The 57,671-nt window shown below is 51.7% G+C and carries 54 protein-coding genes, 2 tRNA genes and 3 rRNA genes (2 of these 59 cut by a window edge); 17 read left to right on the top strand and 42 right to left on the bottom strand.

Translation table 11 applies throughout. The features are described 5' to 3' along the window. Positions 1-931, bottom strand: the 5' portion of a protein-coding gene (gene polA, locus HUZ68_RS23885) for a DNA polymerase I (RefSeq protein WP_000250006.1). It extends 1,856 nt beyond the left edge of the window; 931 of the gene's 2,787 nt are visible here — the first part of the coding sequence; it begins with the start codon at positions 929-931; its stop codon lies beyond the left edge, outside the window. Positions 932-1,294: 363 nt separating this feature from the next. Here polA and HUZ68_RS23880 point away from each other — a divergent pair, with 363 nt between their 5' ends. Then, positions 1,295-2,227 (top strand): acyltransferase, encoded by a 933-nt coding sequence (locus HUZ68_RS23880; protein ID WP_001313432.1) that lies wholly within the window; start codon positions 1,295-1,297, stop codon positions 2,225-2,227. Between the two features lie 40 nt (positions 2,228-2,267). On the opposite strand, the gene HUZ68_RS23875 is transcribed toward HUZ68_RS23880, so the two are convergent. From HUZ68_RS23875 to HUZ68_RS23860, 4 genes are all read right to left on the bottom strand, one after another. After that, positions 2,268-3,698, bottom strand: a complete 1,431-nt coding sequence (locus tag HUZ68_RS23875) for a YdgA family protein (protein WP_187208280.1) — start codon at positions 3,696-3,698, stop codon at positions 2,268-2,270. A gap of 154 nt (positions 3,699-3,852) precedes the next feature. Further along, complete coding sequence (dsbA, locus tag HUZ68_RS23870; protein WP_000725337.1) at positions 3,853-4,479, bottom strand: thiol:disulfide interchange protein DsbA; 627 nt, start codon at positions 4,477-4,479, stop codon at positions 3,853-3,855. A gap of 16 nt (positions 4,480-4,495) precedes the next feature. After that, the gene (gene srkA, locus HUZ68_RS23865) at positions 4,496-5,482 is read right to left on the bottom strand and encodes a stress response kinase SrkA (RefSeq protein ID WP_001626369.1); all 987 of its coding nucleotides are present in this window, start codon (positions 5,480-5,482) and stop codon (positions 4,496-4,498) included. A gap of 76 nt (positions 5,483-5,558) precedes the next feature. After that, complete coding sequence (locus HUZ68_RS23860; RefSeq protein ID WP_001295263.1) at positions 5,559-5,828, bottom strand: YihD family protein; 270 nt, start codon at positions 5,826-5,828, stop codon at positions 5,559-5,561. Positions 5,829-5,897: 69 nt separating this feature from the next. Here HUZ68_RS23860 and mobA point away from each other — a divergent pair, with 69 nt between their 5' ends. Beyond that, on the top strand, positions 5,898-6,482 hold the full coding sequence (gene mobA / locus HUZ68_RS23855; RefSeq protein ID WP_032281453.1) for a molybdenum cofactor guanylyltransferase MobA: 585 nt from the start codon (positions 5,898-5,900) through the stop codon (positions 6,480-6,482). Beyond that, positions 6,464-6,991 (top strand): molybdopterin-guanine dinucleotide biosynthesis protein MobB, encoded by a 528-nt coding sequence (mobB, locus tag HUZ68_RS23850; RefSeq protein ID WP_034173810.1) that lies wholly within the window; start codon positions 6,464-6,466, stop codon positions 6,989-6,991. The genes mobA and mobB overlap by 19 nt, the downstream gene beginning before the upstream one ends. Before the next feature lie 101 nt (positions 6,992-7,092). Here mobB and rrf read toward each other — a convergent pair. The 9 genes from rrf to pepQ all read right to left on the bottom strand — a co-directional run bounded on the left by rrf (position 7,093) and on the right by pepQ (position 16,563). Continuing rightward, positions 7,093-7,208: ribosomal RNA gene (rrf, locus tag HUZ68_RS23845) — 5S ribosomal RNA — on the bottom strand. 94 nt (positions 7,209-7,302) lie between these two features. Continuing rightward, positions 7,303-10,205: ribosomal RNA gene (locus tag HUZ68_RS23840) — 23S ribosomal RNA — on the bottom strand. Positions 10,206-10,388: 183 nt separating this feature from the next. Beyond that, positions 10,389-10,464, bottom strand: a tRNA-Ala gene (locus HUZ68_RS23835). A 42-nt stretch (positions 10,465-10,506) separates the two neighbouring features. After that, positions 10,507-10,583 (bottom strand) — tRNA-Ile (locus tag HUZ68_RS23830). A 68-nt stretch (positions 10,584-10,651) separates the two neighbouring features. After that, positions 10,652-12,193 (bottom strand): 16S ribosomal RNA (locus HUZ68_RS23825). Together the 16S, 23S and 5S rRNA genes with 2 tRNA genes alongside form the textbook arrangement of a ribosomal RNA operon. Positions 12,194-12,570: 377 nt before the next feature. Continuing rightward, entirely contained in the window at positions 12,571-13,116 is a 546-nt protein-coding gene (gene hemG, locus HUZ68_RS23820; protein ID WP_000853959.1) for a menaquinone-dependent protoporphyrinogen IX dehydrogenase, read from the bottom strand. An 11-nt stretch (positions 13,117-13,127) separates the two neighbouring features. After that, positions 13,128-14,579 (bottom strand): Trk system potassium transporter TrkH, encoded by a 1,452-nt coding sequence (trkH, locus tag HUZ68_RS23815; RefSeq protein ID WP_000545677.1) that lies wholly within the window; start codon positions 14,577-14,579, stop codon positions 13,128-13,130. A gap of 38 nt (positions 14,580-14,617) precedes the next feature. Then, a complete protein-coding gene (locus HUZ68_RS23810; protein ID WP_001296979.1) occupies positions 14,618-15,232 on the bottom strand; it encodes an IMPACT family protein in 615 nt (204 codons plus the stop codon). Further along, positions 15,232-16,563, bottom strand: coding sequence for a Xaa-Pro dipeptidase (pepQ, locus tag HUZ68_RS23805; RefSeq protein WP_000444561.1), 1,332 nt, complete (start codon positions 16,561-16,563; stop codon positions 15,232-15,234). The genes HUZ68_RS23810 and pepQ overlap by 1 nt, the downstream gene beginning before the upstream one ends. A 189-nt stretch (positions 16,564-16,752) precedes the next feature. Here pepQ and fadB point away from each other — a divergent pair, with 189 nt between their 5' ends. Beyond that, on the top strand, positions 16,753-18,942 hold the full coding sequence (gene fadB, locus HUZ68_RS23800; RefSeq protein WP_000965909.1) for a fatty acid oxidation complex subunit alpha FadB: 2,190 nt from the start codon (positions 16,753-16,755) through the stop codon (positions 18,940-18,942). Between the two features lie 9 nt (positions 18,943-18,951). After that, complete coding sequence (gene fadA, locus HUZ68_RS23795; RefSeq protein ID WP_000438736.1) at positions 18,952-20,115, top strand: acetyl-CoA C-acyltransferase FadA; 1,164 nt, start codon at positions 18,952-18,954, stop codon at positions 20,113-20,115. 191 nt (positions 20,116-20,306) lie between these two features. Here fadA and fre read toward each other — a convergent pair whose 3' ends face one another. Next, entirely contained in the window at positions 20,307-21,008 is a 702-nt protein-coding gene (fre, locus tag HUZ68_RS23790) for an NAD(P)H-flavin reductase (RefSeq protein ID WP_000209826.1), read from the bottom strand. Positions 21,009-21,053: 45 nt separating this feature from the next. Further along, a complete protein-coding gene (gene ubiD, locus HUZ68_RS23785) occupies positions 21,054-22,547 on the bottom strand; it encodes a 4-hydroxy-3-polyprenylbenzoate decarboxylase (protein ID WP_000339804.1) in 1,494 nt (497 codons plus the stop codon). Positions 22,548-22,713: 166 nt separating this feature from the next. On the opposite strand from ubiD, the gene rfaH reads away from it, so the two are divergent. After that, entirely contained in the window at positions 22,714-23,202 is a 489-nt protein-coding gene (rfaH, locus tag HUZ68_RS23780; RefSeq protein ID WP_001192396.1) for a transcription/translation regulatory transformer protein RfaH, read from the top strand. On the opposite strand, the gene tatD is transcribed toward rfaH, so the two are convergent. The 9 genes from tatD to udp form a co-directional block, all read right to left on the bottom strand. Next, positions 23,199-23,981 (bottom strand): 3'-5' ssDNA/RNA exonuclease TatD, encoded by a 783-nt coding sequence (gene tatD / locus HUZ68_RS23775; protein ID WP_001301305.1) that lies wholly within the window; start codon positions 23,979-23,981, stop codon positions 23,199-23,201. The genes rfaH and tatD overlap by 4 nt on opposite strands. 41 nt (positions 23,982-24,022) lie before the next feature. Then, positions 24,023-24,799 carry a Sec-independent protein translocase subunit TatC gene (tatC, locus tag HUZ68_RS23770; protein WP_000109943.1) on the bottom strand — a complete coding sequence of 259 codons (777 nt, stop codon included), beginning with the start codon at positions 24,797-24,799 and terminating at the stop codon, positions 24,023-24,025. Positions 24,800-24,801: 2 nt separating this feature from the next. Beyond that, on the bottom strand, positions 24,802-25,317 hold the full coding sequence (tatB, locus tag HUZ68_RS23765) for a Sec-independent protein translocase protein TatB (protein ID WP_000459594.1): 516 nt from the start codon (positions 25,315-25,317) through the stop codon (positions 24,802-24,804). 3 nt (positions 25,318-25,320) lie between these two features. After that, positions 25,321-25,590 carry a Sec-independent protein translocase subunit TatA gene (tatA, locus tag HUZ68_RS23760; RefSeq protein ID WP_001295260.1) on the bottom strand — a complete coding sequence of 90 codons (270 nt, stop codon included), beginning with the start codon at positions 25,588-25,590 and terminating at the stop codon, positions 25,321-25,323. Positions 25,591-25,668: 78 nt separating this feature from the next. Then, positions 25,669-27,309 carry a ubiquinone biosynthesis regulatory protein kinase UbiB gene (gene ubiB / locus HUZ68_RS23755; RefSeq protein ID WP_000187543.1) on the bottom strand — a complete coding sequence of 547 codons (1,641 nt, stop codon included), beginning with the start codon at positions 27,307-27,309 and terminating at the stop codon, positions 25,669-25,671. Further along, positions 27,306-27,911 (bottom strand): ubiquinone biosynthesis protein UbiJ, encoded by a 606-nt coding sequence (ubiJ, locus tag HUZ68_RS23750; protein WP_001309097.1) that lies wholly within the window; start codon positions 27,909-27,911, stop codon positions 27,306-27,308. Before ubiJ ends, ubiB begins: the two co-directional genes overlap by 4 nt. A 13-nt stretch (positions 27,912-27,924) precedes the next feature. Continuing rightward, entirely contained in the window at positions 27,925-28,680 is a 756-nt protein-coding gene (gene ubiE / locus HUZ68_RS23745) for a bifunctional demethylmenaquinone methyltransferase/2-methoxy-6-polyprenyl-1,4-benzoquinol methylase UbiE (protein ID WP_000227958.1), read from the bottom strand. Positions 28,681-28,774: 94 nt separating this feature from the next. After that, positions 28,775-30,202, bottom strand: a complete 1,428-nt coding sequence (gene rmuC / locus HUZ68_RS23740; protein ID WP_000347717.1) for a DNA recombination protein RmuC — start codon at positions 30,200-30,202, stop codon at positions 28,775-28,777. A gap of 140 nt (positions 30,203-30,342) precedes the next feature. Further along, complete coding sequence (udp, locus tag HUZ68_RS23735) at positions 30,343-31,104, bottom strand: uridine phosphorylase (RefSeq protein WP_000045177.1); 762 nt, start codon at positions 31,102-31,104, stop codon at positions 30,343-30,345. Between the two features lie 261 nt (positions 31,105-31,365). Here udp and HUZ68_RS23730 point away from each other — a divergent pair, with 261 nt between their 5' ends. Beyond that, complete coding sequence (locus HUZ68_RS23730) at positions 31,366-32,181, top strand: dienelactone hydrolase family protein (RefSeq protein ID WP_069913887.1); 816 nt, start codon at positions 31,366-31,368, stop codon at positions 32,179-32,181. 39 nt (positions 32,182-32,220) lie between these two features. On the opposite strand, the gene metE is transcribed toward HUZ68_RS23730, so the two are convergent. After that, a complete protein-coding gene (gene metE / locus HUZ68_RS23725) occupies positions 32,221-34,482 on the bottom strand; it encodes a 5-methyltetrahydropteroyltriglutamate--homocysteine S-methyltransferase (protein ID WP_069913886.1) in 2,262 nt (753 codons plus the stop codon). Between the two features lie 235 nt (positions 34,483-34,717). On the opposite strand from metE, the gene metR reads away from it, so the two are divergent. After that, positions 34,718-35,671 carry an HTH-type transcriptional regulator MetR gene (gene metR, locus HUZ68_RS23720; RefSeq protein ID WP_239593987.1) on the top strand — a complete coding sequence of 318 codons (954 nt, stop codon included), beginning with the start codon at positions 34,718-34,720 and terminating at the stop codon, positions 35,669-35,671. Here metR and bioP read toward each other — a convergent pair. From bioP to pldB, 3 genes are all read right to left on the bottom strand, one after another. Continuing rightward, a complete protein-coding gene (gene bioP, locus HUZ68_RS23715) occupies positions 35,559-36,458 on the bottom strand; it encodes a biotin transporter (RefSeq protein WP_001196233.1) in 900 nt (299 codons plus the stop codon). The two genes, metR and bioP, sit on opposite strands and share 113 nt — an antisense overlap. A gap of 75 nt (positions 36,459-36,533) precedes the next feature. Beyond that, positions 36,534-37,334 (bottom strand): sugar/pyridoxal phosphate phosphatase YigL, encoded by an 801-nt coding sequence (gene yigL / locus HUZ68_RS23710; RefSeq protein ID WP_000285352.1) that lies wholly within the window; start codon positions 37,332-37,334, stop codon positions 36,534-36,536. 7 nt (positions 37,335-37,341) lie between these two features. Continuing rightward, positions 37,342-38,364 carry a lysophospholipase L2 gene (pldB, locus tag HUZ68_RS23705; RefSeq protein WP_000487654.1) on the bottom strand — a complete coding sequence of 341 codons (1,023 nt, stop codon included), beginning with the start codon at positions 38,362-38,364 and terminating at the stop codon, positions 37,342-37,344. A 110-nt stretch (positions 38,365-38,474) separates the two neighbouring features. On the opposite strand from pldB, the gene rhtB reads away from it, so the two are divergent. Then, positions 38,475-39,095, top strand: coding sequence for a homoserine/homoserine lactone efflux protein (rhtB, locus tag HUZ68_RS23700; RefSeq protein ID WP_239593986.1), 621 nt, complete (start codon positions 38,475-38,477; stop codon positions 39,093-39,095). A gap of 61 nt (positions 39,096-39,156) precedes the next feature. On the opposite strand, the gene rhtC is transcribed toward rhtB, so the two are convergent. The 4 genes from rhtC to pldA all read right to left on the bottom strand — a co-directional run bounded on the left by rhtC (position 39,157) and on the right by pldA (position 43,116). Continuing rightward, entirely contained in the window at positions 39,157-39,777 is a 621-nt protein-coding gene (gene rhtC / locus HUZ68_RS23695; protein ID WP_000928824.1) for a threonine export protein RhtC, read from the bottom strand. A gap of 63 nt (positions 39,778-39,840) precedes the next feature. After that, the gene (gene recQ / locus HUZ68_RS23690) at positions 39,841-41,670 is read right to left on the bottom strand and encodes an ATP-dependent DNA helicase RecQ (protein ID WP_000035581.1); all 1,830 of its coding nucleotides are present in this window, start codon (positions 41,668-41,670) and stop codon (positions 39,841-39,843) included. Positions 41,671-41,739: 69 nt separating this feature from the next. Then, positions 41,740-42,198, bottom strand: coding sequence for a WapI family immunity protein (locus tag HUZ68_RS23685; protein WP_069913885.1), 459 nt, complete (start codon positions 42,196-42,198; stop codon positions 41,740-41,742). A gap of 48 nt (positions 42,199-42,246) precedes the next feature. Further along, positions 42,247-43,116, bottom strand: a complete 870-nt coding sequence (gene pldA / locus HUZ68_RS23680) for a phospholipase A (protein WP_001259700.1) — start codon at positions 43,114-43,116, stop codon at positions 42,247-42,249. A 164-nt stretch (positions 43,117-43,280) separates the two neighbouring features. On the opposite strand from pldA, the gene yigI reads away from it, so the two are divergent. The 4 genes from yigI to HUZ68_RS23660 all read left to right on the top strand — a co-directional run bounded on the left by yigI (position 43,281) and on the right by HUZ68_RS23660 (position 45,559). Continuing rightward, positions 43,281-43,748, top strand: coding sequence for an acyl-CoA thioesterase YigI (yigI, locus tag HUZ68_RS23675; protein WP_001277142.1), 468 nt, complete (start codon positions 43,281-43,283; stop codon positions 43,746-43,748). 51 nt (positions 43,749-43,799) lie between these two features. Beyond that, positions 43,800-44,690 (top strand): EamA family transporter RarD, encoded by an 891-nt coding sequence (gene rarD / locus HUZ68_RS23670; RefSeq protein WP_001551980.1) that lies wholly within the window; start codon positions 43,800-43,802, stop codon positions 44,688-44,690. A 94-nt stretch (positions 44,691-44,784) separates the two neighbouring features. Then, complete coding sequence (gene yigG / locus HUZ68_RS23665) at positions 44,785-45,165, top strand: protein YigG (protein ID WP_001399535.1); 381 nt, start codon at positions 44,785-44,787, stop codon at positions 45,163-45,165. Positions 45,166-45,178: 13 nt separating this feature from the next. Then, the gene (locus tag HUZ68_RS23660; protein ID WP_000032581.1) at positions 45,179-45,559 is read left to right on the top strand and encodes a DUF2628 domain-containing protein; all 381 of its coding nucleotides are present in this window, start codon (positions 45,179-45,181) and stop codon (positions 45,557-45,559) included. 42 nt (positions 45,560-45,601) lie between these two features. Here HUZ68_RS23660 and corA read toward each other — a convergent pair whose 3' ends face one another. Both corA and ysgD read right to left on the bottom strand, forming a co-directional pair. Beyond that, positions 45,602-46,552 carry a magnesium/cobalt transporter CorA gene (gene corA / locus HUZ68_RS23655; protein ID WP_000947159.1) on the bottom strand — a complete coding sequence of 317 codons (951 nt, stop codon included), beginning with the start codon at positions 46,550-46,552 and terminating at the stop codon, positions 45,602-45,604. A 151-nt stretch (positions 46,553-46,703) separates the two neighbouring features. Next, positions 46,704-46,760, bottom strand: a complete 57-nt coding sequence (gene ysgD, locus HUZ68_RS23650) for a protein YsgD (RefSeq protein WP_211180520.1) — start codon at positions 46,758-46,760, stop codon at positions 46,704-46,706. A gap of 161 nt (positions 46,761-46,921) precedes the next feature. Between ysgD and HUZ68_RS23645 the strand changes: the two genes are divergently transcribed. After that, a complete protein-coding gene (locus HUZ68_RS23645) occupies positions 46,922-47,686 on the top strand; it encodes a phosphodiester glycosidase family protein (RefSeq protein ID WP_033814731.1) in 765 nt (254 codons plus the stop codon). Between the two features lie 135 nt (positions 47,687-47,821). Here the strand turns inward: HUZ68_RS23645 and uvrD are convergent, their stop codons facing one another. From uvrD to lptM, 6 genes are all read right to left on the bottom strand, one after another. Then, positions 47,822-49,984, bottom strand: a complete 2,163-nt coding sequence (gene uvrD, locus HUZ68_RS23640; RefSeq protein ID WP_033814730.1) for a DNA helicase II — start codon at positions 49,982-49,984, stop codon at positions 47,822-47,824. An 83-nt stretch (positions 49,985-50,067) separates the two neighbouring features. Next, the gene (gene yigB, locus HUZ68_RS23635) at positions 50,068-50,784 is read right to left on the bottom strand and encodes a 5-amino-6-(5-phospho-D-ribitylamino)uracil phosphatase YigB (protein ID WP_001213584.1); all 717 of its coding nucleotides are present in this window, start codon (positions 50,782-50,784) and stop codon (positions 50,068-50,070) included. Further along, positions 50,784-51,680 carry a tyrosine recombinase XerC gene (gene xerC, locus HUZ68_RS23630; RefSeq protein ID WP_000130686.1) on the bottom strand — a complete coding sequence of 299 codons (897 nt, stop codon included), beginning with the start codon at positions 51,678-51,680 and terminating at the stop codon, positions 50,784-50,786. The genes yigB and xerC overlap by 1 nt, the downstream gene beginning before the upstream one ends. Further along, positions 51,677-52,384 carry a DUF484 domain-containing protein gene (locus HUZ68_RS23625; RefSeq protein WP_000812796.1) on the bottom strand — a complete coding sequence of 236 codons (708 nt, stop codon included), beginning with the start codon at positions 52,382-52,384 and terminating at the stop codon, positions 51,677-51,679. The genes xerC and HUZ68_RS23625 overlap by 4 nt, the downstream gene beginning before the upstream one ends. Next, complete coding sequence (gene dapF, locus HUZ68_RS23620) at positions 52,381-53,205, bottom strand: diaminopimelate epimerase (RefSeq protein WP_033814729.1); 825 nt, start codon at positions 53,203-53,205, stop codon at positions 52,381-52,383. The genes HUZ68_RS23625 and dapF overlap by 4 nt, the downstream gene beginning before the upstream one ends. Before the next feature lie 36 nt (positions 53,206-53,241). Beyond that, positions 53,242-53,445, bottom strand: a complete 204-nt coding sequence (gene lptM, locus HUZ68_RS23615; protein WP_000799889.1) for an LPS translocon maturation chaperone LptM — start codon at positions 53,443-53,445, stop codon at positions 53,242-53,244. 188 nt (positions 53,446-53,633) lie between these two features. Between lptM and HUZ68_RS23610 the strand changes: the two genes are divergently transcribed. The 3 genes from HUZ68_RS23610 to cyaY are packed head-to-tail and all read left to right on the top strand — an operon-like array spanning position 53,634 to position 56,802. Next, on the top strand, positions 53,634-55,112 hold the full coding sequence (locus tag HUZ68_RS23610) for a hypothetical protein (protein WP_033814728.1): 1,479 nt from the start codon (positions 53,634-53,636) through the stop codon (positions 55,110-55,112). After that, complete coding sequence (locus HUZ68_RS23605; RefSeq protein ID WP_033814727.1) at positions 55,109-56,434, top strand: hypothetical protein; 1,326 nt, start codon at positions 55,109-55,111, stop codon at positions 56,432-56,434. The genes HUZ68_RS23610 and HUZ68_RS23605 overlap by 4 nt, the downstream gene beginning before the upstream one ends. Before the next feature lie 47 nt (positions 56,435-56,481). Further along, positions 56,482-56,802: an iron donor protein CyaY gene (cyaY, locus tag HUZ68_RS23600; protein WP_000999947.1), complete on the top strand. Its 321-nt coding sequence runs from the start codon at positions 56,482-56,484 to the stop codon at positions 56,800-56,802. 39 nt (positions 56,803-56,841) lie between these two features. Here the strand turns inward: cyaY and cyaA are convergent, their stop codons facing one another. Continuing rightward, positions 56,842-57,671, bottom strand: partial view of a class I adenylate cyclase gene (cyaA, locus tag HUZ68_RS23595; protein ID WP_239593985.1) — the final stretch only. Its footprint extends 1,717 nt past the window's final position; the window shows 830 of its 2,547 coding nt (coding positions 1,718-2,547); the start codon falls outside the window, past its right edge; it ends in the stop codon at positions 56,842-56,844.

Below are 57,671 nucleotides of genomic sequence, written 5' to 3'. Positions count from 1 at the left end.
TTTCCTGCGGCTTCGCGGCTGGTTTTGCCCCTTTGGCCTGTAACCATTTGCCCGCTTCGACATCAGCAGTCCAGCGTTTGAACTCATACTTTTTGAACAGCCCCAACAACTCTTCCGCTGCCGGTTGCTGCACTTCCAGTTGTTCACAGGTCAGCTCCAGTTCAACGTCGGTTTTAATCGTCGCCAGCTGGTATGAGAGATAAGCAACTTCTTTGTTTTGCTCGAGCTTCGCTGCCATTGTTTTCGCGCCACGGAAGCTCAACCCAGCAATTTTTTCTGGCTCGGCATACAGCGTATCCAGCCCGCCAAGACCTTGCAGCAATGCCTGCGCGGTTTTTTCACCGACGCCCGGTACGCCAGGAATGTTATCAGAGGAGTCACCCATCAGCGCCAGGAAATCGATGATCAGTTCTGGCGGCACGCCGTACTTATTCACCACCTCTTCCGGTCCGAGGATGGTATTCGTCATGGTATTGATAAGCGTAATATTTGGCGTCACCAGCTGCGCCATATCTTTATCGCCAGTGCTGATCAGCACCGGACGCCCGGCTTTTTCGGCTTCGCGCGCCAGAGTACCGATAACGTCGTCCGCTTCTACGCCAGAAACCGCCAGCAGCGGCAGTCCCATCGCTTTAACCATCGCGTGCAAGGGTTCGATTTGTGCTCGCAGATCGTCCGGCATTGGCGGGCGATGTGATTTGTAATGTTCAAACAGTTCATCACGAAAGGTTTTTCCCTTGGCGTCAAAGACCACCGCTGCATGCGTCGGTTTATATTGCATGATCAGACTGCGCAGCATGTTGAGGACACCATACATCGCACCGGTCGGCTCGCCTGCGCTGTTAGTCAGCGGGGGAAACGCGTGATATGCGCGATAAAGATAAGATGAACCATCTACAAGGATAAGTGGATTTTGGGGGATCTGAACCATAATGTCCGTGCCTGTTTATCAGATTATGGGTAAAGGATGCCACAGACAGGATAAAAACATGAGTTTTTCACCGCTTTTCGTGAAAATCTTTTGTAGATCTTCTGGATCGCTCGCAAATCGTCATGTGGATAACTTTGTGCATAAATTATTTACATCGCTTTTAATTTATTATCATGCTTTTTACAGCATGATGTTTGTCTTTGTTTTTCATGCAGTTAAAAATAAAGCCATCCCTAATAATTGAGATAATGGGATTTTTTCTAATGTGGATAGATATGAATTATTTTTCTCCTTAAGGATCATCCGTTATTTGGGTCGTTTTCTGCTAAAATCTGCGCCTTGCGCTTCTTTAGCGCACTGTCTATGGCTAACCTTTTGAATAAATTCATTATGACGAGAATACTCGCTGCGATAACCCTTTTGCTGAGTATCGTATTGACCATTTTGGTCACTATTTTTTGTTCCGTCCCGATCATCATTGCCGGGATTGTAAAACTATTGCTACCTGTGCCAGTCATTTGGCGAAAGGTTTCGCGTTTTTGTGATTTTATGATGTATTGCTGGTGTGAAGGTCTGGCGGTATTACTGCATCTGAACCCACACCTGCAATGGGAAGTTCACGGGCTGGAAGGGTTAAGTAAGAAGAACTGGTATCTGCTTATTTGTAACCACCGTAGTTGGGCAGATATTGTCGTACTGTGCGTGCTGTTTCGTAAGCACATTCCGATGAATAAATATTTCCTCAAGCAACAGCTGGCCTGGGTGCCATTTCTTGGCCTGGCGTGCTGGGCGCTGGATATGCCGTTTATGAAGCGTTATTCCCGCGCTTATTTATTACGTCATCCGGAGCGACGTGGTAAAGATGTTGAAACCACTCGGCGTTCTTGTGAAAAGTTTCGCCTGCATCCCACCACCATTGTCAATTTCGTTGAAGGCTCCCGTTTCACGCAAGAAAAACATCAGCAAACCCACTCCACTTTTCAAAACTTGTTGCCACCAAAGGCGGCAGGCATTGCGATGGCGCTAAATGTACTGGGTAAACAATTCGATAAACTGCTTAATGTTACGCTGTGTTATCCGGACAATAACCGTCAGCCGTTCTTCGATATGTTAAGCGGTAAACTGACGCGGATTGTCGTACATGTGGATTTACAGCCTATTGCCGATGAGTTACATGGCGACTACATCAATGACAAAAGCTTTAAGCGCCATTTTCAGCAATGGCTGAACTCACTGTGGCAGGAAAAAGACCGGCTTCTGACGTCTCTCATGTCATCACAGCGTCAGAATAAGTAAGTTTTACTCGCCTCTGAATGAGCAGAGGCGAGTGAGTATTTTAATGAACAAAACGTCCGGCACGAGACATAAATTCTTCTTCGCTCATCTCCTGTCCGTTAAAAACAACTTTACCCGGTGTATAACGCAGCTGCAGCGAGGCGGTATTGTTGTCAATCGTGATTAACTGAAACATCTGACCTAATGTCATCATCCCGCTGATTTGTTTATCAGCCTGCTTTTGCGCTTTTTCCGCATCCATTCCTTCAGATAAATTAAGCTGTTTTGCGGTTTCTGTGACGACATTAAGCGGTAACTTCACATCAAAATTGAGCGATTTGATATCTTTGTTTGTGGATGATGAAGATTTGGCTGGGTCGGCAATACTGATATCCAGATTGGCATTTAGTTCGCCGAGTGCGTTCTTCCATCTTACCGGTTGTTTAATGGTCGGCTCACTTTGTTGTAATAACGGTAAATACTCTTTGAACAATGCAGCATTCACTTCTTGCAGAGCAACTTCATCGTTTGCTAACTCAGGGTGTGCAGCAAGCTGCTTATGCATCGCAATGTTATACTGGATGATAAATTGGCGCACTGCTGAGGGATCAATAGATTCAGCAATCAATGACCACTCACCACTACCGAGTTGCTGATTCCCTTTTGTTAACTTATCAAGTTCGTAGGTCAGATTGACATTGATATAATCTTTGTCTTTAACGCGATCCAGCCTGGTTTTTGCAACGAAAGCATCGATTTGGGCAACGTCTTCCCCGTGATTGATAATGTTAATCTGATTAAATTTCGACTCGCTTTCACCAACCGGAAATTTCTTTTCTTCTAATCGCGCCAGAGAATCAATGGTAAAACTTTTTGCCGTTACTTTGTTCATTGGTGATAATTGCAGAACAATACCTTCGACTTTGCCTTCAATATCCAGGTTAGACAATGAACTACCATCACCATTAAAAGTAAACTGGCCCTCACCAAAAGAAAACTTTCCATACTCTGCAGGGGCAACATCTAATGTCGTAGAGAATGAGCCACCAAACGCGAATCGCAATGTCGCTTCCACGGGCGATTTATTTTTCGCGGCGATAAATAGCGGTTGTGTCAGTTCATTATTCACTAAGTTCACTTTTGCCGCTGCCAGTGCTGGGATGACATTACCATGCATTAACATTGTGATGGGCAACGGACCGTGCTCAACATCCACATCAAATACAACTTTCTGGCCTGGCTTGATATTGAGATCAGGTGCACCGTTATCGAATGTCATTTGCATTTGAAAACGGGAATTAAAAAAGCCTTTGTCAAAATTTTGATAACTTAACGTCATATCGTAGGCATGTTCACCTTTCTTTTTAGCATCGTTAAAATCTTTAATAAATTTTTCGACACCAGGCTGAATTTGCGTACCTGTGTACCATGTGCCACCACCCCAGATTACGGCTAACGCAACAATAACACCTGTAGCTGACTTACGTATCATATAAATATTCCCTGATAAAACAGCAAAACTTTGAATATCCACTTATGCTGAAATAATGTCCAGCGGCAGGATGCATTATCAGAATGTATTTATATTTATTAAATAATAAAAAAAGCCCGTGAATATTCACGGGCCTTATGTAATTTACATTGAATTATTTTTTCTCGGACAGATATTTCACTGTATCAGCATACTGCTGAACAAAAACATCCATATTGCTGGTATCCATACCCTGCGGATTCAGCTGATATTTACCGTTAACAAACATCGCCGGAACACCACGCAATTGCACGTCAGCTGCGGCTTTTTCCTGCTGAGCGACCAGAGATTTCACCACGAAGCTGTTCCACGCCGCGTCGTACTCTTCACCTTTAATACCTGCGTTGATAAATACATCGCGGATATCAGAAGCAGAACGAATGGTCTGGGTTTTCTGTACGCCTTCAAACAGCGGAACAGTCACTTTGTCTTCCACGCCCAGCGCCATCGCCACAGCCCATGCCTGAGTCAGATCTTTGCCCAGGTCACCACCCATGAAGTTGACGTGGTATTTAGTCATCTTCACGCCTTCCGGCAGTTTTTTCTTCACATTATCAGAAATATGCAGAACTTCTTCAAACTGATAGCAGTGCGGGCAGAAGAAAGAGAAAAACTCCAGCACTTGCGGCGCGCCAGCTACCGGTTTTTCCAGGGTAGTGTACTGTTTACCATCTTCATACTGCGCCGCCGATGCGCTAAACGCTAAAACTAAACCAGCCAGCGCCAGCCAAATCTTTTTCATGATCTACTCTCTCCGATTAATACATAGGTGTTAATTGCAAAGGGGGTTCTTGTAGAACTTTTGCCTGTTCTATAAAAGTCGCCGTCTGTCGTAGCCAGTAATCTTCCCCGGTTAACCACGGGAAATTTTTCGGGAACGCGGGATCAGCCCAACGCCGTATTAGCCAGGCAAGATAATAAACCAAACGCATGGCGCGTAAAGGTTCAATCAGTCCGATTTCAGCGGTGTCGAACTCGCTAAATTCTTCATAAGCTTCAATAATAGTTTCCAGTTGCATCCGCTGCTCGGCTTTATCGCCATTGAGCAACATCCACAAATCCTGAATAGCTGGACCATTACGTGCATCATCCAGATCAACAAACATTGGACCATCGCGCCAGAGAATATTCCCGGCGTGGCAGTCTCCATGTAGCCGCAGAACGGTGAAATCTTCCCGCCAGTGTGCTGTAACGGCGGCGATCAGCTCATCTGTCGCTTTCAGGAATGCCGCTTTCAACCCGGAAGGTATCAGTGTAGCGTCCTCAAACAGCTTGCGTGGCTCAATGAGATATTCATTCAGACCGATGGTCGGGCGATGGATAAAAAGCTGTTTGCGCCCCGTCTGGTGCATACGCCCTAAATAACGCCCAACCGCTTCCATCTGATCGATATTATCAGCTTCGAACTGGCGACCACCGACGCTTGGAAAAACAGCGAAATAAAATCCCTGATGATTCAATAAAGTCTGACCGTTAAAAGCCACAGGTGCTGCGACCGGAACTTCATCATTTACCAGCTGCAACGCAAATTGATGTTCTTCGAGGATTTGATCGGCTGTCCAACGTTCAGGGCGATAAAATTTGACGACAAAACGTCGACGATCTTCGTCCTGAAATTGATAGACACGGTTTTCATAGCTGTTAAGCGGGGTAAGACCGGAATCCACCCGGATCCCTTGCTCAAACAGAGCGTCCATGATGGTATCCGGGTGTAGTGTCTGGAAAGTAAAAGCGCTGTTGTTCATCCCATCATCCGGAAAACATTACGAATGATGAAGGATATCATTTCACGATGATTTTGGTGGCGCCGCTTACAAGCTTTTACTCTTTAATTACGCCGCGAGCGCGTAACAGCGCCGTTTTGAAGTCTTCCTCATAATCTTTCTGCAAACCCGGGATCACCGCATCTTTCGCGGAATCACGCATTTTCAGGTGATAGATCAGAATGTCATCCGTCAAATCCGCCAGTTCGCCGTCAAAACCTGACTCTTTCGCCAGTTTCTGCAAAAATTGCAACAGGTTAAGGTCTGGCTCTTTTTGCCAGGCTGGCTGGAGGAGTTCAATAACTTCATTCAGACGTTTACATTTCATAGTAATGCTCCTTACTCTTGAGACAGACACGTTAGCAGGGTCAATCCCACAATAAAAGAGGCGATATCGGTGAATCTGATGACGACGATAACAGGCGTTGTGCTGGCAGGCGGTAAAGCCAGACGAATGGGCGGCGTAGATAAAGGATTGCTGGACTTAAATGGCAAACCGCTGTGGCAACATGTCGCTGACGCGCTTATGACGCAGCTCTCTCACGTCGTGGTTAATGCTAATCGTCATCAGGAAATCTATCAGGCAGGCGGTCTGAAAGTGATTGAAGATTCACTGGCGGATTACCCAGGCCCTCTGGCAGGGATGCTTTCAGTAATGCAGCAGGAAGCTGGTGAGTGGTTTTTGTTTTGTCCGTGCGATACGCCTTACATTCCCCATGATTTAGCCACCCGGCTTAATCATCAGCGCAAAGATGCGCCTGTCGTGTGGGTCCATGACGGTGAACGCGATCACCCGACTATTGCTCTGGTAAACCGCGCTATTGAGCCTTTATTGCTGGAATATCTGCAAGCAGGAGAACGCCGGGTAATGGCATTTATGCGTCTGGCTGGCGGGCATGCGGTTGATTTCAGCGATCATAAAGATGCATTTGTTAACGTGAATACGCCAGAGGAGCTTGCCCGATGGCAGGAAAAACGATGATACCGTTACTCGCCTTTGCCGCGTGGAGTGGTACCGGAAAAACTACGCTTTTGAAAAAACTGATCCCGGCATTATGCGCCAGAGGGATCCGTCCAGGGCTGATTAAGCATACGCACCATGATATGGATGTTGATAAGCCAGGCAAAGATAGCTATGAGCTGCGCAAGGCTGGCGCGGCACAAACCATCGTTGCCAGCCAGCAACGATGGGCCTTGATGACGGAAACACCAGACGAAGAAGAGCTGGATCTACATTTTCTCGCAAGTCGAATGGATACCTCAAAGCTGGATTTGATTCTGGTCGAAGGGTTTAAGCATGAAGAGATCGCAAAGATTGTGCTGTTTCGCGATAGAGCCGGACATCGACCGGAAGAATTAGTGATAGACAGGCATGTTATTGCTGTAGCCAGTGATGTGCCGCTTAATCTTGATGTCGCATTACTGGATATTAATGATGTTGAGGGGCTGGCTGATTTTGTGGTGGAGTGGATGCAAAAGCAGAACGGATAAGCAAGAGTAGGCTGGATAAGACGCGCCAGCGTCGCATCCGGCATTTTTTTGCACCAACGCAAAAAGGCCATCCGTCAGGATGGCCTTTCGCTTAATTTGATGCCTGGCAGTTCCCTACTCTCGCATGGGGAGACCCCACACTACCATCGGCGCTACGGCGTTTCACTTCTGAGTTCGGCATGGGGTCAGGTGGGACCACCGCGCTAAGGCCGCCAGGCAAATTCTGTTTTATCAGACCGCTTCTGCGTTCTGATTTAATCTGTATCAGGCTGAAAATCTTCTCTCATCCGCCAAAACAGCTTCGGCGTTGTAAGGTTAAGCCTCACGGTTCATTAGTACCGGTTAGCTCAACGCATCGCTGCGCTTACACACCCGGCCTATCAACGTCGTCGTCTTCAACGTTCCTTCAGGACCCTTAAAGGGTCAGGGAGAACTCATCTCGGGGCAAGTTTCGTGCTTAGATGCTTTCAGCACTTATCTCTTCCGCATTTAGCTACCGGGCAGTGCCATTGGCATGACAACCCGAACACCAGTGATGCGTCCACTCCGGTCCTCTCGTACTAGGAGCAGCCCCCCTCAGTTCTCCAGCGCCCACGGCAGATAGGGACCGAACTGTCTCACGACGTTCTAAACCCAGCTCGCGTACCACTTTAAATGGCGAACAGCCATACCCTTGGGACCTACTTCAGCCCCAGGATGTGATGAGCCGACATCGAGGTGCCAAACACCGCCGTCGATATGAACTCTTGGGCGGTATCAGCCTGTTATCCCCGGAGTACCTTTTATCCGTTGAGCGATGGCCCTTCCATTCAGAACCACCGGATCACTATGACCTGCTTTCGCACCTGCTCGCGCCGTCACGCTCGCAGTCAAGCTGGCTTATGCCATTGCACTAACCTCCTGATGTCCGACCAGGATTAGCCAACCTTCGTGCTCCTCCGTTACTCTTTAGGAGGAGACCGCCCCAGTCAAACTACCCACCAGACACTGTCCGCAACCCGGATCACGGGTCAACGTTAGAACATCAAACATTAAAGGGTGGTATTTCAAGGTCGGCTCCATGCAGACTGGCGTCCACACTTCTAAGCCTCCCACCTATCCTACACATCAAGGCTCAATGTTCAGTGTCAAGCTATAGTAAAGGTTCACGGGGTCTTTCCGTCTTGCCGCGGGTACACTGCATCTTCACAGCGAGTTCAATTTCACTGAGTCTCGGGTGGAGACAGCCTGGCCATCATTACGCCATTCGTGCAGGTCGGAACTTACCCGACAAGGAATTTCGCTACCTTAGGACCGTTATAGTTACGGCCGCCGTTTACCGGGGCTTCGATCAAGAGCTTCGCTTGCGCTGACCCCATCAATTAACCTTCCGGCACCGGGCAGGCGTCACACCGTATACGTCCACTTTCGTGTTTGCACAGTGCTGTGTTTTTAATAAACAGTTGCAGCCAGCTGGTATCTTCGACTGATTTCAGCTCCATCCGCGAGGGACTTCACCTACATATCAGCGTGCCTTCTCCCGAAGTTACGGCACCATTTTGCCTAGTTCCTTCACCCGAGTTCTCTCAAGCGCCTTGGTATTCTCTACCTGACCACCTGTGTCGGTTTGGGGTACGATTTGATGTTACCTGATGCTTAGAGGCTTTTCCTGGAAGCAGGGCATTTGTTGCTTCAGCACCGTAGTGCCTCGTCATCACGCCTCAGCCTTGATTTTCCGGATTTGCCTGGAAAACCAGCCTACACGCTTAAACCGGGACAACCGTCGCCCGGCCAACATAGCCTTCTCCGTCCCCCCTTCGCAGTAACACCAAGTACAGGAATATTAACCTGTTTCCCATCGACTACGCCTTTCGGCCTCGCCTTAGGGGTCGACTCACCCTGCCCCGATTAACGTTGGACAGGAACCCTTGGTCTTCCGGCGAGCGGGCTTTTCACCCGCTTTATCGTTACTTATGTCAGCATTCGCACTTCTGATACCTCCAGCATACCTCACAGTACACCTTCACAGGCTTACAGAACGCTCCCCTACCCAACAACACATAGTGTCGCTGCCGCAGCTTCGGTGCATGGTTTAGCCCCGTTACATCTTCCGCGCAGGCCGACTCGACCAGTGAGCTATTACGCTTTCTTTAAATGATGGCTGCTTCTAAGCCAACATCCTGGCTGTCTGGGCCTTCCCACATCGTTTCCCACTTAACCATGACTTTGGGACCTTAGCTGGCGGTCTGGGTTGTTTCCCTCTTCACGACGGACGTTAGCACCCGCCGTGTGTCTCCCGTGATAACATTCTCCGGTATTCGCAGTTTGCATCGGGTTGGTAAGTCGGGATGACCCCCTTGCCGAAACAGTGCTCTACCCCCGGAGATGAATTCACGAGGCGCTACCTAAATAGCTTTCGGGGAGAACCAGCTATCTCCCGGTTTGATTGGCCTTTCACCCCCAGCCACAAGTCATCCGCTAATTTTTCAACATTAGTCGGTTCGGTCCTCCAGTTAGTGTTACCCAACCTTCAACCTGCCCATGGCTAGATCACCGGGTTTCGGGTCTATACCCTGCAACTTAACGCCCAGTTAAGACTCGGTTTCCCTTCGGCTCCCCTATTCGGTTAACCTTGCTACAGAATATAAGTCGCTGACCCATTATACAAAAGGTACGCAGTCACCCCATAAAAGAGGCTCCCACTGCTTGTACGTACACGGTTTCAGGTTCTTTTTCACTCCCCTCGCCGGGGTTCTTTTCGCCTTTCCCTCACGGTACTGGTTCACTATCGGTCAGTCAGGAGTATTTAGCCTTGGAGGATGGTCCCCCCATATTCAGACAGGATACCACGTGTCCCGCCCTACTCATCGAGCTCACAGTATGTGCATTTTTGTGTACGGGGCTGTCACCCTGTATCGCGCGCCTTTCCAGACGCTTCCACTAACACACACACTGATTCAGGCTCTGGGCTCCTCCCCGTTCGCTCGCCGCTACTGGGGGAATCTCGGTTGATTTCTTTTCCTCGGGGTACTTAGATGTTTCAGTTCCCCCGGTTCGCCTCATTAACCTATGGATTCAGTTAATGATAGTGTGTCGAAACACACTGGGTTTCCCCATTCGGAAATCGCCGGTTATAACGGTTCATATCACCTTACCGACGCTTATCGCAGATTAGCACGTCCTTCATCGCCTCTGACTGCCAGGGCATCCACCGTGTACGCTTAGTCGCTTAACCTCACAACCCGAAGATGTTTCTTTCGATTCATCATCGTGTTGCGAAAATTTGAGAGACTCACGAACAACTCTCGTTGTTCAGTGTTTCAATTTTCAGCTTGATCCAGATTTTTAAAGAGCAAAACTTCGCAGTGAACCTTTGCAGGTACACTCTGAAGTATTTTTTATTTAATCACTACAGAGATGGTGGAGCTATGCGGGATCGAACCGCAGACCTCCTGCGTGCAAAGCAGGCGCTCTCCCAGCTGAGCTATAGCCCCATAACATGTAGTTAAAACCTCTTCAAATTTGCCGTGCAAATTTGGTAGGCCTGAGTGGACTTGAACCACCGACCTCACCCTTATCAGGGGTGCGCTCTAACCACCTGAGCTACAAGCCTGTAGAGGTTTTACTGCTCATTTTCATCAGACAATCTGTGTGAGCACTGCAAAGTACGCTTCTTTAAGGTAAGGAGGTGATCCAACCGCAGGTTCCCCTACGGTTACCTTGTTACGACTTCACCCCAGTCATGAATCACAAAGTGGTAAGCGCCCTCCCGAAGGTTAAGCTACCTACTTCTTTTGCAACCCACTCCCATGGTGTGACGGGCGGTGTGTACAAGGCCCGGGAACGTATTCACCGTGGCATTCTGATCCACGATTACTAGCGATTCCGACTTCATGGAGTCGAGTTGCAGACTCCAATCCGGACTACGACGCACTTTATGAGGTCCGCTTGCTCTCGCGAGGTCGCTTCTCTTTGTATGCGCCATTGTAGCACGTGTGTAGCCCTGGTCGTAAGGGCCATGATGACTTGACGTCATCCCCACCTTCCTCCAGTTTATCACTGGCAGTCTCCTTTGAGTTCCCGGCCGGACCGCTGGCAACAAAGGATAAGGGTTGCGCTCGTTGCGGGACTTAACCCAACATTTCACAACACGAGCTGACGACAGCCATGCAGCACCTGTCTCACAGTTCCCGAAGGCACCAATCCATCTCTGGAAAGTTCTGTGGATGTCAAGACCAGGTAAGGTTCTTCGCGTTGCATCGAATTAAACCACATGCTCCACCGCTTGTGCGGGCCCCCGTCAATTCATTTGAGTTTTAACCTTGCGGCCGTACTCCCCAGGCGGTCGACTTAACGCGTTAGCTCCGGAAGCCACGCCTCAAGGGCACAACCTCCAAGTCGACATCGTTTACGGCGTGGACTACCAGGGTATCTAATCCTGTTTGCTCCCCACGCTTTCGCACCTGAGCGTCAGTCTTCGTCCAGGGGGCCGCCTTCGCCACCGGTATTCCTCCAGATCTCTACGCATTTCACCGCTACACCTGGAATTCTACCCCCCTCTACGAGACTCAAGCTTGCCAGTATCAGATGCAGTTCCCAGGTTGAGCCCGGGGATTTCACATCTGACTTAACAAACCGCCTGCGTGCGCTTTACGCCCAGTAATTCCGATTAACGCTTGCACCCTCCGTATTACCGCGGCTGCTGGCACGGAGTTAGCCGGTGCTTCTTCTGCGGGTAACGTCAATGAGCAAAGGTATTAACTTTACTCCCTTCCTCCCCGCTGAAAGTACTTTACAACCCGAAGGCCTTCTTCATACACGCGGCATGGCTGCATCAGGCTTGCGCCCATTGTGCAATATTCCCCACTGCTGCCTCCCGTAGGAGTCTGGACCGTGTCTCAGTTCCAGTGTGGCTGGTCATCCTCTCAGACCAGCTAGGGATCGTCGCCTAGGTGAGCCGTTACCCCACCTACTAGCTAATCCCATCTGGGCACATCCGATGGCAAGAGGCCCGAAGGTCCCCCTCTTTGGTCTTGCGACGTTATGCGGTATTAGCTACCGTTTCCAGTAGTTATCCCCCTCCATCAGGCAGTTTCCCAGACATTACTCACCCGTCCGCCACTCGTCAGCGAAACAGCAAGCTGCTTCCTGTTACCGTTCGACTTGCATGTGTTAGGCCTGCCGCCAGCGTTCAATCTGAGCCATGATCAAACTCTTCAATTTAAAAGTTTGATGCTCAAAGAATTAAACTTCGTAATGAATTACGTGTTCACTCTTGAGACTTGGTATTCATTTTTCGTCTTGCGACGTTAAGAATCCGTATCTTCGAGTGCCCACACAGATTGTCTGATAAATTGTTAAAGAGCAGTGCCGCTTCGCTTTTTCTCAGCGGCGCGGGGTGTGCATAATACGCTTTCCCGCTACAGAGTCAAGCATTTATTTTTGCCTTCTCTGCCGGAATTCTCAGGAGAACCCCGCTGACCCGGCGGCGTGTTTGCCGTTGTTCCGTGTCAGTGGTGGCGCATTATAGGGAGTTATTCCGGCCTGACAAGAGGAAATTTAAAATAATTTTCTGACCGCGCATTTTTTATTCTTTATGCTTATTTCAGCGTCGGTTTGTCGGTTAAATGGGCGATTTCTCGGGCGAAATTCGCCACCTGCTCCCAATCGGTATAGACAACTTCTTTGCGCGTATCCGTTTCACCGCCTGACATCTTCATAATCAGCTTGATCATAAAACGGTCGTACCAGCGATAACGTGGGTAACGCAGCGCCCCGGCAATGACCGCGCAGCGATCGGGACGCCATTGCGAGTTCATCAGAAACTTCCGCGCGTAGCTGTTGGTCTGTGGAGTGCGCTTCTCCGGTTTACGCGCCACCAGGTTTACGGAGTAAAAGGCGCTCGGCATCGAATTCAGCCGCGTCGCATGCTTTTTGACAAATTCCTGGAACGCAGAGTGGTAGTGACCATAGCGAATAGAAGCACCAATGACCACACGGTCGTAGTTTTCCCACTGTGGTTCTTCAATGCGGTGCACATTGGCGACATCCGCCTGGATCCCCAGTTCTTTCAGTTCCGAAGCCAAGTAGGAGGCAATCTCGCGCGTTTGTCCGTCCCTTGTTGAGAAAAGAATTAATGTTTTCACGTATTACTCCATCATTCACGCCAGAAAGTCGGGGTAAAGAGCACCAGCAATGTAAAGACCTCGAGACGACCAAACAGCATGTTGGCAATCAGGATCCATTTAGCCACCGGGTTCATACTGGTAAAGTTATCAGCAACCACGCCAAGCCCTGGCCCCAGGTTATTCAATGTCGCAACAACTGAGGCAAAGGCAGAAAAGTCATCCACGCCCGTGGCGATAATCGCCAGCATACTGACAATAAACACCAATGCATAGGCGGAGAAAAATCCCCAAACGGCTTCGAGGATACGTTCCGGCAGTGCGCGATTCCCCAGCTTAATGCTATAGACGGCGTTCGGATGCACCAGTCGTTTCAGCTCACGGTTCCCCTGCTTAAACAGCAGCAGGATGCGGATCACTTTCAGGCCACCGCCCGTTGACCCGGCACAACCGCCGATAAAAGCCGAACATAAAAGCAGTACCGGCAAAAAGAGCGGCCAGCGGGCAATGCTGTCAGTCGTAAACCCGGCGGTTGTCGCCATCGACACCACCTGGAAAAACGCCTGGTTAATTGTCATCAGCGCCGAACTGTAGACATTATGAAACCACAGTACGAGGGTACAAATAACCACCAGCGTAAACTGTACGCCGATAAACATGCGAAATTCCGGATCGCGCCAATAAACCTTCAGACTACGCCCACTTAACAGTGAAAAGTGCAGACCGTAGTTACAGCCGGAGATCAGCAGGAAGATAGCAATGATAGTGTTAATAGTCGGGCTATCGAAATAACCGATACTGGCATCATGTGTCGAGAAGCCGCCAATAGCGATAGTCGCAAAGCTATGGCCGATGGCATCAAAGGCATCCATTCCGGCAAACCACAACGCCAGCGCACAGGCGACGGTCAGCAAGACATAAATCAACCACAGGGTTTTCGCCGTTTCCGCAATTCGCGGGCGCATTTTGTTATCTTTCAGCGGGCCGGGCATTTCTGCACGATAGAGCTGCATCCCACCCACGCCGAGGATAGGCAGTATCGCAACCGCTAACACGATGATCCCCATCCCGCCAAACCATTGCAGCATCTGGCGATAAAAGAGGATGGCGTGAGGGAGCGAATCCAGCCCCACCAGCGTAGTGGCCCCGGTGGTGGTCAGGCCAGAGAAAGATTCAAAAAACGCATCGGTAATCGTGAGGTTCGGGCTTTCCGAGAAGATAAAAGGGAGCGCACCGACACTACCCAGCACGGTCCAGAACAGCACCACTATCAGAAACCCCTCACGGGATTTCAGTTCGCCCTTCTCTTTGCGGTTCGGCCACCACAGCATAGAGCCAATGGCGAGGGCGACAAAAAAGGTCTGGGTAAAAGCGCGGCCCGCTCCATCCCGGTAGATGAGTGCTACCAGCCCAGGGATAATCATGGTCCCTGAAAATAAGATGACCAGTAGTCCAACGATTCGGGTAATGGCGCGAAAATGCATCTCTGCCGCTTCCTTAGTTCTGCAAAACGAAGTGGGGATTATTCTTCAATCGCTAACAATTGCAATGAACCACGGCTAAAATCCGCCAGCTTTGCGGAAAATTCAGCCACTTTCGCCGCCGGAAGCGCCACCCGCAGCAGAACGAATGCCTGATAATCACTGTTGATAATTTTGCCGTCACACTGCCCCAGCAACGCTTCAATGCCGGTTAACTGACTATATTCACATTGCAAAGTATATTCGGTTAATGGCGTCTTGCGTTGGGTCGTTAGCTGGCGCAGCGCCTGATTCACGCCGCCGCCATACGCTTTCACTAACCCACCGGTGCCAAGCAATATGCCGCCGTAGTAGCGCACTACCACAGCGGTAATTTCCCCGACGCCGCTGCCCATTAGCTGGGCGAGCATCGGTTTACCTGCCGTTCCCGCCGGCTCCCCGTCGTCAGAGAAACCCAGCTGTTGAGAATCATCCGGCGCACCCGCGACCCACGCCACGCAATGGTGCCGGGCATCGGGGTGTTCTGCCCGCACCGATTCAACAAACGCTTTCGCCGCCTCAACGCCATCGGTATGCGCCAACATCGTTATGAAGCGGCTCTTTTTGATCTCTTCAACGACCGTGACCGGTGCCGCAGGAATTAACCAGCTTTCCATCACGCCAGTTTCAGATCCCGGGTCATGTTTTCCACGTTGTTTTCGTGGATCACCACGTTGTCTTCGATACGAATGCCGCCGAACGGTTTCAGTGCTTCAATTTTCTGCCAGTTGAAGTGCTTGCTGAACTGCCCTTCACGCCACGGTGCCAGTAGCGATTCAATGAAGTAGATACCCGGTTCGATGGTTAACACCATGCCCGGCTGGAGAATACGGGTGCAGCGCAGGTACGGATATTTTGCCGGTGCCGCGAGGTGCGTACCGCTATCATCCTGCATAAAACCGGCGACGTCATGCACCTGCAGGCCCAGCGGATGGCCGATACCGTGCGGCATAAACGGTCCGGTGAGATCGTTTTCGACCATCGCTTCTTCACTCATATCGGTGATGATTTGATGTTTACGCAGCAATTTGGCGATGCGCTGATGGAACTGGATGTGGTAATCCACATAGCTAACGCCAGCTTTCATGGTCGCGATCAGCGCCAGTTGTTCATCATTTACGTCTTTCACCAGCTGTGCGTAATCGTTGTCACTTTTTGCCGACCAGGTACGGGTCAGGTCAGCGGCATAGCCGTTATATTCGGCCCCAGCATCCAGCAGGAAGCTGCGCATCTCTTCCGGCGCCTGATGATCCAGTTTGGTGTAATGCAGCACCGCAGCGTGTTCGTTAAGCGCCACAATGTTGCTGTAAGGTACGTCGGTATCACGATGACCGGTCGCGGTCAGATAGGCAATGTTGATATCGAACTCGCTCATGCCAGAACGGAACGCTTCTTCTGCCGCACGATGACCGTTGACCGCCATTTTCTGCGCTTCACGCATACAGGCCAGTTCGTACTCGGTTTTGAAGGAGCGATAGTAATGCAGGTAGTCGATAACCCCTTTCGGGTTGATGTTGCTGGCCTCAATACCCAGTTGCAGCGCACGCTCCGGCACCGGACCGATATAACCGATATTGCCGCGCGCAGCAGGCAGCAGGCTACCAATGCCATCGGCTTTCGGCAGCGCGATCACTTCCACATCTTCAGTCCAGAAGGAGGTCGGCAGCGGTTCGACGTTGTGCCAGTAATCAACCGGCAGATAAAACCACAGTTTCGGCTTGTTCACGCCATCCACCAGCAACCAGCAGTTTGGCACCTGAGTTACCGGCACCCACGCTTTGAATTGCGGGTTCACTTTAAACGGATAGGGATGATCGTCGAGAAAAACATTGAACAGCTCGCCGGAGTGAATAAGTAACGCATCCAGCTTGAAGCGCGCCAGCGCATCGCGAGTCCGTTCTTGTAAGGTAGCTATATGATTTTTATAGAGCGAGGCCAGTGATTCCATTTTTTACCCTTCTGTTTTTTTGACCTTAAGTCTCCGCATCTTAGCACATCGTTCATCCAGAGCGTGATTTCTGCCGAGCGTGATCAGATCGGCATTTCTTTAATCTTTTATTTGCATATTTTTAACACAAAATACACACTTCGACTCATCTGGTACGACCAGATCACCTTGCGGATTCAGGAGACTGACATGCTTTACAAAGGCGACACCCTGTACCTTGACTGGCTGGAAGATGGCATTGCCGAACTGGTATTTGATGCCCCAGGTTCAGTTAATAAACTCGACACTGCGACCGTCGCCAGCCTCGGCGAGGCCATCGGCGTGCTGGAACAGCAATCAGATCTAAAAGGGCTGCTGCTGCGTTCGAACAAAGCGGCCTTTATCGTCGGTGCCGATATCACCGAATTTTTGTCTCTGTTCCTCGTTCCCGAAGAACAGTTAAGCCAGTGGCTGCATTTTGCCAATAGCGTGTTTAATCGCCTGGAAGATCTGCCGGTGCCGACCATTGCTGCCGTCAATGGCTATGCGCTGGGCGGTGGCTGCGAATGCGTGCTGGCGACCGATTACCGTCTGGCGACGCCGGATCTGCGCATCGGTCTGCCGGAAACCAAACTGGGCATCATGCCGGGCTTTGGCGGTTCTGTACGTATGCCACGTATGCTGGGCGCTGACAGTGCGCTGGAAATCATTGCCGCCGGTAAAGATGTCGGCGCGGACCAGGCGCTGAAAATCGGTCTGGTGGATGGCGTAGTCAAAGCAGAAAAACTGATTGAAGGGGCGATGGCGATTTTACGCCAGGCCATTAACGGCGACCTCGACTGGAAAGCGAAACGTCAGCCGAAGCTGGAACCGCTAAAACTGAGCAAGATTGAAGCTACCATGAGCTTCACCATCGCTAAAGGGATGGTCGCACAAACGGCGGGGAAACATTATCCGGCCCCCATCACCGCAGTAAAAACCATTGAAGCTGCGGCCCGTTTTGGTCGTGAAGAAGCCTTAAACCTGGAAAACAAAAGTTTTGTCCCGCTGGCGCATACCAACGAAGCTCGCGCACTGGTCGGTATTTTCCTTAACGATCAATATGTAAAAGGCAAAGCGAAAAAACTCACCAAAGACGTTGAAACGCCGAAACAGGCCGCCGTGCTGGGCGCAGGCATTATGGGTGGCGGCATCGCTTACCAGTCTGCGTGGAAAGGCGTGCCGGTTGTCATGAAAGATATCAACGACAAGTCGTTAACCCTCGGCATGACCGAAGCCGCGAAACTGCTGAACAAGCAGCTTGAGCGCGGCAAGATCGATGGTCTGAAACTGGCTGGCGTGATCTCTACAATCCACCCAACGCTCGACTACGCCGGGTTTGACCGCGTGGATGTTGTGGTAGAAGCGGTTGTCGAAAACCCGAAAGTGAAAAAAGCCGTACTGGCAGAAACCGAACAAAAAGTACGCCCGGATACCGTGCTGGCGTCTAACACTTCAACCATTCCTATCAGCGAACTGGCCAACGCGCTGGAACGTCCGGAAAACTTCTGCGGGATGCACTTCTTTAACCCGGTCCACCGAATGCCGTTGGTGGAAATTATTCGCGGCGAGAAAAGCTCCGACGAAACTATTGCGAAAGTCGTCGCCTGGGCGAGCAAGATGGGTAAAACGCCGATTGTGGTTAACGATTGCCCCGGCTTCTTCGTCAACCGCGTGCTGTTCCCGTATTTCGCCGGTTTCAGCCAGTTGCTGCGCGACGGCGCGGATTTCCGCAAGATCGACAAAGTGATGGAAAAACAGTTTGGCTGGCCTATGGGTCCGGCATATCTGCTGGACGTTGTGGGCATTGACACCGCGCATCACGCTCAGGCGGTGATGGCAGCAGGCTTCCCGCAGCGGATGCAGAAAGATTATCGCGATGCCATCGACGCGCTGTTTGATGCCAACCGCTTTGGTCAGAAGAACGGCCTCGGTTTCTGGCGTTATAAAGAAGACAGCAAAGGTAAGCCGAAGAAAGAAGAAGACGCCGCTGTTGACGACCTGCTAGTAGAAGTGAGCCAGCCGAAGCGCGATTTCAGCGAAGAAGAGATTATCGCCCGCATGATGATCCCGATGGTCAACGAAGTGGTACGTTGTCTGGAAGAAGGCATTATCGCCACTCCGGCAGAAGCGGATATGGCGCTGGTCTACGGCCTGGGCTTCCCTCCGTTCCACGGCGGCGCGTTCCGCTGGCTGGACACCCTCGGCAGCGCAAAATACCTCGATATGGCACAGCAATATCAGCACCTCGGCCCGCTGTATGAAGTGCCGGAAGGTCTGCGTAATAAAGCGCGTCATAACGAACCGTACTATCCCCCGGTTGAGCCAGCCCGTCCGGTTGGCGACCTGAAAACGGCTTAAGGAGTCACAATGGAACAGGTTGTCATTGTCGATGCAATTCGCACCCCGATGGGCCGTTCGAAGGGCGGTGCTTTTCGTAACGTGCGTGCGGAAGATCTCTCCGCTCATTTAATGCGTAGCCTGCTGGCGCGTAACCCGGCGCTGGAAGCGGCGGCCCTCGACGATATTTACTGGGGTTGTGTGCAGCAGACGCTGGAGCAGGGTTTTAATATCGCCCGTAACGCGGCGCTGCTGGCAGAAGTGCCGCACTCTGTCCCGGCGGTTACTGTCAATCGCTTGTGTGGTTCATCCATGCAGGCACTGCATGACGCAGCACGAATGATCATGACCGGCGATGCGCAGGCATGTCTGGTTGGCGGCGTGGAGCATATGGGCCATGTGCCGATGAGTCACGGCGTCGATTTTCACCCTGGCCTGAGCCGCAATGTCGCCAAAGCGGCGGGCATGATGGGCTTAACGGCAGAAATGCTGGCGCGTATGCACGGTATCAGCCGTGAAATGCAGGATGCCTTTGCCGCGCGGTCACACGCCCGCGCCTGGGCCGCCACGCAGTCGGGCGCATTTAAAAATGAAATCATCCCGACCGGTGGTCACGATGCCGACGGCGTCCTGAAGCAGTTTAATTACGACGAAGTGATTCGCCCGGAAACCACCGTGGAAGCCCTCGCCACGCTGCGTCCGGCGTTTGATCCAGTAAACGGTACGGTAACGGCGGGCACATCTTCTGCACTTTCCGATGGCGCAGCTGCCATGCTGGTGATGAGTGAAAGCCGCGCCCATGAATTAGGTCTTAAGCCGCGCGCTCGTGTGCGTTCGATGGCGGTCGTTGGTTGTGACCCATCGATTATGGGTTACGGCCCGGTTCCGGCCTCGAAACTGGCGCTGAAAAAAGCGGGGCTTTCTGTCAGTGATATCGGCGTGTTTGAAATGAATGAAGCCTTTGCCGCGCAGATCCTGCCATGTATTAAAGATCTGGGACTAATTGAGCAGATTGACGAGAAGATCAACCTCAACGGTGGTGCGATCGCGCTGGGTCATCCGCTGGGTTGTTCCGGTGCGCGTATCAGCACCACGCTGCTGAATCTGATGGAACACAAAGACGTTCAGTTTGGTCTGGCGACGATGTGTATCGGTCTGGGTCAGGGTATTGCGACGGTGTTTGAGCGGGTTTAACCACTTGCCGGATGCGGCGTGAACGCCTTATCCGGTCTACCGATCCGGCACCAATGTAGGCCTGATAAGACGCGCCAGCGTCGCATCAGGCATCGTGTGCCGAATGCCGGATGCGACATAGATCTAAATGCCACTGAATAAAGTTTTAGTTGCCGTTCTTCCCGCCTGTCAGGGGCGGGTTTTTTTATATCTCAGATAAATGCAAACGCATCGCCAAACAGGCGATCTTCCCGCGCATTACGCTCACTGCAAAACAGGTCACGGGCAATTTTCGCCATCTCAAAACGTCCGGCAATATAGATATCATGCTCTGCCAGCGTACCGTGATCCTGCAATACCGCCGTTAACACGGTGCCAGTACGCCCACGCCAGCCCGCTTCCGGTTGTTCAACCACCGGCACCACTTGCAGACCAGGATGCTTCAACGAAAGCGCCTCAAGCTCGCAGAGATCATACAGATGCTGCTCTTCACGCCCGCCCCAGTAAATGGTGATATCACGGTTTGGGTTACGCGCCAACGCTGTCAGCAAAATCGAGCGGGCATAAGAGAACCCGGTGCCGCCCGCAATCAAAATCATCGGACGCTCTTCATCATCGCGCAGCCACGCTTCTCCGTGGGGAATATCGACCACGATTTGATGATCTTTGAGGATGCGGTCCATGACTGCTTTCGCGTAAAGGTTGATTTCAGAAGCGCCAATATGCAGCTCGATAAACCCTTTTTCATCCGGCGTCGAAGCCATTGAGAACGGACGTTTGTCGCGCTCATCCATCACTACCATCAAATACTGACCAGCGCGAAAAGAAAAGGCCGCGTCTGGCACGATGCGGACACGATATACGGTATCCGTGATAGCTTCTACCGAGGTCACTTTACAGCTTAAGGTTGTCATGCGCTTTCTCTGTCGGATCGATAAATAGGGCAAAACAAACGCGCATCAGGCGCTTTTACCGTTGTTAAAAATAGCCAGTTCATCCCAGATGGCGTCAATATGCGCGACAACATCTGGATCTTTTTTGATGGGACGTCCCCATTCACGCTGGGTTTCCCCCGGCCATTTATTCGTGGCATCCAGCCCCATTTTTGAACCCAGCCCGGAGACAGGCGAGGCAAAATCCAGATAATCAATAGGCGTATTTTCTACCAGAACAGTATCCCGCGCCGGGTCCATACGGGTGGTAATCGCCCAAATCACATCGTTCCAGTCGCGTGCGTTAACGTCATCATCGCAAACGATCACAAATTTAGTGTACATAAACTGGCGTAAGAACGACCAGACGCCCATCATGACGCGCTTCGCGTGTCCGGCGTACTGTTTTTTGATTGTCACTACCGCCAGGCGATAAGAGCAGCCTTCCGGCGGCAGGTAAAAATCGACAATTTCCGGGAACTGTTTTTGCAGAATCGGCACAAACACTTCGTTCAGTGCGACACCCAGCACCGCGGGCTCATCTGGCGGACGCCCGGTATAGGTGGAATGGTAAATCGCATCTTCACGCTGGGTAATATGCGTCACGGTAAATACCGGGAAACTATCGACTTCATTATAGTAACCGGTGTGGTCGCCATACGGCCCTTCCGGCGCAGTTTCGCCTTGTTCGATATACCCTTCCAGCACAATCTCCGCACTGGCGGGCACTTCAAGGTCATTGGAGATACACTTTACTACTTCGGTTTTGGTGCCGCGTAGCAATCCGGCAAACGCATACTCTGAAAGCGTATCCGGAACGGGGGTGACTGCACCGAGAATCGTGGCGGGATCGGCACCCAGCGCCACAGAAACCGGGAAACGTTCGCCCGGATGCGCCGCACACCACTCCTGATAATCCAGCGCGCCGCCGCGATGCGACAGCCAGCGCATAATCAGTTTGTTTTTACCAATCAGCTGCTGGCGATAAATGCCCAGATTCTGCCGCTCTTTATGCGGGCCGCGCGTCACTGTCAGCCCCCAGGTAATCAGCGGCGCGGCATCTTCCGGCCAGCAGGTCATAATGGGAATGCGATTGAGATCGACGTCATCGCCAGAGACGATTTTTTGTTGGCAGGGCGCACCGCGCAGCCGCTTTGTCGGCATGTTCAATACTTGCTTAAACTGCGGCAGTTTATCAAACAGGTCGCGGAAACCTTTTGGCGGCTCCGGCTCTTTCAGAAACGCCAATAATTTACCAACTTCACGCAGCGCCGAAACATCTTCCTGCCCCATGCCCATCGCCACGCGCTTTGGCGTACCGAACAGATTGCACAGCACCGGCATTGAGTAGCCTTTAGGGTTTTCGAATAACAGCGCAGGCCCACCGGCACGCAAAGTGCGGTCAGCAATTTCAGTGATTTCCAGATGCGGATCCACCGGGAGCGTGATACGTTTTAGCTCACCCTGCTGTTCAAGCAGCGTCAAGAAGTCGCGTAAATCGTTATATTTCATGGCGTCCATTGTAGCCTCTTAATCTGCGCCCATTATACGGCGTTCATCTTTGCGATGCTGTAAATTTGTTAAATTAGCGTGAACTCGGACGGTATAACGCAAACCGGGGAATATAATTAACTTAGCGTAAAGCTTTTGCTATTCTTGCGCCCCGATTAAACGGATAAGAGTCATTATGCAATCCTGGTATTTACTGTACTGCAAGCGCGGGCAACTTCAACGTGCCCAGGAACACCTCGAAAGACAGGCTGTGAATTGCCTGGCACCGATGATCACCCTGGAAAAAATCGTGCGTGGCAAACGTACTGCAGTCAGTGAGCCATTGTTTCCCAACTACCTGTTTGTCGAATTTGATCCAGAAGTGATTCATACCACGACTATCAACGCGACCCGCGGTGTCAGCCACTTCGTGCGCTTTGGCGCGTCGCCAGCGATAGTCCCATCGGCGGTGATTCATCAGCTATCGGTATATAAACCGAAAGACATTGTCGATCCGGCAACCCCTTATCCGGGTGATAAGGTGATTATTACCGAAGGCGCGTTCGAAGGCTTTCAGGCCATTTTCACCGAACCCGATGGTGAGGCTCGCTCCATGCTATTGCTTAATCTTATTAATAAAGAGATTAAGCACAGTGTGAAGAATACCGAGTTCCGCAAACTCTAAAACGCAATCCCAAACAGTGTTTTGACATTAGCATCCGTGGTGGCAGCCAGCCATGCGGCATCTTCTCCACGCCAGTGCGCAATACGTTGCAAAATATGGGGCAGATGGGCTGGCTCGTTGCGCCGGGATGATGGCTTTGGCGTGAGATCGCGAGGGAGCAGATACGGCGCATCAGTTTCGATCAGTAATTTTTCCGCCGGAATCAACGGCAAAAGTTCCCGCAGCTCCAGTCCGCGTCGTTCATCGCAAACCCAACCGGTAATGCCGATATAAATTCCATGCGCCACGCACGCCTGCATCTCTTCGCGTGTGCCGGTAAAGCAATGAAGAACCGCACCAGGCAGTTTATCCAGCCACGGCTCCAGCAATGTCATAAACCGCTCGTGGGCATCGCGACAGTGCATAAATACCGGCATGTTTAAATCTGCGGCAATGCGTAGCTGGGCAACAAAAGCGCGTTCCTGCTCTTCCGGCGTCGAAAAGTTGCGGTTAAAGTCGAGACCACATTCACCAATCGCCACCACTTCTGGCTGCGCGGCCAGCTCAATAATCGCTTCTTCAGTCGCAGCTTGCCACTGGCTGCTGTCGTGAGGATGTACGCCCGCCGTTGACCAACAGGACGAATACTGACGCGCCAGCTTTTGCGCCTGCTGGCTTTCACGCAGGTTAGTGCCGGTGATGAGTAGCCCATTAACTCCCGCGTCAAAAGCGCGCGCTACAACATCATCACGGTCTTTCGCAAATTGCGAACTGGTCAAATTAACGCCGATATCAAACATCCTGTACTCCATATGACAACCGCCCTGACGGGCGGTTGAATTTATTCTTCAGTTTTTTCGCTTTCTGCTTCAGCGTCGTTTTCCTCTTCCCGATTTCGCCCTTTACCAACGTAAAAGCGTGAGAAGAAGACACCGATTTCAAACAGACAGTACATCGGGATCGCCAACAGCGTTTGCGAGAAGACATCCGGCGGCGTCAGCAACATCCCGACAACGAATGCACCAACCAGCACATACGGGCGTTTTTTGCGTAAGTCTTCTGGCGAGGTAATCCCCATCCAGCACAGCAGCACAATCGCCACCGGCACTTCAAAGGAGACACCAAACGCCATAAACAGCGCCATAACGAAGCTTAAATAGCTGGCGATGTCGGTGGATACCTGCACCCCTTCCGGCGCGGTATTGGCAAGGAAGCCAAATGCCAGCGGAAAGACCACAAAGTAGGCGAACGCCATGCCGATATAAAACAGCAGAGAGCTGGAAACCAGCAGCGGCACCACCAGGCGACGTTCATGCTTATACAGCGCTGGGGCGATAAATGCCCACACCTGATAGAGAATCACCGGCGCTGACAGAATCAGCGACACCATAAAGGTCAGCTTGATCGGCGTAAAGAACGGCGAGGCCACGTCGGTGGCGATCATCGTTGAACCTTGCGGCAACTGCTTGATCAATGGCGCGGATACCAGGTGATAGATGTCATTGGCGAAATAGACCAGACACAGGAATATCACGATCACCGCGATAATGCAGTTCAGCAGACGCTTACGCAGCTCAATCAGATGCGTGATAAGCGGTTGAGTATCTTCTACAGACATGTTTACGGTTTATCACTCGACGAAGGGGAAGGTGCAGCGGTTTTCGGTTCAGCGTCCGCAGCAGGTTTTACCACCGGCTCTGGCGTGGTTTCTGGCTTCTGTTCCGGCGAACTGGCCTGCGTTTGTGCAGCGGCAGGCGTTACGCCTTCATGCGCAGCTTCATTGTCTTTCACCACCGGGTTATGGATGGTGTGCGCTTCATCGCTCGCCTTTTCAGGATCGTTTGCAACGTAGGAACGCTTCATCGACTCCGCGGCCTGGCGTAGTTCATCCATCGACGCTTTCAGTTCGGGCGTCAGGTTAGTGAGGCTCGCCTTTTCAACCTTTTTCAGACTGTCCTGAAACTCCTGGAGTTTTAACTCCTGGGTCAGTTCGTTCTGCACCGTTGTCGCCAGTGAACGCAACGCGCGAATCCAGCCCGCTACCGTTTTTACCGCCACAGGCAGTCGTTGCGGCCCCAGAACGACGAGGCCGATGATGAACACCAATAGCAGTTCGCTAAAACCGATATCAAACACGGATTACACCTGCTCTTTATCGTGGCGCTTCGCGTCTTCTGTTTTAGCCTGTTCCTGATTCGTATCCGCCTGCTTATCGGCGATAGTTTTCGCAGTAAAATCAGCATCCTGACTGGTTTTATCCTGCTTTGGTTCATCATCGCTCATTGCTTTTTTAAAGCCTTTGATCGACGCACCAAGATCGGAACCGATGGAGCCGAGCTTTTTGGTGCCAAAAAGCAGTACAACGATGACGGCAATAATCAATAACTGCCAAATACTGATACCACCCATACATGTTCCTCTGTGGTAGATGATGATTAAACAAAGCCGCATTATACGTTACACGGCCCGCCTTGAGCGATGAAAAAATCAGCGTGTTTTGCGCCAACCGACAAACCAGGCGATCAGACCACCTGCCATTAACCAGCCGGGCATCAGCCCCCATTCAGGTCGGCTGACCAACAAGAATGTGCCACTTAATACTAACGTAGCGCCAATTCCGAGAAAATAACGCGATTGTCCCTGACGTACATGATTTGACTGAAGCTCGCGGGCAATCTTATCAACACTGTGCTGTAAATACTTGCCCTGGCGCAAACTGTCGTAAACCAATTCAGGCAGTTCTGGCATTTTTTCGACCCAGAACGGCGCTTTTTCTTTAAATGCTCTCACCAGCGCAGGAATACCGACCTGATCTTTAATCCACGACTCCAGGAAAGGCTTCGCCGTTTTCCATAAATCGAGTTGCGGATAAAGCTGGCGTCCTACCCCTTCGACGTAGAGCAGGGTTTTCTGGAGTAACACCAGTTGCGGCTGCACTTCCATATTGAAGCGACGCGCCGTATTAAACAGATTTAACAGTACATGTCCAAACGAAATTTCGGCCAGCGGTTTCTCAAAGATAGGTTCACAGACCGTACGAATAGCAAATTCGAACTCTTCAACGTTGGTATCTGGTGGCACCCAGCCAGAATCGACGTGTAGCTCTGCCACTTTGCGATAGTCGCGATTAAAGAAGGCGATAAAGTTTTCTGCCAGATAGCGTTTATCTTCTTTGTTTAGCGAGCCAACAATCCCGCAATCAATGCCGATATATTTCGGGTTTTCCGGGTGTTCATAGCTTACGAAGATGTTGCCAGGGTGCATATCGGCATGGAAAAAGCTGTCGCGAAAGACCTGAGTGAAGAACACCTGCACGCCGCGTTCCGCCAGCAATTTCATGTTAGTGCCGTTTTTCTCCAGCGCCGCAACATCAGACACCGGAATGCCGTAAATGCGCTCCATCACCATCATCCCTTCACTACAATAGTCAGGGTAAACCTCCGGGATGTAGAGCATCGGGCTGTCTTCAAAATTTCGCCGAAGCTGAATGGCGTTGGCAGATTCCCGCAGCAAATTCAGTTCATCAATCAATGTCTTTTCGTACTCGCGCACCACTTCGGTTGGGCGCAGACGGCGACCATCCGGCAGCAAACGCGGCACCCAGCGAGCCAGACGGTAGATAAGTTTCAGGTCTGCTTTAATGACCGGCAAAATATCCGGGCGGATGACTTTAATCACCACCTCTTTACCATTCGATTTCAATCGCGCGGTATGAACCTGGGCGATAGAAGCAGAAGCCAGCGGCTTGATTTCAAAATCGTCAAACCACGCTTCTACCGGCAAGCCGCCCATTGCAGCTTCAATCTGCTGCTTCGCCAGCTTGCCATCAAACGGAGCGACTTTGTCCTGCAATAACGCCAGCTGATCGGCAATATGCGGCGGAAAAAGATCGCGGCGGGTTGATAACATTTGCCCGAACTTGATCCATACCGGCCCCAGTTCTTGCAGGGCCAGTCGTAGTCGCTCACCTAAAGGTTTGTCTTTATGCCGATTTGGCATCCAGAATAATGAGTATCGCCATAGCCGTAGCGGCAGGGTGATACGCATTTTGGGGATCAGTTCATCAAGTCCGTAGCTTAAAAAAGTGCGAATGATGAAATATAGGCGCCGTACTTCACCTGGCGTCATTTAGCCTCCAGTTTTTCCAGCCGTTTGGTCAGGGCATCAACAGCACGCTCGACGGCAGCCGTCTCTTCCGCAAACCAGGCCACTTCAAGCGGACCGGGTGCCATACGCCACTCTTCAGTAATGGCTTCCGCCACATAACGTTGCTGGCGCTTAATGCCGTGATGCAGGAACTTTGCGCCTCCGCGCATGGCTTTGCTGATTCCTTCAGCGGCGATATCACCGGTATAAGGGGCCAGCAGTTCCGCAGGGTCGAACTCTGCCAGATCTGCCAGCGCAACGAAGTTTTGCACCACCTGAATATCGCCCTGCACTTCCAGCTCACCACTGCGAATCAGGGCGGCAAGCTGCTGGCGATCGCGAAGTTTCGGCAACACACTGGCGTAGGCGATAACGGTGCAGTCAGCATCGCCTGCCCATTCGCCCAGTACATCAACCTGGCGTTCGCTGAACACCAGAATCAATGACGTCGAAAAGCCTTTTACCTCCACGCGCAGCACTTTGCCCAACAGACGCGAGCGGGCCGTTTTCAGCGCGGGTGAGCGATACAGGAAGGTGTTGAGCAGACTTTCAATTCCTGCCGTCACTAAAGGTTTAAAAGGCATTTCCGGTCTCCTGTCAGAACTTATAACCACGATGCAGCGCCACAACCCCTGCCGTCAGATTGTAGTAGTCGACACTTTCGAATCCGGCATCCTGCATCATGGCTTTCAGGGTATCCTGATCGGGATGCATACGGATGGATTCTGCCAGATAACGGTAGCTGTCGGCGTCGTTCGCGACCAGTGAGCCAATACGCGGCAGCACATGGAAGGAGTATGCATCATAGGCTTTGCTCAGCGGCTCGATAATTGGCTTCGAGAACTCAAGCACCAGCAGGCGGCCGCCGGGTTTCAGCACGCGATACATTGAACGCAGTGCTTTATCTTTGTCGGTGACGTTACGCAGACCAAACGAAATGGTGATGCAATCAAAGGTGTTATCCGGGAACGGCAGCGCCTCAGCGTTCGCCTGAACATACTCAACGTTGCCAATCACACCGATATTACGCAGCTTCTCGCGGCCCATTTTGAGCATGGATTCATTGATATCAGCAAGGACCACTTTGCCAGTTTCTCCGACCAGGCGGGAGAATTTCGCTGTCAGGTCGCCGGTGCCACCAGCCAGATCCAGCACGGTCTGCCCACGGCGTACGCCGCTGCAATCAATCGTGAATCGCTTCCACAAACGATGAATACCAAATGACATCAAATCATTCATGACATCGTATTTTGATGCCACGGAATGGAAAACGTGGGCGACCATATCCGCTTTTTGTTCCTTCGCGACGGTCTGAAAACCAAAGTGCGTCGTTTCTTGTGACTTATCCACCATCTCAATGCCTGCTCATCAAAAAATTGTTCCAGAAGTGTAACAGATTGGGCGTCGATGCCCTAGATTTCTACCCGGCTTAACTACTCCCAATGGGCTAGCGCGACTGCTGATTATATTCATCATCGCGTTGATAAGCTTCATCATTCGGCTGCTCCGGAACCGACCGAAGTCGATACTCTTCATCCTGGCTCACCGCCTGTTCAGCCAAATCCGGATTAATCTCGCGTTTAATTTCTACTCCTAAACCGCGAAACGCTTCTGCCTGCGCCAGCACATTTCCGCGACCTGAAGAGAGTTTTTTCATTGCCTGGCGGTAGTTATCCTGCGCTTTGTCGAGACTTTGACCAATCGCTGACATGTCATCGACGAACAAACGCATCTTGTCGTACAGCTTGCTGGCACGATCGGCGATTTGCTGGGCGTTGCGGCTTTGATGCTCATAACGCCACAGGTTGGCGATAGTGCGCAGCGCCACCAGCAGCGTAGTCGGGCTAACCAGCATGATATTGTTTTTCAACGCTTCGGTGATCAGCTCCGGCTGGCGGTCAAGCGCCAGTAAAAAAGCGGGTTCAACGGGAATAAACATCAGCACGTAATCCAGAGTTCGCAGCCCCGGCAGCTGTTGATAATCTTTGCGTCCCAGCAAACGGATATGGTTACGCACCGACGCGATATGTTCCTGTAGCGCGCTTTCGCGGGTGTAGTCGTCTTCGGCGTTAAAATAGCGTTCATAGGCGACCAGCGTCATTTTGGCGTCGATCACCACATCTTTTCCCTGCGGCAGCCGCACGATGACATCCGGCTGCATCCGCGAGCGGGCGTCATTTTCGATGCTGACCTGGGTTTCATATTCATACCCTTCACGCAGACCGGAAGCCTCCAGCACCCGCGTCAATACTACCTCGCCCCAGTTGCCCTGGGTTTTATTGTCGCCTTTCAGCGCGCGCGTCAGGTTGATCGCTTCCTGGGCCATTTGCGCGTTGAGCTGCTGGAGATTGCGAATTTCGTGGGTCAGGGTATGGCGTTCTTGTGCTTCTTTACCAAAGCTGTCCTGAACCTGACGGCGGAAACCGTCCAGTTGTTCACGTAGCGGCGACAACAGGCTGTTCAGGCTCTGACGGTTTTGCTCATCAACCCGGCGATTGCTGTGCTCAAAAATACGGTTGGCGAGGTTTTCAAACTGCTCACTGAGGCGCTGCTCGCTGTTAATCATCTGGCGAATTTTATCGTCAGCATGTTGCTGTGCGGCTTCCATCCGCGTGGTTACTTCACGCAGATCGGCCTCCAGAGAGGTGTTAATACTTTGCAGGCTGCGCACTTCGTTATTGAGTAACTCGCACTCGGCGCGCCAGTGCTCGCTTTGGGTAATTTGTTGTTTTGCCGCGCTTAACTCCGCGACCATCTCTTCACGTTCAGCTAATTGCTCGGCTTTTTGCTGCGCATGTTGATAACTGGCAAACAGCCAGCCAATTGCCACACCCACCAACGCAATAACTGCGTAAACCATGATTGAGAAATCCACAACGCCTCCTGACGCAACAACTTACCCGCACAAAATAGAATTGTGCTGTACAAACGTCCAGTTGGAAAGGCATTTCCTGCGAGGCGCTACGCAAAAATACAAAAGGCCGAACGCGTCGGCCTTCAGACAGGAGAAGAGAATTACAGCAGACGACGCGCCGCTTCCACCACGATTTTCACCGCATGGCTTTCGGTTTGTTTCATCGTCTCAGCATTCGGGATCTCTTGCTGGGTGCGGTTAACGATAACACCCGCTACCATACCGGCACGCAGGCCCTGACTTGCACACATGGTCAGCAGGGTTGCAGATTCCATTTCATAGTTCATTACGCCCATCGCCTGCCACTCTTCCATAGAACCTTTAAAGTGACGAACTACGCGACCAGAGTAAGTATCGTAACGTTCCTGACCTGGGTAGAAGGTATCAGAAGAAGCTGTCACGCCAACGTGAGTTGTCGCGCCAATGGATTTCGCAGCTTCAACCAGCGCAGTCGTACATTCGAAATCAGCGACAGCCGGGAATTCCAGCGGTGCGAAGTGCAGGCTCGCGCCATCCAGACGGACAGACGCCGTGGTAACCAGGACATCACCCACATTAATATGCGGCTGAATAGCGCCCGTTGTACCGATACGCAGGAAGGTGCGAATGCCCAGCTGTGCCAGCTCTTCAACAGCAATAGAGGTAGACGGGCCGCCGATACCGGTAGAGCAGACGATAACAGGTTTACCATCCAGCTCTGCACGCCAGGTAGTGAATTCGCGGTGAGATGCCAGCTTAACCGGCTTATCCATCAGCGCGGCGATCTTTTCCACACGATCCGGGTCGCCAGGGACGATGGCAAGCGTAGCCCCTTGTAAATCGTTTTTAGTGAGGCCGAGATGAAAAACATCAGACTTGGACATATACAACTCCTCTGTGAATCGGTTTAGTCAGAAGAAGCAAAAAGACACTTTACCGAAGGGTTTAACATTTTTTCGTGATACTCATCACCATGACGCAAATGCGTTGCATAAATTTACCCACCAAAAGTGATTCAAATCACATAAATCACTCTTCATTCTGCAGGACTGCATAAAAGATGAGCCGATTCAGGCAATGTGATTTGTTGCATGCTGACTATAGTTAACATTGCGCAACATTTTTATAAGGGTACGGAGAATACCATGGCAACAACACAACAATCTGGATTTGCACCTGCTGCATCGCCTCTCGCTTCGACCATCGTTCAGACCCCGGACGACGCGATTGTGGCGGGCTTCACCTCTATCCCTTCACAAGGGGATAACATGCCTGCTTACCATGCCAGACCAAAGCAAAGCGATGGCCCACTGCCAGTGGTCATTGTAGTGCAGGAAATTTTTGGCGTGCATGAACATATCCGCGACATTTGTCGCCGTCTGGCGCTGGAGGGGTATCTGGCTATCGCACCTGAACTTTACTTCCGCGAAGGCGATCCGAATGATTTTGCCGATATCCCCACGTTGCTTAGCGGTCTGGTAGCAAAAGTGCCTGACTCGCAGGTGCTGGCCGATCTCGATCATGTCGCCAGTTGGGCTTCCCGCAACGGCGGCGATGTTCATCGTTTAATGATCACCGGATTCTGCTGGGGTGGACGTATCACCTGGCTGTATGCCGCGCATAATCCACAGCTAAAAGCCGCAGTGGCGTGGTACGGCAAACTGGCGGGCGATAAGTCGCTGAATTCACCGAAACAACCTGTTGATATCGCAACCGATCTTAACGCGCCGGTTCTCGGCTTATATGGTGGTCAGGATAACAGCATTCCGCAGGAGAGCGTTGAAACCATGCGCCAGGCGCTGCGGGCTGCTAATGCGAAAGCAGAGATTATCGTGTACCCGGATGCCGGGCATGCATTCAACGCTGATTATCGCCCGAGCTATCATGCCGAATCTGCGAAAGATGGCTGGCAGCGTATGCTGGAATGGTTTAAGCAGTATGGAGGGAAGACGTCGCTGTAATGAGAAAAGACCGGGTGGTATTACCACCCGGTTTGGATTTTACCCCCGACGCAAGTTCTGCGCCGCCTGCACCATATTCGCCAGTGCTGCGCGGGTTTCTGGCCAGCCGCGCGTTTTCAGGCCACAGTCCGGGTTGACCCACAGGCGCTCTGCCGGAATGCGTTTTGCCGCTTTCTTCAGCAAGGCTTCAATCCATTCCACGCTCGGTACGTTTGGCGAGTGAATGTCATAGACGCCTGGACCGATTTCATTCGGATAATCAAACTCTTCGAACGACTCCAGCAACTCCATGTCAGAACGCGAGGTTTCGATGGTGATGACGTCTGCGTCCAGCGCCGCAATCGAATCCATGATGTCGTTGAACTCGCAATAACACATGTGAGTGTGGATTTGTGTGTCATCTTTCGCCACGGCGGCGTTGATACGGAAGGCCTCCACGCCCCACTGGAGATATGCATCCCAGTCGCTACGACGCAGCGGTAAACCTTCGCGCAGCGCCGGTTCATCAATCTGGATGATGCCAATTCCTGCGGCTTCCAGGTCCGCCACTTCATCACGCAGCGCCAGCGCAATTTGTTTGGCGATGGTTTCACGGCTGACATCTTCACGCGGGAACGACCAGCAGAGAATCGTCACCGGGCCGGTCAGCATCCCTTTCACCGGTTTGTCGGTCAGCGATTGCGCATACTTCGCCCACTCCACGGTAATCGGTGCCGGGCGGCTAACGTCACCAATGACAATCGGCGGCTTCACGCAGCGGGAACCGTAGCTCTGTACCCAACCGTTTTGCGTAAAGACAAAGCCATCCAGGTGCTCGCCAAAGTATTCCACCATGTCATTACGCTCGGCCTCGCCATGTACCAGCACATCCAGACCTAAACGTTCCTGCTCAACAATGGCCTGCCTGATATGTTCCGCAATACCCGTACGGTAGTTGTTGGCGTCGAGATTGCCCTTTTTGAAATCCAGACGCAGGGTACGAATTTCCGTGGTTTGCGGGAAGGAACCAATAGTGGTGGTCGGCCACGCTGGCAGTTTAAAACGCGCACGCTGGGCTTCAGCACGCACTTCATAAACGTTCGCACGCTGGCTGTCCTGAGCAGTGATCGCCGCCAGACGCTTTTCTACCGCCGGATTATGTACGCGGGTTGAGTGACGGCGCGCCTGAATCGGAGCGCTCCACTCTGCCAGAGCGGTCGTATCACCGCTGTTTAGCGCATCGCGCAGCAGTGTGAGTTCATGGCATTTTTGCAGGGCGAAGGCAAACCAGCTTTTCACTTCTGCATCAAGACGCGTTTCCACGCTCAGGTCGATGGGGCTGTGCAGCAATGAGCAGGAAGAAGCTACCCACAAATCGCGTTTGCCGACAATGTCCTTAATTTGCGCATATTTCTCGGTAAGATCGGCGCGCCAGACGTTACGACCATTGATCAGACCAGCAGACAGTAGCCAGTCTGAAGGCAGGCGCTTGTGCAGTTCAGCAACGTCATCTTTACCATGTACAAGGTCCACATGCAGACCCTGAACAGGCAGCGCCGTAATCGTGTCGAGGTTTGGCGTTACGCCTTCAAAATAGGTGGTCAGCAGCAGATTCACCTGGCCCTGAAGTGCCTCGTAAGCGGGTTTGTATGCGTCCAGCCACGCCTGAGGTAGTTCCAGTACCAGCGCCGGTTCGTCGATCTGTACCCACTCAATGCCGCGTTTTGCCAGTTCTGCCAGCACTTGCTGATAAACCGGCAGAATGTCGTTCAGCAGGCTCAGGCGGTCAAACTGTTCACCTTTCACTTTCCCCAGCCACAGGTAAGTAATCGGCCCCAGCAGCACAGGCTTGACCTTGTGGCCCAGCGCCAGCGCCTCGTCCACTTCCTCCAGCAGCTGCGTCCAGGTCAGTTTGAACTGTTGGCCTTTAACGAACTCCGGCACCATGTAGTGATAGTTGGTGTTAAACCATTTGGTCATTTCCGCCGCCGCCGCAGGTTCGCCAGTCGGCGCACGTCCACGACCAATACGGAACAGGGTGTCGATATCTACCGAACCATCTTTGTTCTGATGACGCGCCGGAACGTTACCCAGCAGCAGACTGGTGGTCAGTACATGATCGTACCAGGCAAAATCGCCCACCGGCAGCAGGTCGATACCCGCTTGCTTTTGTTGATCCCAGTGACGAGCACGCAATTCACGCCCTACCGCCAGCAGTTCTTCACGCGTGGAGTTCCCCGCCCAATAACTCTCTTGCGCTTTTTTCAGCTCGCGACGCAGGCCAACGCGAGGGAAACCGAGGGTGTGATTCAATATTGTCATTTTTCTTCCTCTAATTATATGTAAATCCTATGGATTTTGAATTTAGGGAAGGCGGCAAGTTTATTCATCCCCGGGAGCTTACTGAAGTAAGTGACCGGGGTGGAGAAACGCAGCCAACGCACCATAAATTTAAAAGACGAAGGATTTTAGCCGTCCAGATGTTTACACATCCATAATTGGCGGTTACTGTATATTCCTCAAGCGCAAATTATTCATGCCGAAGTGAAGGACTTTCATGATCGAAGTAAAACACCTGAAAACGCTACAAGCGTTGCGGAACTGCGGCTCGCTCGCAGCCGCTGCGGCGACGTTGCATCAGACGCAATCCGCCCTGTCTCACCAGTTTAGCGATCTGGAACAACGCCTTGGCTTCCGGCTCTTTGTGCGTAAGAGCCAGCCGCTACGCTTTACACCGCAGGGAGAAATCCTGTTGCAACTGGCAAACCAGGTGCTGCCGCAAATCAGCCAGGCACTGCAAGCCTGTAATGAACCGCAGCAGACACGCCTGCGCATTGCCATTGAGTGCCATAGCTGTATTCAGTGGCTGACGCCCGCGTTAGAAAATTTCCATAAGAACTGGCCGCAGGTCGAGATGGACTTTAAATCGGGCGTGACGTTTGACCCGCAGCCTGCGTTGCAACAGGGCGAGCTGGATCTGGTGATGACGTCCGATATTTTGCCGCGCAGTGGACTGCATTATTCGCCGATGTTCGATTATGAAGTGCGTCTGGTGTTAGCACCTGACCATCCACTAGCGGCGAAAACGCGTATCACGCCGGAAGATCTCGCCAGCGAGACGCTGTTGATTTATCCGGTGCAGCGTAGCCGACTGGATGTCTGGCGGCATTTTCTTCAGCCGGCAGGCGTCAGCCCATCACTGAAAAGCGTCGATAACACCTTATTGTTGATTCAGATGGTTGCCGCGCGGATGGGCATTGCCGCGCTGCCGCACTGGGTGGTGGAGAGTTTTGAGCGCCAGCATCTGGTGGTGACCAAAACCCTGGGCGAAGGCTTGTGGAGCCGGCTGTACGCCGCCGTGCGCGATGGCGAGCAGCGTCAGCCGATTACAGAAGCATTTATTCGCTCAGCGCGCAATCACGCCTGCGATCATCTGCCGTTTGTGAAGAGCGCGGAGCGACCCACTTACGATGCACCCACAGTGAGGCCAGGATCACCAGCGCGCCTGTAATAAACGTTGGCCAGTGCGGCTGTTGGTGCCAGATAGCCAGGTTTACCAGCAGCCCTGCCGGAACGTGCATATTATTCATAATGCCCAGCGTTCCGGCGTCTACTTGGGTTGCGCCGTAGTTCCACATAAAGTAGCCAATCCCGGAAGCCACCACGCCAAGAAACACCAGAATGCCCCATTGCAGCGAGGTTTGCGGCATTTTCTGCGCATTTCCCAGCAAGAACCATGCAATTACCGCCACCAGGAACGCGCCAAGATAGAACCACGCAAAGGCGTTATGCTGCGGCATCGGGCGAGTTTCCATCAGGCGTTTGTAACCCACCATGCCGATGGCAAAAGTGATATTGGAGAGTTGCACCAGCAACAAGCCAGTCCAGAAATGGTCGGTGACCTGATCATAGCGAATAATCCCGGCACCAATCACCGCCAACAAGGCGCTAAAAGCATAGCCCCAGCGCAGACGGCGCTTACTCATGATGTCATAAATCAGCGTGATGTAGAGCGGCGTCAGTACGGTGAACAGCAGCAGTTCGGAGACCGTCAGGTAGAGATACGCGCGGAAACTCAGCATATACATCACGCCGAGCTGCATCGCGCCCACCAGCATATACAGGCCGACTGTTTTCAGGCTATTGCCACGGGTACGCAGAAACGGCAGAAAAACGAGTGCCGCCAGGCCAACGCGCACCAGCACCGCAAAATAGCTATCGACGTGCCCCGCAAGGTACTCGCCATAAAAGCTAAAGGAGAAGGCCCACAGAATCGTGGTGATGATAAGTAGCGCCACAATGGAAAACTCTTTGATTAACGAGTATCCATTGTAGCGAAGTATCAGGTTGACAATTGACCAAATAAAGAACGATTACGATAAATAGAGTTTACGCAGATAATGCGGCACCGCGTCGTCGGCATTAGTACCAATCACTTCCAGCTCGGGATGAAGGTCTTTCAGACGCTGGTGCGCACTGCCCATAATGCAGCCTTTCCCCGCCATCGACAGCATTTCGGCATCGTTCATCCCGTCACCAAACGCAATACAATCCTTCAGGCTGTAGCCCAGTTTCTTCGCCACCGCTTCCAGCGCATGGCCTTTTGAAACGCCGCCCGCCATCACTTCCAGACAGGTTAAGGTAGAGAAACTGACGTTGACGCGATCGCCCCAACGAGCGTTAATCGCCTGCTCCAGCGGCAGCAGTTGTTCATGGGAATCGCAGGTGAAGAACACTTTGCTGACGCCTTCCGGCTCCAGTAATCCAGGCTCATACAGCGCATATTTGAACACCGCTTCTTTAAAAAAGCGCATCTCTTCCGGGCGATGGCGATTCATAAACCATTCGTCGTCGCGATAAACGTTAGTAATGATGTCCGGATTGTCGTTGACTACGCCAAACAGATCGCTGGCAATGTCGCGATCCAGGTTATGAGCAAAAATCAGATTACCATCCAGATCGTGAACGCGCGCACCATTGGAGGTAATCATGTAAGACTTAATCTCCAGATTATCGCGAATTTGCCCCACATCAACGTGGTGACGACCGGTCGCAAACACAAAGTTGATGCCGCGCGCGGTGAGCAGCTTCAGGGTTTCTTTGGCGTAAGGGGATAACGTATGGTCGGGAGAAAGTAACGTGCCATCTAAATCAGACGCAACAACCTGGTACATAAGAAATTTAAACCTCTGTAGAGCGGTTTCCGCTGGGTGAGTTATGCCTGTTGAAAAAATCAACGATGGCGTGGAGCGCAACTGAGCGCATTGCGTCCTTTTCAAAAAGGATCTCATGGTACGCACCTTTAATTACCAGCGGTCGTCCCCCTTCGACAGGATGGCCCGCGGCGGTGCGGAGTTCACAAAAACGGTCGTGCATGCGGTTATCCACCACGCGTTCCTCTTCAGCTTGTAAGAGAAGCGTTGGCGTGGCGTCATCACCCGCACCGGCTAACACCTGTTCGCCAGCCAGAATACTTTCGCGTACCCAATGGTAGGTCGGCCCACCGACGCGAATCGTTGGGTCATCAGCATAGAAGCGTAAGTTACGTCGATATCGCTGTCTGCTGTGGGTCAGTACGTTGATAGCAAACGGCAACGCGCGCCAGCGCCCGGTGCCTATTGCATAGCCATCACGGAAACGTGGATGCGCTTCGGCCCAGTTGAGGATCTGCCGTGCCATAAATGACGGCATACGAATCACGATCCCAAACATTGGCGCAGTTAGCGCAATGGCGTCACATACACCTGGATGGCGTTGCAGAAATAATGTGGAGATCGCACCGCCCATCGAATGTGCCAGTATATAGCGTTTACGCCACGGACCGGGCTGGACCTCCTGTTGCCAGAATGCCGCCAGATCATCAACATAATCATTAAAGCGATTAACATGCCCGAGATGCGGATCGGCTAACAGGCGACCGGAACGTCCCTGCCCGCGATGGTCGATGATTAAGACATCAAACCCCAAATGGAACAAATCGTAGGCCAGTTCCGCATATTTTACGTAGCTCTCAATACGCCCCGGGCAGATGACTACCACCCGGTCATGGTGCTGTGCGCGAAAACGGACAAAGCGCACCGGAATGTCATCCACACCAGTAAACTCTGCTTCATCACGCTGACGCCAGAAATCAGTCAGCGGTCCCATGGTAAAAGCAGCAAACGCGTTTTCTCTTGTTTCCCAGTCTTTTTGCTGCTGAAACATCGGGTAATCTGCCTCTTAAACCACGTAAAATCGTTTTTTTTAGCGTGCCTGACACAACGCTGCGACAGTAGCGTATTGTGGCACAAAAATAGACACACCGGGAGTTCATCATGACCTTAGAATGGTGGTTTGCCTACCTGCTGACATCGATCATTTTAAGCCTGTCGCCAGGCTCTGGTGCAATCAACACTATGACCACCTCGCTCAACCACGGTTATCGCGGCGCGGTGGCGTCTATTGCTGGGCTTCAGACCGGACTGGCGATTCATATTGTGCTGGTTGGCGTGGAGTTGGGGACGCTATTTTCCCGCTCAGTGATTGCGTTTGAAGTGTTGAAGTGGGCAGGCGCGGCTTACTTGATTTGGCTGGGAATACAGCAATGGCGCGCCGCTGGCGCAATTGATCTTAAATCGCTGGCCTCTACTCAATCGCGTCGACATTTGTTCCAGCGCGCAGTTTTTGTGAATCTCACCAATCCCAAAAGTATTGTGTTTCTGGCGGCGCTATTTCCGCAATTCATCATGCCGCAACAGCCGCAACTGATGCAGTATATCGTGCTCGGCGTCACCACTATTGTGGTCGATATTATTGTGATGATCGGTTACGCCACCCTTGCTCAACGGATTGCTCTATGGATTAAAGGACCAAAGCAGATGAAGGCGCTGAATAAGATTTTCGGCTCGTTGTTTATGCTGGTGGGAGCGCTGTTAGCATCGGCGAGGCATGCGTGAAAAATAATGTCGGATGCGGCGTAAAAGCCTTATCCGACTTACTCTGAAGACGCGTCTGGCATCAACGCGAAATAATCAAATGAATGCCAAATCCGGCAAATAATGCCCCGGCAAAACCATCAATCCACTTCGCCAGACGTTGATAACCACGGCGCATTTGCGGCAGAGCAAACAGGCTGGCAACGACGGTAAACCACGCCAGTGTTTCGACAATGATCAGCGCAAAAATGCCCCAGCGCGCGGTAGTGCCAACGTTATCACCGACAAACAATGAGAACACCGAGCCAAAGTAGATAATCGCTTTCGGATTAGCGAGATTGGTCAGTAAACCTTTCAGGAAACTGCGCCCACTTTTCGCCAGCTCGACCTGTGGCGCAGGTGCAGAAACCGCCTCTTTTTTCAGCGCGCCGCGCAGCATCTGGTAACCCATCCAGCAGAGATACAGGCCACCGCCAACCATAATCAGCGTATGCAGCCAGGCCATTTTTTCGATAATCAAATGCAGGCCAAGCAACGCAATCCCTGCCCAAACCATAACGCCGCAGGTAATACCCAGCACGCCCATCATCGCTTCTTTACGGGAACGACTGACAGCGGTCTGAGAGACAAAAAAGAAATCAGGACCGGGACTCATAAGCGCCACAATGTGCACCATGGCGACGGTGAGAAATAACATCAACATACATTTGACTCGCGGGGGAAACGTTTACGGAGTCTTCATCCTGGCACTTTTTTATGCTGCTGACTACTCTTCGTCGTCGCCATCGACATGCGCACGAATCAGCGCCATAAACGGTTTACCAAAGCGTTCCAGCTTGCGCATCCCAACGCCGTTAACGCTGAGCATTTCGCTGGCGGTGATCGGCATCTGTTCAGCCATCTCAATCAAGGTTGCGTCGTTAAACACCACGTACGGCGGGACATTACTTTCATCGGCAATCGATTTACGCAGTTTGCGTAATTTGGCGAACAGTTTGCGATCATAGTTGCCGCCGAACGATTTCTGCATCGCTTTCGGTTTGAGCGCCACGATACGCGGCACGGCAAGTTGCAAAGAGGATTCGCCGCGCAGCACCGGGCGCGCGGCCTCTGTCAGTTGTAGGGCAGAATGCTGGGCAATATTTTGCGTCACCAGGCCGAGGTGAATCAGCTGGCGGATCACGCTCACCCAATGTTCATGGCTTTTATCACGGCCCATGCCATAGACTTTCAGTTTGTCATGACCATAGTCGCGGATACGCTGGTTATTAGCACCACGAATCACTTCCACCACATAACCCATCCCAAACCGCTGATTCACACGACCAATGGTGGAAAGGGCAATCTGAGCATCGGTTGAACCGTCGTACTGTTTCGGCGGATCGAGGCAGATATCGCAGTTCCCGCACGGCTCCTGACGCCCTTCGCCAAAATAGTTCAGCAATACCAGACGACGGCAAGTTTGCGCTTCGGCAAACGCGCCCATCGCATTGAGTTTGTGGCGCTCGATATCCTGCAACTGCCCCTGCGGCTTCTCTTCCAGACAACGGCGCAGCCACGCCATATCAGCTGGATCGTAAAACAACATCGCTTCCGCAGGCAGGCCATCACGCCCGGCGCGACCGGTTTCCTGATAATAGGATTCGATATTGCGCGGAATATCAAAGTGGACCACGAAGCGAACGTTTGGTTTATTGATGCCCATGCCGAACGCCACCGTCGCCACCACAATTTGCAGGTCATCGCGCTGGAATTTCTCCTGCACGTCGGCGCGGACATTATTTTCCAGCCCGGCATGATAGGCCGCCGCGCTAATACCCTTGCTTTGCAGGCGCGCAGCGGTGTCTTCTACTTTCGCCCGGCTGTTGCAGTAGATAATGCCGGACTTACCGCGCTGTTCCTGCACGTAGCGCATCAACTGATCGAGCGGTTTGAATTTCTCCATCAGCATGTAGCGAATATTCGGACGGTCAAAACTGCTGATTTGAATCAGCGGATCGTTCAGCCCCAGCAGGCGCACGATATCCTGGCGCGTGGTGTCGTCGGCTGTGGCGGTCAGCGCCATAAACGGCAGCGTCGGGAACCGCTGGCGCAACTGACCGAGCGCGGCATATTCCGGGCGGAAATCGTGGCCCCATTGGGAGATACAGTGCGCTTCATCAACGGCTAATAACACCGGATTCCAGTGCGCCAGATGCTCAAGAAAGTTATCCAGCATCAGGCGTTCCGGGGCGATATAAAGCAGACGAATTTGCCCGGTGCGGCAGCCTGTCATCACTTCAAGTTGCTGTTCGCGGGTTTGCGTCGAGTTAAGGCACGCCGCCGCCACGCCGTTGGCTTGCAGTTGATCCACCTGATCTTTCATCAACGAAATCAGCGGTGAAACAACCACGGTAAGGCCGTTTAGCAATAAGGCAGGAATTTGATAGCAAAGGGATTTTCCGCCACCGGTGGGCATGACGACCAGGCAATCGCGACCGGAAAGCACAGTGTCGATAATTTCTTCCTGGCCGGGGCGAAACTGTTGGTAGCCAAAGGTTTCTTGTAAAACCTGTTTAGCTCCGGACTCCAGATTCAACACTTCCGCCTGCGCCACATTCACCCCGATTGCCTGAAATAAAAACAGGCGCTATTTTCAGCGCCTGCGCGAGAAACTGCAATGCTTTTAGTCTCTGAGAGGGTAATCCTGGATGCTGGATTCCAGATTTGCCAGGATCAAAGCGATATCGGCATCCGCCAAACGAAATTCCGCCTGCCATATATTCTCTGTCTTATGAAACGTAGGACATAACGCGCAAGCCAGTATCACCTTGATAATAATGACATCACCGGAATAACCTGTGTATTCGAACGCCAGACACGGCTCGGTAAATTCCAGATTCTTCTCTGGGTAGCCATCGGGAGAGGGGCGCTGCAACAATGTGGTAAACCACCTATGAAGCTTTGTTAAGTCATATGTCCCTATTGCCGGATCTATCTTTTCAAACCGCTGATTTCCCTGCGTCACGCCCACTTTGAGGAATAACCAGTTACCATCCCAGAAATTATTGGCATCAGGATACTGATACCCCATAACTTCCAGCGTCAAAGTAACGGCCAGCTCACTATTGCTTAACGTAATCATAGCATTTGATTTTTAAACAAAAATTAGGTGCTGGCACTCTACCATGCATTAAAACAGGTCGTTTAGCATAACTCCCACACCGACGCGGGTCTGGTTGAAGTTATAGTCGATGAGCGATTCGCCATAGCCGCTGTAAACCTGAGTATAAAGGCGCACATGTTTGGTGATCGGGTAACTTAAGCCTAACTCCGCGCCGCCGTAGCCGGTGTTCCAGTTGTACTGTCCTTTCGCACTGAGCACCGCATCACCGAGGTGATAGCCGATTTTAAGCTGGTAGTAACCCATATATTTGGTGATATCCGGGTTATCGTCAGTATTACCCACCACATACCACGGCTTCACTTCTACCAGCCAGTTACCGTTTTCTGCCATCAGGCGAGTATAAAGGCGGTTCCAGCTGCGGGAGGTCGGGTCTGAACGCCCGTTAGAGTCGTGGTTATACCCCATCTCCACATCGCGCAGCGTCCAACCTGCAAAACGGTAATCGGTGGCAAAACCGAGGAACAATTGCGGTTCGTAGTTGGTTTCACGAAACGGTGAAGACTCTTCGCTATTGGACAGTTGCCACCAGGATTTTTGCGTATAAGACGCACCCAACACCGAGTTCGGGCCTAAAATCCCACGCCACAGCGGAAATGCCAGGCTCAACTGAAACTTTACTTCATCCTTACGCGCATTTTCCGCCCAGTCGTAACTGGCAATCGCTTCTTTGTTCAGATCGCTGGTTTGGGTGTAGATGAGGTAGTTGGTGTCATAAGGATAGAGCGTGAACGGATTGTCATGCTCCTGCAGCATATTGGCGATAATACTGCCACGCACCGCTGGCGCGTCATGCACCTCTTTCACCGTTGCCTCTTGTGCATATACTGCCATAGGCAACATAAACACCGGCAACAACCAGCCCTGCAGAGTCCGCATCGGTCGTGTTCTCCGTAACGAATTATTGATAAGGTGAATGTTTTTCTGCGGGCTATTTTACATACTTAACTCCATTGCCGTTAGTTATCCCTTCCTAAAGTAGAAACCAACAACAAAGAAGCATAAAATCAACATTTCATTAACCAATGAAGTGTAAGGATGATATGTCTGCCGTACTGACCGCTGAACAAGCCCTGAAATTAGTGGGTGAGATGTTTGTTTATCACATGCCATTTAACCGCGCATTGGGGATGGAACTGGAGCGTTACGAAAAAGAGTTCGCACAGCTGGCCTTTAAAAATCAGCCAATGATGGTGGGCAACTGGGCGCAAAGCATTTTGCACGGCGGGGTCATTGCGTCGGCGCTGGATGTCGCCGCCGGTCTGGTGTGCGTGGGAAGTACCTTAACCCGCCACGAAACCATCAGTGAAGATGAACTACGCCAGCGGCTATCGCGGATGGGGACCATTGATCTTCGCGTCGATTATCTGCGCCCAGGCAGAGGCGAGCGTTTTACTGCTACCAGTAGCCTGTTGCGTGCAGGCAATAAAGTCGCCGTCGCCCGCGTTGAATTACACAATGAAGAACAGCTTTATATTGCCAGTGCCACCGCCACCTATATGGTAGGTTGAAGACATAAAAGCAGGTAAACTGCTGTTACCAATTAAAAATGAGTATTCCCGATGGATGCAAAACAAACGCGGCAGGGCGTATTACTCGCTCTTGCCGCTTATTTTATTTGGGGTATAGCCCCAGCGTACTTCAAGTTGATTTACTACGTGCCCGCCGATGAGATCCTGACGCATCGCGTGATCTGGTCGTTTTTCTTTATGGTGGTGCTGATGAGTATTTGCCGCCAGTGGTCCTATTTAAAAACGCTGATTCAGACGCCACAGAAAATTTTTATGCTGGCAGTCTCTGCCGTGCTGATTGGCGGCAACTGGTTACTGTTTATCTGGGCGGTGAACAATCACCATATGCTGGAAGCGAGCCTTGGTTACTTTATTAACCCGCTGGTGAACATTGTGCTGGGGATGATTTTCCTCGGCGAGCGATTCCGCCGGATGCAATGGCTGGCGGTGATTCTGGCGATATGTGGCGTGTTGGTTCAGCTCTGGACTTTTGGTTCACTGCCGATCATCGCGCTGGGACTGGCATTTAGTTTTGCCTTCTACGGTCTGGTACGCAAGAAGATTGCCGTTGAAGCGCAAACCGGCATGTTAATCGAAACTATGTGGCTGCTGCCCGTGGCGGCAATTTACCTGTTTGCTATTGCCGATAGCTCAACCAGCCATATGGGGCAAAACCCGATATCGCTGAATTTACTGCTGATCGCCGCCGGTATTGTCACTACCGTACCGCTGTTGTGTTTTACTGCCGCTGCCACGCGCCTGCGTCTCTCAACGTTAGGCTTTTTCCAGTACATTGGCCCGACGCTGATGTTCCTGCTGGCTGTGACGTTTTATGGTGAAAAACCGGGTGCCGATAAGATGGTGACTTTCGCCTTTATTTGGGTGGCGCTGGCAATTTTTGTGATGGATGCGATTTATACGCAGCGTAGAACGTCCAAATAAAAAATAAATATATTCTGAAAAAATATGCCGACTCTTGTATGAGAGTGGGCATATTGCCATGCTGACAGGAGACTCACACAAGGATGTAAAATTTATGTTACGTATGTTTATCCCAACATCTAACGGTAAGATTTCCAGACGCCGATATATATTTTCATTTATTTTAATAAATTTCATTTTTGCCTTTCTTATTATCTTTTTTAACGATGGGGAAGCAGGTTTTCTTGTTATAGTCTCTACCATCGTACTCCATTATCTCGTCATCAACATGAATTGCCAGCGACTCCGTGATAGTGGTTTCATCTATATAAAAACTTATGTTTTTGGTACATTAGCAGTATATATCATCTCTATCATCACAATGATAGCCGAAGATTTTGCCTGTTCAGGTAATGGTTCGATGATTTTTTTGATTTGTTATTTTTCCACTTTCAGTATGCTAATGCTTGCACCTACTGATTCATCAAAACAATAGTTATGGAGTATTTATGAGTAAGGAATATATGAACGATGGTTCATTAAGTGAAAAATGGAAATACCGATTTAATTTTTATGATCAACATGGCTTTCCTGGATTCTGGGGAGCAACACCAGAATATAAAGCAGCATTTAAAGCATTAAAAGTAAGACAACGATTAACTATTCAAATGAATTTCATTGCTTTCTTCTGTTCCTGGATCTATTTATTTGTTCTGGGATTATGGAAAAAAGCAATTATAGTTCTATTACTTGGCATTCTATCTCTATTTGTTGGTGCACTAATTGGCGTTAACATTCTGGGAATTGCCGTAGCAGCCTATGTTGCTGTTAACACGAACAAATGGTTTTATGAGAAAGAGGTAAAAGGGTTAAATACCTGGAGCCTTTGAATAACAGGTGGCTTAGCCAGGCTAAACCACCGCTCTCGTTTTTTACAACCAGTTCTTCCGCTTAAAGTACAGATACGGTGCCAGGCCCGCGAGGATCATAAAGATAATCGCGCCTGGGTAGCCGAAACTCCACTTCAGTTCTGGCATAAACTCAAAGTTCATCCCGTAGCTGGAGGCAACCAGCGTTGGCGGCAGGAACACGACGGATACCACCGAGAAAATTTTGATGATGCGGTTCTGCTCGATGTTGATAAAACCCATTGCCGCCTGCATCAGGAAGTTCACCTTCTGGAACAGGGATTCGTTATGCGGCAGCAGGGATTCGATATCTCGCAGGATTTCACGCGCCTGCTCCAGTTGCCCACCCGGTAAACGCGCTTTACGCACCAGGAAGTTGAGCGCACGCTGGGTATCCATCAGACACAGGCGCACTTTCCAGCCGATATCTTCCAGTTCCGCCAGAGTGGAGAGCGCCTCGTCGTACTCATCGCCCTGATGCCCTTCCATAATCACCCGGCTCAACTGCTCCAGGTCGCTATAGATATTTTCAATTTCATCTGCCAACTGTTCGATTTTGGTTTCGAACAGATCCAGCAGCAGCTCGTAGGCGTTACCGTCCACCATCGACTGGCTACGGGCACGCATACGATACAGACGAAAAGCGGGCAGTTCACGCTCACGCAGAGTAAACAGACGACCATCACGGATGGTAAATGCCACAGTGGAGTTACCGGCGTGATCTTCCGCATCTTCAAAGAAGAAGAAGGAGTGAATATGCAGGCCGTCGTCGTCTTCAAAGAAACGTGCCGATGCTTCGATGTCTTCCAGTTCCGGGCGGGTTGCCAGGCTCTGACCAAGTTCAGATTGTACGCGCAGTCGCTCGTCGTCGTCCGGTTCGACAAGATCAATCCATACTGCATTTACAAGGGGTTGTGACTCTTCGACTTCCAGCCGGGTCAGTCGGTTATTTTCCAGTTGAAATGCGCTCAGCATGACCGGGACTCCCAATGCTTAAAATATCGGACAGTTCGGTGGGCACACAGAAACAAATTGGGTTTCAGACCATTAAACAGCCTGACTCAGCGCGACGGGAAAAATTGAGGTCGCTGACAACCGCTAAGGCTATCAGCAAAAAGGGATAGCCTTAGGAGTTGATCCTGGATGACAGGATAGTGAGCCAGTATCTACTGGGTGTGTCCAAGGCGAATGTCCTCTTAGAGTGATCGTGCGCGCATGTTACGCCAGCAAAATTTTGCCGTCAACACGCAACAGAACACCACAGAACAATAGTTGAACTTCGCGCTTTTTGGTACTCGTCAAGGTCGCTAACAGGATAAAAAAATCCCACATCCAGGACCTATAATGGCGCATCGGCTACTCATTGGTAAAGGAATGATCACCTTGAATCTCAAACGGATTTTTCTCGCCCTCACCTTACTTCCCTTGTTTGCTGTTGCCGCTGATGATTGCGCACTCTCAGATCCGACGCTGACCGTACAGGCGTATACCGTTAATCCTCAAACAGAGCGGGTGAAAATGTACTGGCAAAAAGCCAATGGCGAAGCGTGGGGAACGTTACACGCTCTGCTGGCGGATATGAATAGTCAGGGTCAGGTGCAGATGGCGATGAACGGCGGCATCTATGATGAAAACTATGCGCCGCTCGGTTTGTACATCGAAAACGGTCAGCAGAAGGTGGCGTTAAATCTCGCTTCAGGTGAAGGGAATTTCTTTATCCGTCCTGGCGGAGTGTTTTATGTCGCGGGAGATAAAGTCGGCATCGTTCGTCTGGATGCCTTCAAAACCAGTAAAGAGATTCAGTTTGCGGTGCAGTCAGGGCCAATGTTGATGGAAAACAGTGTAATTAATCCGCGTATTCTCCCCAACGTCGCCTCGCGCAAAATTCGTAATGGAGTAGGGATTAATAAGCAAGGGAACGCCGTGTTTTTACTTAGCCAGCAGGCGACCAACTTTTATGATTTTGCCTGCTATGCCAAAGCGAAACTGGACGTCGAGCAGCTCCTTTACCTTGATGGCACGATTTCACATATGTATGTGAAAGGCGGTGCGATTCCCTGGCAACGTTATTCCTTCGTCACCATGATTTCCGTCGAACAGAAAAGTTAGAGTGTCAGATACTGAATATGGTGCTGATGCCGGATGCGGCGTAAACGCCTTATCCGGCCTACATGACATTGCAATTTATTGAATCTGCATGATTTTGTAGGCCGAATAAGGTGCGCAGCACCACATCCGGCAACGTTATACTGTCTCCAGCCGGGCGTAAGCCGCCACCAGCCATTTAATACCCTGGCCCTGGAACGCCACCTGCAAACGGCTATGTTCACCGCTGCCTTCCATATTGACGATAGTGCCTTCGCCAAACTTGGCGTGGCGCACGCGCTGGCCGAGTTTGTAACCGCTGTCGTTCTCAGCCATCGGTGTACCCATACGCTGATGGCTGACCGGGCGGCTTACCGTAGCGCGCAGGCGCACCTCTTCCACACACTCTTCCGGCAACTCGCCGATAAAGCGCGACGGGCGATGGTAAACTTCTTTGCCATACAGACGGCGAGTTTCCGCGTAGGTCAGCGTCAGTTTCTGCATCGCGCGGGTTACACCAACGTAGGCCAGACGGCGTTCTTCTTCCAGACGTCCGCCTTCATCCAGCGACATCTGGCTTGGGAACATGCCCTCTTCCATACCAACGATAAACACCTGAGGAAACTCCAGACCTTTCGCCGAGTGTAGCGTCATCAACTGCACCGCATCCTGCCAGGTATCCGCCTGCCCTTCACCTGCTTCCAGTGCCGCATGGGAGAGGAACGCCTGCAGCGGCATTAAATCTTCGTCTTCTTCGTTGTAGCTGAATTGGCGCGTTGCCGTCACCAGTTCCTCTAAGTTTTCGATACGCGTCTGACCTTTTTCGCCCTTCTCCTGCTCGTACATGGTACGCAGGCCGGAGTCTTTAATTACCCGGTCAGTCTGTACATGCAGCGGCATATCGGCAGTTTCCTGCGCTAAGGCGTCGATCAGTTCCATAAACCGCTGTAAGGCGCTGGCAGCACGTCCGGCGAGGGCTTTTTCCTGCAACAGTTCACGACATGCCTGCCAGAGTGTTAACTGGCGATCGCGCGATGTCTGACGTACCACGTCCAGCGTCCGGTCACCAATACCCCGCGTTGGCGTATTCACCACACGCTCAAAGGCCGCGTCGTCGTTGCGGTTGGCAATCAGGCGCAGATACGAGAGCGCATCTTTGATTTCCTGGCGTTCGAAGAAGCGCATCCCGCCGTAAATACGGTACGGCATACTGGCCTGCAATAACGCCTCTTCGAGCACCCGCGACTGGGCGTTGCTGCGGTAGAGAATGGCGCACTCGGCAAGCGCTCCGCCGTTGTCCTGCCAGGTTTTGATGCGGTTAACCACAAAACGCGCTTCATCGAGTTCGTTAAAAGCGCAATAGAGGGAAATAGGCTCACCGTCCGCGCCATCGGTCCACAGTTTTTTACCCAGACGCCCGTTATTGTTTTCAATCAGGGCGTTAGCGGCGCTCAGAATATTGCTGGTAGAGCGGTAGTTTTGCTCCAGACGAATAGTTTCAGCACCGGGGAAATCATTAAGGAAACGCTGAATATTCTCCACCTGCGCCCCGCGCCAGCCGTAGATTGACTGGTCGTCATCGCCAACGATCATCACTTTGCCGGTATCGCCCGCCAGCAGGCGGATCCACGCGTACTGAATGTTGTTGGTATCCTGGAATTCGTCCACCAGGATGTTAGTAAAACGTTCGCGGTAGTGTTGCAGGATATGCGGCTTGTTAAGCCACAGTTCGTGGGCGCGCAGCAGCAGCTCGGCGAAGTCCACCAGGCCCGCGCGGTCACACGCTTCCTGATACGCCTGATACACCTTCTGCCAGGTCTGCTCCACCGGATTACCGTAGCTTTGAATATGATGCGGACGCAGGCCTTCATCTTTCTGGCTGTTGATGTACCACATTGCCTGGCGCGGCGGCCACTGCTTCTCGTCGAGGCTCATGGCTTTGATCAGACGCTTAAGCAGGCGTAGCTGGTCTTCGCTGTCGAGGATCTGGAAATCCTGCGGCAGGTTGGCGTCCATATGGTGCGCACGCAGCAAACGGTGCGCCAGCCCGTGGAAAGTGCCGACCCACATACCGCCCTGGCTGGTGCCCATCAGTTGCCCGATACGATGACGCATCTCCGCCGCCGCTTTGTTGGTAAACGTCACCGCCATAATCGAGTATGGCGAGCAGTTTTCCACGCTCATCAGCCAGGCGATACGATGCACCAGTACGCGCGTCTTACCACTGCCCGCGCCCGCCAGCACCAGAAGGTTGCTGCGTGGAGCGGCCACCGCTTCGCGCTGTTTGTCATTAAGGCTGTCGAGCAGGTAAGAAACGTCCATTGGCACCGCCGCGTAAAAATAGGTTGGGCGGAGAAGCGCAACGCCCTCCGCCAAAAAGCTGGGTATATATACAGATTTGCTGATTATATCAGCGAGGTCAGAGATGCCAACCGGGAAATTTCCAGATGCGGCAGTAAACGGCTGTCCCAGGTTTGCATCAGATCGCCATTTTCCGGTCTGATCCAACAGGCCTGCATTCCGCTGCGAATTGCCCCACCCACGTCAGTGGTGAGATCGTCCCCAACATGTAAGATCTCGCCGATCGGCACGTTGAGTTTTTCCGCAGCCAAAAAGTACATATCGCTGAACGGTTTTGAGCGCCCGTGCGGGCCAGCGCGCAGCACAAACTCAAAATAATCCCCCAAACCAAACAGTTCCGGCTGGGCGTTACCGTTGGTGATCGCCACCAGCGGCCATTTCTTCGCCAGCTGTTTTAAGGTGTCGTGAGTTTGCTGCGGGACGTCGATTCGGCTGCGCCATTTGGCAAAGTTAATCATTGCTGCGTGTGCGCCTGCACTGGCTTCTTCGGCACTCAGCCCGGCGTCGAGCATCGCTTGTTCAATCGAACGAAAACGCCAACGCGTCACGTCGTGATAAATCTCGGGTTCCGCTTCCCGTACCGCCTGGCGCAGGCGTTGCAGATCTTCATTCTGGAAGCTGCGCAGCGCCGGATGATAATTTTGCACAAAGGTAAGCGCCTCTCGCTCGGTGCGCAAAATCACCGGACGGTTATCGTAAAGGGTATCATCCAGGTCAAAGGTGAGCGCCGAGATGCGCCCCAAAGGCCGGTAAAAACGCATTATTTCCCCCGTTTGGCGCGTGGATGCGCCGCATCGTACACCGAGGCAAGGTGTTGAAAATCAAGATGAGTATAGATTTGCGTGGTGGAGAGGTTGGCATGACCCAGTAGCTCCTGCACACCACGAAGATCGCCGCTCGACTCCAGCATATGCGTAGCGAACGAGTGACGTAATTTATGTGGGTGAACGTGATTATTCAGCCCTTGTTTTATGCCCCATTCGGCAAAGCGTTTCTGCACATTACGCGCGGAGATACGCTTGCCCAGTTTCGACAGAAAAAGCGCGTCGTCTTCGCTACCAAACAGGTCGCGCAAATCAAGCCAGTGCTCAATCCACGCCACAGCGTTGCGACCAATCGGCAGGCGGCGCTCTTTGCTGCCTTTCCCCATTACCCACACTTCACCAGACTCCAGGTCGAGGTGTTTGATATCCAGCCCCACCAGCTCGGAAAGACGCAGACCCGCGCCGTACATCACTTCCAGCATTGCACGGTCGCGTACAGCGAGGGGATCGTTGATATCAATATCCAGCAGCCGATTCATATCGTCGACGTCGATGTTTTTCGGCAGATGACGCGGCGCTTTCGGTGCCGAAACACCTTTCGCCGGGTTAGCTTTGAGTTCGTTCTGGCTGACCAGCCAGTCAAAAAAGCTACGTAGCGCAGAAAGCCGTAACGCGAGGCTTGCTGCTCCCAGCCCTTTACGGCGACTGCGTACAGCAAAATTGCGTACCATCGCTGCATCGCATTGTTGCCAGCTTTGCAGGCCGTTTTCGCTGGCAAAATTGATGATCGCCTCAAGCTGACGCTGGTAGTTAAGTAGGGTTATCGGGCTAAGCTGACGCTCCACGCTCAGATAACGTAGGTAGCGTTCTACATCGGTGTGTAAATCGGTCATACGCGTTCAATCCAACGCTCCAGAAGCTCCGGCAACATCAGCGCAATTTCATGAAGTAACTGCGTTCCCTGCCCTTGTTGATAGTGACTGGCATCGCGACTGGTAAACAGCACGACACCCAAATCAGCATCGCTTCCCAGCATCGACATCGCCACCGATCCCACCGCTTTCGCTTCCGGTAGCACCACCAGCAGCTCTGGTCCGTTAAGCGGCCCAAGATAGTGCTGTTCCTGCCCCAAACGCTGAATACGCAGCGGTTCGAAAGACTGACGGCTTAATGCCAGATGAGTGTGGTTCGACGGCGCACCTAAGCGCCAGCGATCCGGAAACAGGCGCAGACTCGCACCTGCCAGGCCGAGATCGCGCGCCCAGCGGTGAAAGCGCATCAGCATATCGTCGAGACTGCTGGCGGCGGTGAGACTGCGCTGCAGGTAGAGTAGGCGATAAAACAGGCCTTCGTTGGCGATAGCCTGTTCCATCAACAGCGCCATGTTCTCTTCCAGAACATGAATATGATTACGTGCGCGGGCCATGTGCCACTCGACCAACGAAACGGTGCCGCGTACCGGATGCGGCACACGTATCGCTTCTACTGCGCGCGCATTGCGGATAAAAAACTCAGGATTTTTAATCAGATAATCGACAACCGCCCGGTCATCAAGCTCCGTGAGTGTTTCCTGCAGTTCTTCCCCTGGTTGCTTCATAGATGAATAAATCCGTCGTAGACATGTACCGCCGGGCCAGTCATATATAACGGGTGACCCGGACCTTTCCAGGCGATATCAAGACGACCGCCGGGGAGTTCCACGCGTACTTCTTCGGCCAGCAAACCTTGCTGAATCCCTACTGCAACCGCCGCACACGCGCCGCTGCCGCAGGCCTGGGTTTCTCCTGCCCCACGCTCATAAACGCGTAAACGAATATGCTCGCGCTTAACCACTTGCATAAAACCGATATTGGCTCGCTCCGGAAAACGCTCGTGGCTTTCCAAAACAGGACCAAGCGTTTCTACCGCCGCGGTATCGAGATCATCGACCTGAATCACGCAATGCGGATTTCCCATCGACACCACGCCGCATAAGATTGTCTGCTCGGCGGCGCGCATAATATAGGTCTTTTCCGCTTTGTTAGCGCGAAACGGCACAGCGGAAGGTTCGAAGTTGGGTTCGCCCATATTTACGCGGACCAGATCATCATCGGTGACGGTCAGAACCATCCGCCCGTTGGCGGTGCTGACGCGGATATCGCGCTTATTGGTCAGCCCTTTCAGGCGCACAAAACGGGCAAAGCAGCGCGCACCGTTGCCGCACTGCGCCACTTCACTGCCATCAGCATTGAAAATGCGATAGTGAAAATCCAGTTCAGGATCATACGGCGGCTCAACCACCAGCAGCTGGTCAAACCCTACCCCCAGGTGCCGATCCGCCAGGCGACGAATCAGCTCCGGTGAAAAAAAGACATTCTGCGTTACCGCGTCGACGACCATAAAATCGTTGCCAAGGCCATGCATTTTCGAGAACTGCATCATTTACTCCAATCACGCGGGTACAGAAACTGACTTCTAGTAATTCACCTGGGATGGACCATCGCCAGTGGCGCGATCGTTTTTATCCGGCACCGTGGATTGCGTTTGCGTCTCTACCGGTTTGGTCGGCGGCGGTGCATTTTTATCTGCAGGCGGGAAATAGAGCGGACCTTTCAGACCGCAGCCCGTCAGGCTGAAGAGAGTAAGTAATACAGTGAGTGCCTTAAACACGTTTTTCATTATGGATTGCCTGTAAAGTTCATCGCTTTCTGCTTTCTATCATCGCAGGAGAAGGCGTAAAAGCAAGCGTTTAGCGACTCTTTATGAAGTCTGAAAAGTGAGGAAATGCTGCGAGTATAACGCTTACTCGTGAGGATTTATGTTCTGCTGGCAGTTTCGTGATCAACACCTCGCGCCAGGATGGCTTTATGCACTATCGCAATGTGGTTTGTTTGTTGGCTTGTTCATTGTTCTTATCGTCGGCATGGGGATGTCGGCTTGATGCACCTGAACATAATATTTACCAGAAACAGGGAAAAGGCGTGGTGTACCTGCGCCCTTATAAAGAAACAAATCTTTCTCTACCTGACGTGAATTACAAGAGTTTGCGTCGGTTACCCAATTTATTAATAGACCCGACAACACTAGACGAATGGGATAAAGAACCGCCTCAGACTGATTTGACAACCGACTACCTCTATGAGGGCGCACAGGCCTGGTATCCTCATTATTCCTGGTATAGCGATGGTCGCAATATCCTCTACGCGGGTGAAGTTGTGCAAAACCCTCCCGGCACACCTCCCGTCGATGTCGCCTCGTTCAAGGCATGGGGTGATTTTGCTGCAGATAAACACAGTCTCTATTTTGAAGGCAAGCGCACCGATGACAATGGTGGGAGAAATAGCTTAGATATCAAAACGCTGCATCAGGTGGAATTCCGGCCTCCCTGGGCTCCTGACTTACTGGGGCTGATATTACGTGACGCTAATTTCTTGTATATCAATGGGCATCGCCTCGCTGACCCCGAGAGTTTCCGTGTGCTGGCGCAGAAGTCCTGGGATCAGCGAGGAAAGTTTTCCACCACGTTTAACCCCTGCGTTGCCGTACCATTCGGCCCCTGGGATACCCTGGCTCGTACACGGACCAAAATCCTGATCAACGGTGAACAGCTTGTTGCCGACCCGGACACCTTTTCCGTCGTGCGCTGGATGCCCGGCTCACTCTTGACCTGGCGTGATAAAAACGGGCTACAGCGTAAAGTCCTCGACAAGGAAAATCTGGCGTGGGATGAGGATTTAACAAAGCACTGTCTGGATTTTTCTCTGCTGGAAAAGAAAGTGTTCTGGCGTCAGGGGCCTGACTGTAAACAGGAAGAATTACCGGGACTCGATCCGGAACAGTTTCACCCCATCAGTGATGCTGTCGCACAGTATCAGGACTCGCTTTATACCATCATCGAAACAGAGTCTGGTGACCGCAAGCTGGAGATCGTGAAACTTGATGATCCCAATCTTATTATCAACAAACGTTTCAACGCCGGGAAACGCCACGGCTATTTACTTACGCGTGCCGAAGGGTGGCCATACCATTCCGGTTTACACGTGTTTGAATCTGACGGACCGCTGATCTTACTGGATAACCGTTCTCCGGATGAACGCGAAGCCCATCTTAATGACCATCCCTTTTTGCGTAGATGGTATGCCCGCGATAACCGCTACGTTTACAGCTTTGATGGCGCGCAGCTCTGGCGATACCGCACCGCTGATCCGAAACAAGTTCGCTTAATCTGGAAGGAACAACATTCGGGATATGGCTACGGGGTAAATTACAAAACGGGATATCTGGACGGAAAAATTACCGATGACGGCGAATTTATTCCTGCCCCGCGCAATGAGGCGACAAAATGAAGGGTCAAATAATCACAGTTGCACTCATCCTGTTGGGGCACACATTTCTGACACCTGCTGTACAGGCCATAGGGTTCGACTATTACAATGATCACGGTGTTATGTCTTACGGTAAAGGTTATGGGGAGGATGAGAAAATCATTGCCCAATTTCCGAAGATGAACAGAGCCGATTTGCGCCTTGTGACAAATATATCCGGGGAGCGGGAGTTAGTGGAAGGCTATATACCCACTGATGAAATAAGCATAAAAAATGAGGAATACCACTGGGTGACAGACGGCCGCGTTATTCTCTGGCGTGGCAAAATCGTTAGCAATCCACCGGGAACACCCACTGTCGATATTGCCAGCTTTCAGGCTATGGGCCGCTTCGCGGTCGATAAATATAGCCTCTATTTTGATGGACAGCGCACCGAAAGTAATAGCGGCGCGTCACGTGTTGATCTGGCGACACTAAAAGCTATCGAAGGTAACTCTACCACGCTGGTGGATAGTAAAAATCTCTATTTGTCCGGTCGACGTCAGGGGAGCAGCAATAATGTTACTGTATTAGAAAAAAGATGGTGGGGTATTAATCCACGTCTTATGAGTGTAAACAGAAATTTGTATTCCAATGATCTGCTTATCCGCAGTGGGCAGAATATTTATTTAAATGCCGTTCACCTTACAGCGAATGCAGACTCATTTGAGATAATTCGCTGGATACCTCATTCACTGCTGGTTTTTCGCGACAATAAGGGTCTGCATCGTTATCCCTTTGGGCAATTGTCTGGCAAAGCGATACCCGTAGATGATGACGTCTCTTTTGAAGTAGGGGAAAGTCGCGTTCGCTGGCGTAAACAGCTCACGCCCGACCGTCAGTGGAGCAAGTGGATAGACCTACCAGGTATTGAACCTGAACAATTTCATCTGATTACTGGCAATATTGCGCAATATAAAGATCGGTTGTATGTAACAAAATTATCGACATTTGGTGAAGACCAGCTTGAGATAATCCCGCTGGATACGCCAGACCTGGTCATTGATCACTCATTTAATAGCGGCAAACAGCATGCTTATTTTATCCGCCAATTACGGTCAAAGAGCGTGCAAATTATTCCAGTTAACGGTCCGCTAACTAAAAACGATCGCTTCGCTTATGACGATCGCAATGTTTATACATGGACCGATACAGAGGTAAGGATTACACCCTCCCCCTGCCCGGCGAAAACACGCGTCAGAGAAGAGAATGTGCGCGAACTTCACAACAGAGACATTATTATTCCGTTGACGGATGAATCATGCCGTAACGCAGCCGCAGAGGTGCAAACTTTGAAGCCCTGACCCCATGCCGCTATACTGCCGCCATCACTTAAAAACAGGATACAACAATGAACGACAGTGAATTTCATCGCCTGGCTGATCAACTGTGGCTGACCATTGAAGAGCGTCTGGACGACTGGGATGGCGACAGCGATATCGACTGCGAAATCAACGGCGGCGTGCTGACCATTACCTTTGAGAATGGCAGCAAAATCATTATCAACCGCCAGGAACCGCTGCACCAGGTATGGCTGGCAACCAAACAAGGCGGCTACCATTTTGATCTGAAAGGCGATGAGTGGATTTGCGATCGCAGCGGCGAAACCTTCTGGGATTTGCTGGAACAGGCGGCGACGCAGCAGGCGGGTGAAACAGTCAGTTTCCGCTAAGATTGCATGCCGGATAAGCCTCGCTTTCCGGCACGTTCATCACGAAAAATATTGCTGTAATAGCGGCGTATCGTGATCCTGATTGGCAGGCGGCATGTTACCGATAGATTTTGTGCGGAACGGAATCACCTGTTCACGACCATCAACCTTCACAATCTGATAGAACTGCGGCAGGTTGAAGTTGATGAAGCTTGAGCCGTAGGTGAAGCGGTCGTGCGATGACGAGTAGAAGCGACTGACGTCACGCACCAGTTCCTCTTTGCTGCCTTCGCAGTGGTGATACACCTCAACCCGGTTGCTTTCGTCGAGAATGTAGATATTAAAGCCATTCTCGTCTTGCGTTTCTTCGAAGAAGAACTGGATGATCCCTTCACTAGCAAAGCCGTCCACCACCGCCGGTAATTTGACGTGATTGGTTTCAACCTGCACTGACAAGCCGTGCAGTTTGTTATGCGAAATAGCGCCATAAAACTCGATGGCGTTTTCCAGTTTTTGTACCGATACATTCAGGCGTTCGAAGAACAACCCCCAGGTTTGACCAGAAACGCGCAGCGCCTTGAAACGCCCGGTTTCCTGGCGGGTGCTGGAAAGGCGCAGTTCAATACACTCAGAAACCAGTTGCTGCACGCGAGTACGGATTAACCCGCGCAGATGCTGGCTATAACAGAAGACTTCCACGCTATCTGGCGGTGCGGCGTCCTGATGCATTTTGCCGAGAATAGTTTTCAGGGCTTCGATCATCGATTGCTCGCCGTTGAAGTGCAGCGTACGCACTTCGTTCCACGAGTTGCGGTACAGCAGGTCAACGCTACCTACCAGGCAATTTTGATTCTCGCCAAAGCTGAAGACATCCAGCTTACGGAAATCAA

Source organism: Shigella dysenteriae (assembly GCF_022354085.1).
GTDB lineage: Bacteria > Pseudomonadota > Gammaproteobacteria > Enterobacterales > Enterobacteriaceae > Escherichia > Escherichia coli.
Note: the sequence above shows the minus strand (reverse complement) of the source record. Positions and strands in the feature narration are given on the sequence as shown.

Bases quoted from the DNA above. Each gene is read 5' to 3' on its own strand.
- udp (WP_000045177.1), bottom strand. From the start codon at position 31,104: ATGTCCAAGTCTGATGTTTTTCATCTCGGCCTCACTAAAAACGATTTA.
- HUZ68_RS23685 (WP_069913885.1), bottom strand. From the start codon at position 42,198: ATGATTACGTTAAGCAATAGTGAGCTGGCCGTTACTTTGACGCTGGAA.
- lptM (WP_000799889.1), bottom strand. From the start codon at position 53,445: ATGAAAAACGTGTTTAAGGCACTCACTGTATTACTTACTCTCTTCAGC.
- tatD (WP_001301305.1), bottom strand. From the start codon at position 23,981: ATGTTTGATATCGGCGTTAATTTGACCAGTTCGCAATTTGCGAAAGAC.
- cyaY (WP_000999947.1), top strand. From the start codon at position 56,482: ATGAACGACAGTGAATTTCATCGCCTGGCTGATCAACTGTGGCTGACC.
- rfaH (WP_001192396.1), top strand. From the start codon at position 22,714: ATGCAATCCTGGTATTTACTGTACTGCAAGCGCGGGCAACTTCAACGT.
- dsbA (WP_000725337.1), bottom strand. From the start codon at position 4,479: ATGAAAAAGATTTGGCTGGCGCTGGCTGGTTTAGTTTTAGCGTTTAGC.
- yigG (WP_001399535.1), top strand. From the start codon at position 44,785: ATGTTACGTATGTTTATCCCAACATCTAACGGTAAGATTTCCAGACGC.
- srkA (WP_001626369.1), bottom strand. From the start codon at position 5,482: ATGAACAACAGCGCTTTTACTTTCCAGACACTACACCCGGATACCATC.
- HUZ68_RS23880 (WP_001313432.1), top strand. From the start codon at position 1,295: ATGGCTAACCTTTTGAATAAATTCATTATGACGAGAATACTCGCTGCG.
- pldA (WP_001259700.1), bottom strand. From the start codon at position 43,116: ATGCGGACTCTGCAGGGCTGGTTGTTGCCGGTGTTTATGTTGCCTATG.
- dapF (WP_033814729.1), bottom strand. From the start codon at position 53,205: ATGCAGTTCTCGAAAATGCATGGCCTTGGCAACGATTTTATGGTCGTC.
- ubiD (WP_000339804.1), bottom strand. From the start codon at position 22,547: ATGGACGCCATGAAATATAACGATTTACGCGACTTCTTGACGCTGCTT.
- metR (WP_239593987.1), top strand. From the start codon at position 34,718: ATGATCGAAGTAAAACACCTGAAAACGCTACAAGCGTTGCGGAACTGC.
- rhtB (WP_239593986.1), top strand. From the start codon at position 38,475: ATGACCTTAGAATGGTGGTTTGCCTACCTGCTGACATCGATCATTTTA.
- ubiB (WP_000187543.1), bottom strand. From the start codon at position 27,309: ATGACGCCAGGTGAAGTACGGCGCCTATATTTCATCATTCGCACTTTT.
- HUZ68_RS23875 (WP_187208280.1), bottom strand. From the start codon at position 3,698: ATGATACGTAAGTCAGCTACAGGTGTTATTGTTGCGTTAGCCGTAATC.
- HUZ68_RS23860 (WP_001295263.1), bottom strand. From the start codon at position 5,828: ATGAAATGTAAACGTCTGAATGAAGTTATTGAACTCCTCCAGCCAGCC.
- HUZ68_RS23605 (WP_033814727.1), top strand. From the start codon at position 55,109: ATGAAGGGTCAAATAATCACAGTTGCACTCATCCTGTTGGGGCACACA.
- yigL (WP_000285352.1), bottom strand. From the start codon at position 37,334: ATGTACCAGGTTGTTGCGTCTGATTTAGATGGCACGTTACTTTCTCCC.
- rhtC (WP_000928824.1), bottom strand. From the start codon at position 39,777: ATGTTGATGTTATTTCTCACCGTCGCCATGGTGCACATTGTGGCGCTT.
- ubiJ (WP_001309097.1), bottom strand. From the start codon at position 27,911: ATGCCTTTTAAACCTTTAGTGACGGCAGGAATTGAAAGTCTGCTCAAC.
- trkH (WP_000545677.1), bottom strand. From the start codon at position 14,579: ATGCATTTTCGCGCCATTACCCGAATCGTTGGACTACTGGTCATCTTA.
- uvrD (WP_033814730.1), bottom strand. From the start codon at position 49,984: ATGGACGTTTCTTACCTGCTCGACAGCCTTAATGACAAACAGCGCGAA.
- HUZ68_RS23660 (WP_000032581.1), top strand. From the start codon at position 45,179: ATGAGTAAGGAATATATGAACGATGGTTCATTAAGTGAAAAATGGAAA.
- tatC (WP_000109943.1), bottom strand. From the start codon at position 24,799: ATGTCTGTAGAAGATACTCAACCGCTTATCACGCATCTGATTGAGCTG.
- ubiE (WP_000227958.1), bottom strand. From the start codon at position 28,680: ATGGTGGATAAGTCACAAGAAACGACGCACTTTGGTTTTCAGACCGTC.
- xerC (WP_000130686.1), bottom strand. From the start codon at position 51,680: ATGACCGATTTACACACCGATGTAGAACGCTACCTACGTTATCTGAGC.
- yigB (WP_001213584.1), bottom strand. From the start codon at position 50,784: ATGCGTTTTTACCGGCCTTTGGGGCGCATCTCGGCGCTCACCTTTGAC.
- HUZ68_RS23610 (WP_033814728.1), top strand. From the start codon at position 53,634: ATGCACTATCGCAATGTGGTTTGTTTGTTGGCTTGTTCATTGTTCTTA.
- pepQ (WP_000444561.1), bottom strand. From the start codon at position 16,563: ATGGAATCACTGGCCTCGCTCTATAAAAATCATATAGCTACCTTACAA.
- HUZ68_RS23645 (WP_033814731.1), top strand. From the start codon at position 46,922: ATGGCGCATCGGCTACTCATTGGTAAAGGAATGATCACCTTGAATCTC.
- tatA (WP_001295260.1), bottom strand. From the start codon at position 25,590: ATGGGTGGTATCAGTATTTGGCAGTTATTGATTATTGCCGTCATCGTT.
- mobB (WP_034173810.1), top strand. From the start codon at position 6,464: ATGGCAGGAAAAACGATGATACCGTTACTCGCCTTTGCCGCGTGGAGT.
- metE (WP_069913886.1), bottom strand. From the start codon at position 34,482: ATGACAATATTGAATCACACCCTCGGTTTCCCTCGCGTTGGCCTGCGT.
- corA (WP_000947159.1), bottom strand. From the start codon at position 46,552: ATGCTGAGCGCATTTCAACTGGAAAATAACCGACTGACCCGGCTGGAA.
- fadA (WP_000438736.1), top strand. From the start codon at position 18,952: ATGGAACAGGTTGTCATTGTCGATGCAATTCGCACCCCGATGGGCCGT.
- fre (WP_000209826.1), bottom strand. From the start codon at position 21,008: ATGACAACCTTAAGCTGTAAAGTGACCTCGGTAGAAGCTATCACGGAT.
- rarD (WP_001551980.1), top strand. From the start codon at position 43,800: ATGGATGCAAAACAAACGCGGCAGGGCGTATTACTCGCTCTTGCCGCT.
- HUZ68_RS23730 (WP_069913887.1), top strand. From the start codon at position 31,366: ATGGCAACAACACAACAATCTGGATTTGCACCTGCTGCATCGCCTCTC.
- pldB (WP_000487654.1), bottom strand. From the start codon at position 38,364: ATGTTTCAGCAGCAAAAAGACTGGGAAACAAGAGAAAACGCGTTTGCT.
- fadB (WP_000965909.1), top strand. From the start codon at position 16,753: ATGCTTTACAAAGGCGACACCCTGTACCTTGACTGGCTGGAAGATGGC.
- HUZ68_RS23625 (WP_000812796.1), bottom strand. From the start codon at position 52,384: ATGAAGCAACCAGGGGAAGAACTGCAGGAAACACTCACGGAGCTTGAT.
- yigI (WP_001277142.1), top strand. From the start codon at position 43,281: ATGTCTGCCGTACTGACCGCTGAACAAGCCCTGAAATTAGTGGGTGAG.
- HUZ68_RS23810 (WP_001296979.1), bottom strand. From the start codon at position 15,232: ATGGAAAGCTGGTTAATTCCTGCGGCACCGGTCACGGTCGTTGAAGAG.